The 57671-nt window shown below is 71.5% G+C and carries 54 protein-coding genes and 1 tRNA gene (1 of these 55 running past the window's edge); 17 read left to right on the top strand and 38 right to left on the bottom strand.

The features are described 5' to 3' along the window. The 5 genes from ABZU32_RS08170 to ABZU32_RS08150 all read right to left on the bottom strand — a co-directional run. Positions 1-494, bottom strand: partial view of an ABC transporter ATP-binding protein gene (locus tag ABZU32_RS08170; protein WP_354918828.1) — the 5' portion only. 289 nt of this gene lie to the left of the window's left edge; 494 of the gene's 783 nt are visible here — the first part of the coding sequence; its start codon is at positions 492-494; its stop codon lies off the left edge, out of view. Continuing rightward, entirely contained in the window at positions 491-1639 is a 1149-nt protein-coding gene (locus ABZU32_RS08165) for a branched-chain amino acid ABC transporter permease (RefSeq protein ID WP_354918825.1), read from the bottom strand. Before ABZU32_RS08165 ends, ABZU32_RS08170 begins: the two co-directional genes overlap by 4 nt. Then, complete coding sequence (locus ABZU32_RS08160; protein ID WP_354918822.1) at positions 1636-2604, bottom strand: branched-chain amino acid ABC transporter permease; 969 nt, start codon at positions 2602-2604, stop codon at positions 1636-1638. Before ABZU32_RS08160 ends, ABZU32_RS08165 begins: the two co-directional genes overlap by 4 nt. A gap of 107 nt (positions 2605-2711) precedes the next feature. Beyond that, on the bottom strand, positions 2712-3860 hold the full coding sequence (locus tag ABZU32_RS08155; RefSeq protein ID WP_354919298.1) for a branched-chain amino acid ABC transporter substrate-binding protein: 1149 nt from the start codon (positions 3858-3860) through the stop codon (positions 2712-2714). A gap of 349 nt (positions 3861-4209) precedes the next feature. After that, positions 4210-4800 carry a response regulator gene (locus tag ABZU32_RS08150; protein ID WP_354846057.1) on the bottom strand — a complete coding sequence of 197 codons (591 nt, stop codon included), beginning with the start codon at positions 4798-4800 and terminating at the stop codon, positions 4210-4212. 50 nt (positions 4801-4850) lie between these two features. On the opposite strand from ABZU32_RS08150, the gene ABZU32_RS08145 reads away from it, so the two are divergent. After that, a tRNA-Leu gene (locus tag ABZU32_RS08145) sits at positions 4851-4923 on the top strand. Between the two features lie 218 nt (positions 4924-5141). Here ABZU32_RS08145 and pyk read toward each other — a convergent pair. The 16 genes from pyk to hisI form a co-directional block, all read right to left on the bottom strand. After that, positions 5142-6572 carry a pyruvate kinase gene (gene pyk, locus ABZU32_RS08140; protein WP_354918819.1) on the bottom strand — a complete coding sequence of 477 codons (1431 nt, stop codon included), beginning with the start codon at positions 6570-6572 and terminating at the stop codon, positions 5142-5144. A gap of 349 nt (positions 6573-6921) precedes the next feature. Continuing rightward, on the bottom strand, positions 6922-8682 hold the full coding sequence (locus ABZU32_RS08135; RefSeq protein WP_354918816.1) for a S8 family serine peptidase: 1761 nt from the start codon (positions 8680-8682) through the stop codon (positions 6922-6924). 189 nt (positions 8683-8871) lie between these two features. Further along, a complete protein-coding gene (locus ABZU32_RS08130) occupies positions 8872-10356 on the bottom strand; it encodes a glutamate synthase subunit beta (RefSeq protein ID WP_354918813.1) in 1485 nt (494 codons plus the stop codon). A gap of 14 nt (positions 10357-10370) precedes the next feature. Next, positions 10371-14885, bottom strand: a complete 4515-nt coding sequence (gltB, locus tag ABZU32_RS08125; RefSeq protein ID WP_354918810.1) for a glutamate synthase large subunit — start codon at positions 14883-14885, stop codon at positions 10371-10373. Between the two features lie 379 nt (positions 14886-15264). Then, positions 15265-15915, bottom strand: coding sequence for a hypothetical protein (locus ABZU32_RS08120; protein WP_354846043.1), 651 nt, complete (start codon positions 15913-15915; stop codon positions 15265-15267). 11 nt (positions 15916-15926) lie between these two features. Next, entirely contained in the window at positions 15927-16739 is an 813-nt protein-coding gene (locus ABZU32_RS08115; RefSeq protein WP_354918807.1) for a hypothetical protein, read from the bottom strand. Between the two features lie 70 nt (positions 16740-16809). Continuing rightward, complete coding sequence (gene lgt, locus ABZU32_RS08110) at positions 16810-18057, bottom strand: prolipoprotein diacylglyceryl transferase (RefSeq protein ID WP_354918804.1); 1248 nt, start codon at positions 18055-18057, stop codon at positions 16810-16812. A gap of 26 nt (positions 18058-18083) precedes the next feature. Beyond that, a complete protein-coding gene (locus ABZU32_RS08105) occupies positions 18084-18836 on the bottom strand; it encodes a thioredoxin domain-containing protein (protein WP_354918800.1) in 753 nt (250 codons plus the stop codon). Next, positions 18836-19426, bottom strand: coding sequence for a MauE/DoxX family redox-associated membrane protein (locus ABZU32_RS08100; protein ID WP_354918797.1), 591 nt, complete (start codon positions 19424-19426; stop codon positions 18836-18838). Before ABZU32_RS08100 ends, ABZU32_RS08105 begins: the two co-directional genes overlap by 1 nt. Before the next feature lie 448 nt (positions 19427-19874). Then, complete coding sequence (gene trpA, locus ABZU32_RS08095) at positions 19875-20669, bottom strand: tryptophan synthase subunit alpha (RefSeq protein ID WP_354918794.1); 795 nt, start codon at positions 20667-20669, stop codon at positions 19875-19877. Between the two features lie 33 nt (positions 20670-20702). After that, complete coding sequence (gene trpB, locus ABZU32_RS08090) at positions 20703-21893, bottom strand: tryptophan synthase subunit beta (protein ID WP_354919295.1); 1191 nt, start codon at positions 21891-21893, stop codon at positions 20703-20705. A 50-nt stretch (positions 21894-21943) separates the two neighbouring features. Then, entirely contained in the window at positions 21944-22768 is an 825-nt protein-coding gene (trpC, locus tag ABZU32_RS08085; protein WP_354846028.1) for an indole-3-glycerol phosphate synthase TrpC, read from the bottom strand. A 184-nt stretch (positions 22769-22952) separates the two neighbouring features. Then, positions 22953-23336, bottom strand: coding sequence for a DUF2752 domain-containing protein (locus tag ABZU32_RS08080; protein ID WP_354918792.1), 384 nt, complete (start codon positions 23334-23336; stop codon positions 22953-22955). Positions 23337-23389: 53 nt separating this feature from the next. Beyond that, positions 23390-23920 (bottom strand): CD225/dispanin family protein, encoded by a 531-nt coding sequence (locus tag ABZU32_RS08075; RefSeq protein ID WP_354846022.1) that lies wholly within the window; start codon positions 23918-23920, stop codon positions 23390-23392. Positions 23921-24037: 117 nt separating this feature from the next. Beyond that, complete coding sequence (locus tag ABZU32_RS08070) at positions 24038-24718, bottom strand: TIGR02234 family membrane protein (protein WP_354918789.1); 681 nt, start codon at positions 24716-24718, stop codon at positions 24038-24040. After that, positions 24715-25065: a phosphoribosyl-AMP cyclohydrolase gene (hisI, locus tag ABZU32_RS08065; RefSeq protein ID WP_354846016.1), complete on the bottom strand. Its 351-nt coding sequence runs from the start codon at positions 25063-25065 to the stop codon at positions 24715-24717. Before hisI ends, ABZU32_RS08070 begins: the two co-directional genes overlap by 4 nt. A 176-nt stretch (positions 25066-25241) precedes the next feature. Between hisI and ABZU32_RS08060 the strand changes: the two genes are divergently transcribed. The 6 genes from ABZU32_RS08060 to ABZU32_RS08035 all read left to right on the top strand — a co-directional run bounded on the left by ABZU32_RS08060 (position 25242) and on the right by ABZU32_RS08035 (position 30750). Continuing rightward, on the top strand, positions 25242-26258 hold the full coding sequence (locus ABZU32_RS08060) for an ABC transporter ATP-binding protein (RefSeq protein ID WP_354918786.1): 1017 nt from the start codon (positions 25242-25244) through the stop codon (positions 26256-26258). A gap of 30 nt (positions 26259-26288) precedes the next feature. Next, on the top strand, positions 26289-27503 hold the full coding sequence (locus ABZU32_RS08055) for an ABC transporter substrate-binding protein (RefSeq protein ID WP_354918783.1): 1215 nt from the start codon (positions 26289-26291) through the stop codon (positions 27501-27503). Beyond that, entirely contained in the window at positions 27500-28432 is a 933-nt protein-coding gene (locus tag ABZU32_RS08050) for an ABC transporter permease (RefSeq protein WP_354846008.1), read from the top strand. The genes ABZU32_RS08055 and ABZU32_RS08050 overlap by 4 nt, the downstream gene beginning before the upstream one ends. A gap of 58 nt (positions 28433-28490) precedes the next feature. Continuing rightward, complete coding sequence (locus ABZU32_RS08045; protein WP_354918780.1) at positions 28491-29297, top strand: ABC transporter permease; 807 nt, start codon at positions 28491-28493, stop codon at positions 29295-29297. 178 nt (positions 29298-29475) lie between these two features. After that, positions 29476-30324, top strand: coding sequence for a helix-turn-helix transcriptional regulator (locus ABZU32_RS08040; protein WP_354918777.1), 849 nt, complete (start codon positions 29476-29478; stop codon positions 30322-30324). Positions 30325-30444: 120 nt separating this feature from the next. Next, positions 30445-30750 (top strand): hypothetical protein, encoded by a 306-nt coding sequence (locus ABZU32_RS08035; RefSeq protein ID WP_354845999.1) that lies wholly within the window; start codon positions 30445-30447, stop codon positions 30748-30750. Between the two features lie 116 nt (positions 30751-30866). On the opposite strand, the gene ABZU32_RS08030 is transcribed toward ABZU32_RS08035, so the two are convergent. After that, on the bottom strand, positions 30867-32630 hold the full coding sequence (locus ABZU32_RS08030) for an ABC transporter ATP-binding protein (RefSeq protein WP_354846482.1): 1764 nt from the start codon (positions 32628-32630) through the stop codon (positions 30867-30869). A 56-nt stretch (positions 32631-32686) separates the two neighbouring features. Continuing rightward, positions 32687-34471: an ABC transporter ATP-binding protein gene (locus ABZU32_RS08025; protein WP_354919291.1), complete on the bottom strand. Its 1785-nt coding sequence runs from the start codon at positions 34469-34471 to the stop codon at positions 32687-32689. Between the two features lie 457 nt (positions 34472-34928). Here ABZU32_RS08025 and ABZU32_RS08020 point away from each other — a divergent pair, with 457 nt between their 5' ends. Beyond that, on the top strand, positions 34929-35564 hold the full coding sequence (locus ABZU32_RS08020) for a TIGR03085 family metal-binding protein (protein WP_354845996.1): 636 nt from the start codon (positions 34929-34931) through the stop codon (positions 35562-35564). A 355-nt stretch (positions 35565-35919) separates the two neighbouring features. Further along, a complete protein-coding gene (locus ABZU32_RS08015) occupies positions 35920-36081 on the top strand; it encodes a hypothetical protein (RefSeq protein WP_354845994.1) in 162 nt (53 codons plus the stop codon). Between the two features lie 392 nt (positions 36082-36473). On the opposite strand, the gene ABZU32_RS08010 is transcribed toward ABZU32_RS08015, so the two are convergent. The 9 genes from ABZU32_RS08010 to hisD form a co-directional block, all read right to left on the bottom strand. Continuing rightward, positions 36474-37871, bottom strand: a complete 1398-nt coding sequence (locus ABZU32_RS08010) for a hypothetical protein (protein WP_354918774.1) — start codon at positions 37869-37871, stop codon at positions 36474-36476. A 187-nt stretch (positions 37872-38058) separates the two neighbouring features. Beyond that, positions 38059-38829, bottom strand: coding sequence for an imidazole glycerol phosphate synthase subunit HisF (gene hisF / locus ABZU32_RS08005; protein WP_354845988.1), 771 nt, complete (start codon positions 38827-38829; stop codon positions 38059-38061). Next, a complete protein-coding gene (priA, locus tag ABZU32_RS08000) occupies positions 38826-39548 on the bottom strand; it encodes a bifunctional 1-(5-phosphoribosyl)-5-((5-phosphoribosylamino)methylideneamino)imidazole-4-carboxamide isomerase/phosphoribosylanthranilate isomerase PriA (RefSeq protein WP_354845985.1) in 723 nt (240 codons plus the stop codon). The genes hisF and priA overlap by 4 nt, the downstream gene beginning before the upstream one ends. Before the next feature lie 4 nt (positions 39549-39552). Beyond that, entirely contained in the window at positions 39553-39891 is a 339-nt protein-coding gene (locus tag ABZU32_RS07995; protein ID WP_354918771.1) for a hypothetical protein, read from the bottom strand. A gap of 78 nt (positions 39892-39969) precedes the next feature. Further along, on the bottom strand, positions 39970-40602 hold the full coding sequence (gene hisH / locus ABZU32_RS07990) for an imidazole glycerol phosphate synthase subunit HisH (protein ID WP_354918768.1): 633 nt from the start codon (positions 40600-40602) through the stop codon (positions 39970-39972). Further along, positions 40593-40748, bottom strand: coding sequence for a hypothetical protein (locus ABZU32_RS07985; protein WP_354845977.1), 156 nt, complete (start codon positions 40746-40748; stop codon positions 40593-40595). The genes hisH and ABZU32_RS07985 overlap by 10 nt, the downstream gene beginning before the upstream one ends. Beyond that, positions 40745-41365 (bottom strand): imidazoleglycerol-phosphate dehydratase HisB, encoded by a 621-nt coding sequence (hisB, locus tag ABZU32_RS07980; RefSeq protein ID WP_354918765.1) that lies wholly within the window; start codon positions 41363-41365, stop codon positions 40745-40747. The genes ABZU32_RS07985 and hisB overlap by 4 nt, the downstream gene beginning before the upstream one ends. Next, a complete protein-coding gene (locus ABZU32_RS07975; protein ID WP_354919288.1) occupies positions 41362-42498 on the bottom strand; it encodes a histidinol-phosphate transaminase in 1137 nt (378 codons plus the stop codon). Before ABZU32_RS07975 ends, hisB begins: the two co-directional genes overlap by 4 nt. A gap of 11 nt (positions 42499-42509) precedes the next feature. Continuing rightward, on the bottom strand, positions 42510-43814 hold the full coding sequence (hisD, locus tag ABZU32_RS07970) for a histidinol dehydrogenase (RefSeq protein WP_354918762.1): 1305 nt from the start codon (positions 43812-43814) through the stop codon (positions 42510-42512). A gap of 101 nt (positions 43815-43915) precedes the next feature. Between hisD and ybaK the strand changes: the two genes are divergently transcribed. Continuing rightward, entirely contained in the window at positions 43916-44416 is a 501-nt protein-coding gene (gene ybaK / locus ABZU32_RS07965; protein WP_354918759.1) for a Cys-tRNA(Pro) deacylase, read from the top strand. Between the two features lie 105 nt (positions 44417-44521). After that, complete coding sequence (locus ABZU32_RS07960; RefSeq protein ID WP_354918756.1) at positions 44522-45934, top strand: amidase; 1413 nt, start codon at positions 44522-44524, stop codon at positions 45932-45934. On the opposite strand, the gene ABZU32_RS07955 is transcribed toward ABZU32_RS07960, so the two are convergent. Further along, positions 45931-46644: a hypothetical protein gene (locus ABZU32_RS07955; protein WP_354918753.1), complete on the bottom strand. Its 714-nt coding sequence runs from the start codon at positions 46642-46644 to the stop codon at positions 45931-45933. The genes ABZU32_RS07960 and ABZU32_RS07955 overlap by 4 nt on opposite strands. A 112-nt stretch (positions 46645-46756) precedes the next feature. Here ABZU32_RS07955 and murA point away from each other — a divergent pair, with 112 nt between their 5' ends. Continuing rightward, positions 46757-48061, top strand: a complete 1305-nt coding sequence (murA, locus tag ABZU32_RS07950; RefSeq protein WP_354918750.1) for a UDP-N-acetylglucosamine 1-carboxyvinyltransferase — start codon at positions 46757-46759, stop codon at positions 48059-48061. 53 nt (positions 48062-48114) lie between these two features. Beyond that, positions 48115-50529 carry a transglycosylase domain-containing protein gene (locus ABZU32_RS07945; protein WP_354918747.1) on the top strand — a complete coding sequence of 805 codons (2415 nt, stop codon included), beginning with the start codon at positions 48115-48117 and terminating at the stop codon, positions 50527-50529. A gap of 530 nt (positions 50530-51059) precedes the next feature. Here the strand turns inward: ABZU32_RS07945 and ABZU32_RS07940 are convergent. Then, the gene (locus ABZU32_RS07940) at positions 51060-51254 is read right to left on the bottom strand and encodes a DUF397 domain-containing protein (protein WP_354918744.1); all 195 of its coding nucleotides are present in this window, start codon (positions 51252-51254) and stop codon (positions 51060-51062) included. Continuing rightward, complete coding sequence (locus ABZU32_RS07935; RefSeq protein ID WP_354918741.1) at positions 51245-52066, bottom strand: helix-turn-helix transcriptional regulator; 822 nt, start codon at positions 52064-52066, stop codon at positions 51245-51247. Before ABZU32_RS07935 ends, ABZU32_RS07940 begins: the two co-directional genes overlap by 10 nt. A gap of 221 nt (positions 52067-52287) precedes the next feature. Here ABZU32_RS07935 and ABZU32_RS07930 point away from each other — a divergent pair, with 221 nt between their 5' ends. The 3 genes from ABZU32_RS07930 to ABZU32_RS07920 all read left to right on the top strand — a co-directional run bounded on the left by ABZU32_RS07930 (position 52288) and on the right by ABZU32_RS07920 (position 54125). Next, entirely contained in the window at positions 52288-52554 is a 267-nt protein-coding gene (locus ABZU32_RS07930; RefSeq protein ID WP_354918738.1) for a hypothetical protein, read from the top strand. Then, on the top strand, positions 52551-52961 hold the full coding sequence (locus tag ABZU32_RS07925; protein ID WP_354918735.1) for an ATP-binding protein: 411 nt from the start codon (positions 52551-52553) through the stop codon (positions 52959-52961). Before ABZU32_RS07930 ends, ABZU32_RS07925 begins: the two co-directional genes overlap by 4 nt. A 147-nt stretch (positions 52962-53108) precedes the next feature. Further along, complete coding sequence (locus ABZU32_RS07920; protein WP_354918732.1) at positions 53109-54125, top strand: RNA polymerase subunit sigma-70; 1017 nt, start codon at positions 53109-53111, stop codon at positions 54123-54125. A gap of 61 nt (positions 54126-54186) precedes the next feature. On the opposite strand, the gene ABZU32_RS07915 is transcribed toward ABZU32_RS07920, so the two are convergent. After that, the gene (locus tag ABZU32_RS07915; protein ID WP_354918728.1) at positions 54187-54738 is read right to left on the bottom strand and encodes a helix-turn-helix domain-containing protein; all 552 of its coding nucleotides are present in this window, start codon (positions 54736-54738) and stop codon (positions 54187-54189) included. 96 nt (positions 54739-54834) lie between these two features. Here ABZU32_RS07915 and ABZU32_RS07910 point away from each other — a divergent pair, with 96 nt between their 5' ends. Further along, entirely contained in the window at positions 54835-55260 is a 426-nt protein-coding gene (locus ABZU32_RS07910) for a nuclear transport factor 2 family protein (protein ID WP_354919286.1), read from the top strand. 220 nt (positions 55261-55480) lie between these two features. Here the strand turns inward: ABZU32_RS07910 and ABZU32_RS07905 are convergent, their stop codons facing one another. Both ABZU32_RS07905 and ABZU32_RS07900 read right to left on the bottom strand, forming a co-directional pair. After that, positions 55481-56377 carry an oxidoreductase gene (locus ABZU32_RS07905; protein ID WP_354918725.1) on the bottom strand — a complete coding sequence of 299 codons (897 nt, stop codon included), beginning with the start codon at positions 56375-56377 and terminating at the stop codon, positions 55481-55483. Between the two features lie 138 nt (positions 56378-56515). After that, positions 56516-57671, bottom strand: a 1156-nt coding sequence (locus tag ABZU32_RS07900; protein WP_354918722.1) for a non-reducing end alpha-L-arabinofuranosidase family hydrolase, incomplete at its 5' end; no start/stop codon positions are given.

Raw genomic sequence — 57671 nt, 5'->3', positions numbered from 1 at the left:
TCCAGCCGCCGCTGGTCGCCGTAGGGAAGGTTCTTGGCGGTCTCCTCGGCGCGGTTGCCGATGCCGACGAACTCCAGCAGCTCGCGCGCCAGGGCCTTGCCCTCGCGCTCCTCCTTGCGGTGCCACGGCAGCCCGAGCGCCGCGCTGAACATGCCGGCGCGGTGGTGGGCGTCGGCCCCCACCATGACGTTCTCCAGCGCGGACATGTTGTGGAACAGCCGGATGTTCTGGAAGGTGCGGGCCACGCCGCGCTTGGTGACCTTGAACCGCTTCATCCCGTCGATGCGGTCACCGTCGAACACCACCTGGCCGGACGTCGGGCGGTAGACGCCGGTGACGACGTTGAACACCGTCGTCTTGCCGGCGCCGTTCGGCCCGATGAGCGCGAAGATCTCGCCCTGGTTGATCGTCAGCTCGACCTCGCGCAGGGCGACGACGCCGCCGAACTGCATCTTGACCTTCTGCAGCTGCAGAAGCGGACGCGGATCGCTCATTTCGCTGCCCCTTCGGCTGCTGCGGTGTGGGCATCCGGCGCAGGGACCTCCGCGCCCATGGCGCCCATGCCGCCCGTTCCCTCCGCCAGCTCCGCTCTGCGGCGCCGTGAGGGCAGCAGGCCCTCCGGACGGAAGATCATCAACGCTACCAGCACAGCGCCGAACACCAGAATGCGGTACTCGGACAGCCCGCGGAACCGCTCGGGCAGCCAGGCGACGAGGAACGCACCCAGGATGACCCCCGGGATGTTGCCGGAACCGCCCATCACGACCGCCGCCAGGATGGTCGCCGACAGCATGAACAGGAAGTCGTTCGGGTTGATCGAGATCGTCTTGGACGCCCAGACGACGCCCATGGCGCCGCCGATCGAAGCGCCGATCGCGAAGGCGAGCAGCTTGAACTTGAAGGTGGGCACGCCCATGACCTCGGCGGCGTCCTCGTCCTCGCGGATGGCGGCCCAGGCCCGGCCGACCCGGCTCTTCTCCCAGCGCTTGACGAAGATGATGATCGCCGTGGCCACCACCACCAGCAGGTAGTAGTACGGCCGGGGGTCGAGCAGACCGTAGTGGAAGATGTCCACCCCGAAGACCGTGACGCCGTCGATGCTCGGCGGGTGCGGGATGCCGGCGATGCCGCGCGGCCCGCCGATGGCGTCGGTGTTCTCGGCCGTCTGGCGGACGATCTCACCGAAGCCGAGCGTCACGATGGCCAGGTAGTCGCCGCGAAGGCGCAGCGTAGGCCCACCCAGCACCACCCCGGAGAGCGCCGACAGGATCACGCCGGCGACGAGGATCTCCCAGAAGTTCAGCCCCATGCGGGTGCCGAGCAGCGCCATCGAGTAGCCGCCGATGGCGAAGAACGCGACGTACCCGAGGTCGAGCAGGCCGGCCTGGCCGACGACCACGTTGAGGCCGATCGCGAGCACCACGTACGTGCCGATGGGGAAGAACAGGACGCTGGCCCAGTCGCTGTACGGCGACATGATCGGACCGAGGGAATCGGAGGGCAGCAGCAGCGCCGTGATGAACAGCAGGACGTAGAGCGTCCAGCGCTGCCAGCCCGGGGCGGTCGCCCACCGGTCGCGGACGCCGTCGATGAACGCCGAGAAGGCGTTCCTGCCGTTGGTGATCGTGTTCGTGCTCATGCGCGCGCCTGCTGGAGTGATTCACCGAGAATGCCGGTGGGCCGGAACATCAGGACCAGGACGAGAACCGTGAACGCGATGACATCCTTCCATCCCGAGCCGAAGACCGCGGCGCCGTAGTTCTCGATCAGACCGAGGAACAGGCCGCCGAGCAACGCTCCGCGTAGGTTGCCGATGCCCCCGAGCACGGCCGCCGTGAAGGCCTTGATGCCGAGGAGGAAGCCGATGGAGAACTTGGTGACCTCGAACTGCAGGACGAACAGGGCGCCGGCGACGCCGGCCATCAGGCCACCGATCAGGAACGTCATCCGCACGATCTTGTCGATGTCCACGCCCATCAGGACCGCGGTCTCGGGGTCCTGGGAGGTGGCCCGGATGCCGCGGCCGATCTTGGTGCGGTTCACCAGCAGGTCCAGCAGGACCATCATGCCGATGGCCGCCACGAAGATCAGGACCTGGTCGACCCGGATCTGCGCGCCGCCGAGCGTGAAGAGGGTGTCCTTCTCCATGATGCGGGCCACACCCATCTGGTTGCGGCCCTGCTGCGGACGGTTGAACACGTGCGGGATGATCACCAGGGCGAAGAGCTCCTGGAGGAAGAGCGAGGCGCCGATGGCCGAGATGAGTGCGGCCAGGCGCGAGGCGCCGCGTTTCCGCAGCGGGCGGTAGGCGATGCGCTCCAGCAACATGGCCGAGCCCGCGGAGGCGAAGCCTCCCGCGAGCACCATCAGCAGCAGCCCGCCGACCAGCGCGAGCCCGGTGAGCGGCGTGGTGATGCCGAGCGCCATGACCACGAACGCCGACGCCATGGTGCCGATCATGAAGATCTCGGAGTGCGCGAAGTTGATGAGGCGCAGCACGCCGTACACCATCGTGTAGCCGAGGGCGACGAGGCCGTAGATCGCGCCCAGGATGAGGCCGTCGATCGTGTACGGCCAGAAGGAGCCGAGGAGGTTATCGAACACAGGGTTTCGCTTTCGAGGAAGCCTTCACGCGAGGTCGGACACGGACAGGGGCGGGAGCGCCGTTGCGATTCCCGCCCCTCATTACCTGGCCGTTGACGTAACGTCCGTCAGCCGAGCTTGGCCGTCGTCGTGTCGCCGAGCAGCCCGATCTGGCCGTCCTTGACCTGGTACATGTAGATCGACTTCGCGGAGGGCTCACCGGTGGGGTCGAACGAGATGTGCTTGGAGATGCCGTCGAAGTCGGACTTGCCGACCGCCTCGTTGATCGCGTCGGCGGTGGTGGCGCCGCCGGCGAGGGCCTTGGTGAAGGCCGTCATGGCGTCATAGCCCTCGGTCGCGTAGATCAGCGGGTCGGCGTTGAACTTCGCCTTGTAGTCGGCCGCGAACTTCTTGACCTTCTCGTCGGTCTCGGCGGAGGTCGGGATGCGGCAGGGGCAGCCGATGAGCGCGCCCTCGGCCTGCTTGGCGCCGGCGCTCTCGATGATGCCCTTGTCGAGCGAACCGTCACCGGAGAAGAACTTCGCCGTCACGCCCTTGTCGCGGAGCTGCTTGAGCAGCTTGCCGGCACCGGCGTAGTAGCCACCGAAGACCACCGCGTCCGGCTTGGCGGAGGCCACCTTGGTCACCGTCGAGGAGTAGTCGGTGGCGGCCGGGTCGAGCGCGTCGTCGGTGACCGTGACGCCCTTGGTCTTCAGCTGGGCGCGCACCGCGTCGGCGAGGCCCTTGCCGTACTCGGACTTGTCGTCGACCACGAAGACGTTCTTGGCGGCCGCGGCGCCGGCGACGAAGTCGGCGATGGCCGGGCCCTGCACGCCGTCGTTCGGGACGACGCGGTGCCAGTACTTCCATCCGTTCTTGGCGAGGTCGACGTTGGTGGCCGAGGCGGAGATGTTCGGGATCTTCGCCTCCTCCAGCACCGGCACGGCCTGCTTGGACTCGCCGGAGAACGCCGGTCCGACCAGCCCGACGATCTTGTCGTCCTTGATCGCCTTCTGGGCCAGGGACACCGCCGTCGTCGCGTCAGCGCGGCTGTCGTACTTGATCATCTCAAGCTTGACCTTGGGGTTGGTCGCGTTGTACTCGTCCACGGCAAGCTGAGCGCCGTTGCTCGGCGGGATGACGATGCCGGAGTTCTCACCCGTCAGGTCCCCCATGAAGCCGATCTTCAGCGTGCTGGGCGCCGCGGAATCGCCGCCACCGGTGCTGGAGCCCGAGTCAGCGCCACCACAGGCGGCGAGACCAACGGTAAGTGCCACACCGACGGCGAGCACGCCCCCGAGGCGAGCAATCTTGGGCCGCAAGGTTGCCTTCCTTTCGCCTGATCCCGCATCCCGGGATCGGGTTCACAGAGCCACCCTGGCAGTTGGGCCAGGGTTCGTTGACGGCATTACACCCAGCTCAAGTCACAGGTCGGTACAGAGTCACATCACGTTACCGCTTCGTTATCACACCGGTCCTCTTCGGCGATCAGCACGAAAAGTAAAGGTCACATCGCGGTTGCATGGCCGACCAAGATCGACTGTATGGGCTCGCGGGCGACGGGGCGCCGCCGGACCCGTCCGATCTGACACGACTGGACGGCACGGTGTCGACCTCGCTGTCAGATCAGGACTCCTCGGGAGGCTTGGCCTCGCTCACGACGGCCTGGGCGACCTGGCGCATGCTCAACCGCCGGTCCATCGACGCCTTCTGGATCCAGCGGAACGCCTGCGGCTCGGTCCAGCCGTGCTCGGCCATCAGCAGGCCCTTGGCCCGCTCGACGAGCTTGCGCGTCTCGAGGCGCTCGCCGAGGGTCGTGACCTCGCGCTCGAGGGCCGCGATCTCCTCGTGCCGGCTCACGGCCATCTCGATCGCCGGCACCAGGTCGGACTTGGTGAACGGCTTGACCAGATAGGCCATCGCCCCGGCGTCCCGCGCCCGCTCGACCAGGTCGCGCTGCGAGAACGCCGTCAGGATCAGGCACGGCGCCACGCGCTCGGACACGATGCGCTCGGCGGCCGAGATGCCGTCGAGGATGGGCATCTTGACGTCCAGGATCACCAGATCGGGGCGCTGCTCCAGAGCCAGCTTGATCGCCGTCTCGCCGTCACCGGCCTCGCCGACGACGGCATAACCCTCTTCTTCCAGCATCTCCTTCAAATCGAGGCGGATCAGCGCCTCATCTTCCGCGATCACCACTCGCCGCTGCGTACTCACGACCAAGAGAGTACCGACGTCCGCTAGATTAGGGGCACGAGCACCACGGCGCCCCGATAGACCAACGGCAGAGTCGATGGCCTCAAAATCCATACAGTGTGGGTTCGAATCCCACTCGGGGCACACGCATGGGCAGCCGCGCGGCACCGCCGCGCGGCTTCGCTCTTCTCAAGCCCCGACGCCTCGCTGTGCCGCCCCTCGGCCTTCACGATCACCTCGGCGCCTGTGTCCCGCGGCGCCCGCTTCCCCGGCACGCCCGTCCGCGCGATGCGGCCGTCATCGCGCGGAAACGCCGATGACCGGCAGGCGGGAAGCCGCCTGCCGGTGCTCGCCGTCGTGGGTCAGTGCTCGCTGGAGACCGCGGAGCCGATGGTGTGGACGCGCAGGGCGTTGGTGGAGCCGTGGTTGCCGGGAGGCGAGCCGGCGACGATGACGACCTTGTCGCCCTTCTCGTAGCGGCCGATGGACAGCAGGGCCGACTCCACCTGACGCACCATGTCGTCGGTGTGGTGCACGAACGGCACCTCGAAGGTCTCGACGCCCCAGGTGAGGGCGAGCTGGCCGCGCACCTCGGGGGCCGAGGTGAAGGCCAGCAGCGGGATCGGGGAGCGGTAGCGCGCCAGCCGCCGCGCGGTCTCCCCCGACATGGTGAAGGCGCACAGGGCCTTGGCGCCGACGATGGCGCCGACCTCGGCCGCCGCGCGGGCGATGGCCCCGCCGGTGGTCTCGGGAAGCCGGTCGAAGGTGTGGGTGGCCTCCAGCGACTCGGCCTCTGCGGCCGAGGCGATGCGGGCCATGGTGGCGACCGACTCGACCGGATAGCTGCCGACGGAGGTCTCGCCGGACAGCATGACGGCGTCGGCCCCGTCCATGACGGCGTAGGCGACGTCGGAGGCCTCGGCGCGGGTGGGCCGGGGGGCGCTCATCATGGAGTCGAGCATCTGGGTGGCCACGATGACCGGGTGGGCCTTCTCCCTGGCCAGGGCGATGGCGCGGCGCTGCACGATCGGCACCTGCTCCAGCGGGAGCTCCACGCCGAGGTCGCCGCGGGCGACCATGATGCCGTCGAAGGCGTCGACGATCTCTTCGAGGCAGTCGACGGCCTGCGGCTTCTCGATCTTGGCGAGGAGAGGCAGGTGGACGCCCTCCTCGTCCATGATGGCGCGGACGATCTGGGCGTCCTCGGGGCTGCGCACGAACGACAGCGCGATCATGTCGAAGCCGGTGCGCAGCGCCCAGCGCAGGTCTTCCTCGTCCTTCTCGGTGAGGGCGGGGGCCGAGACCGCGACGCCGGGCAGGTTGAGGCCCTTGTTGTCGGAGATCATGCCGCCGACGAGCACCTTGGTCACCACGCGGGGACCGTCGACCTCGGTGGCCTCCAGCACCAGGCGGCCGTCGTCGACGAGGATCTTGTCGCCCGGCTGGACGTCGTTGGGCAGGCCCTCGTAGGTGGTGGAGACGATCGCGCGGTCGCCGGGGACGTCCTCGGTGGTGATGGTGAAGACGTCTCCGAAGCCGAGCCGGACGGGCCCCTCGGCGAAACGGCCCACACGGATCTTCGGGCCCTGCAGGTCGGCGAGGACGCCGACGGCCTTGCCGAGCTCGGCGGCCGCCTCTCTCACCCGGCCGTGGATCTCCTTGTGGAGCTCGTGGCTCCCGTGACTGAGGTTGAACCGCGCCACGTTCATTCCGGCGGCGATCAGCTCGCGCAGCCGCTCCGGGGAGGAGGTGGCGGGCCCCAGTGTGCAGACAATCTTCGCTCGACGACTCACAAGTCCTACCCTAATTGGTACAGACCACTTGATGATGACGAAGTGCACAGCCCCTGGGGAAATCCAGGTGACATCAGCCTTGCCATCGCGTGCGCTCCGCACGTCGCCGCAGGTGGGGCCCGTTTCTTTCGGGCAGAGGCCGCGACCGGCGCGGAAGGGCGCGCGGGGTCCGTTTTCGTGTTGCGTGCTCTAGGAAGGATAGTTGCCCCGCAGCGTGCCCGCAGGCCGTACGGACCCGGTGGACCGCCGGCGGCCCGGCAGGTGAACGGCGGGCGCCCTGCCCGGTGAACGCCCGCAAGGCCCCGCCCGGACGCGCCGGACGGGGCCTCAGAAGGCGTTCGGAGGCCGTTCAGCCCTTGGCCGTGGCCGCCCGGTAGGCGTTGACCAGGCCGTGCCCGTAGAAGCCGTTCTTCGCGGCCGGCCCGGCGCAGGTGTGGGTCTCCTCGCTCACCGAGTAGGTGGTCGAGCCCGAGGCCGGGCAGCTCACCGGGGTGGCCGTGGCGTACAGCAACTGCTCGACCCTGGACGGGGACAGCGTCAGCCCGCCCTTGCCCGGCCTGCCGAAACGGGCCACCAGGATGGCCGCGACGCCCGCGGCGTGCGGGGAGGCCATGGAGGTGCCGGACAGGTACTGGTAGTAGGAGCAGTGCCCGTGGTGGCACTCGCGCACCACCGAGCCGCCGAGGGGCTTGCCCGCGGCGTCGATGAGCTTCTCGCGGCGCAGCACGTGCGTCGGCGCGGCGGCCAGGATCTCCCTGGTGGCGCCCTTGAGCGAGGTGCCGGCGTCGGAGGGGTCGCCGCCGGGGGCCGACAGGTCGGTCTGCTCGGTGCCGTAGTCGGAGTACCAGGCCTTGCGCTTGCTGGGGCCGAGGGCGGAGACGGAGATGACGCCGCGCGACTCGGCCGGGACGTTCACGCACGAGTTGTCGATGGTGCGCTCGCGCTCCTTGCCCAGCGGATAGCCGGGGCTCTCCTTGTCGGTCGTGGGGTCGCCGAGGTCGGTCGAGCCGTTGCCGAGAGCGCTGACGAGCGTGACGCCGCGGGCCCGGGCGTAGTCGAGCGCGCGCTGGACGCCGGTGACGATGCCGGCCTGCTGGAGCCGATCGGCCTTGGAGTCGGCCGGGTTGTTGGTGCAGTTGAACGTCCACGGGTCGACGAAGAAGCTCATGTTGACCACGTCGATGCCCGCGTCGCCGGCGTAGGTGAGCGCGTCGAGGACCGGCTTGAGGAAGAAGAACCCGGCGTCGGTGCCGGCGCGGATGTTGACGAGCGAGACATCGGGCGCCACGCCCGCGACGCCGATGCCGTTGATCGGCGAGCCGATGGTGCTGGCGACGTGGGTGCCGTGCCCGTCGTCGTCCACGTCGGCGGGGTCCTTGCAGCTCTTGACCTCGCACGGCCCGTCGAGCGTCTTGCCGTTGGGGTCCTTCGGGTGGTCGGTCACGAAGTTGCGGCTCAGCGCCCGGTTGAAGTTCGGGGCGATGTCGGGGTGCCTGCCGTCCACGCCGGTGTCGATGATGCCGACCGTGACCTTCTTGTTCGCCCGGTTGACGGCGTAGGAGCCCGAGGGGGTGGCGCCGATCATCCTCATGTCCCACTGGCGTCCCGCCAGGGGTTCGGCCTTGACCGACTTCCCGTTGAAGGCGTTCGCGGCGGGCGCGCCCGCGGCGGAGGCGTTCGCGGCGGAGGCGTCCTCGGCCGAGGCGCCTTCGGCGGCGGCCGGCGACAGCGGCGCCGTGAGCGGGCCGGCGCCGGCGGCGACGGCCGTGGCGGCGCCGATGCGGCGATTGTCGGTCACGCCGACGACGGCGGGACTCGCGCCGAGCGCCTCGGCGAAGCCCGTGCGAGGGCCCCGGGCGATGATGTAGCCGAGCTTGGCCTCGACGGCGGCGGCGACGCCTCCGCCCGCCTTGACGGCGCTCAGCGCCTCGGCCTGGGCGCCCGCGCCATAGAAGACGAGGTACTCACCCCTGCCCGCGACCGGCGGCGCGGCGCCCGCCGGACCCGCCCCTGTCACCAGCGAGGCGGCGGCGAGCGTACCCGCCACCGCGAGTGAGACGGCGGCGCCCGCCAGGCGTTTGTACCCCCGCACCATGGACCTTCCCCTCATGCCTGTCCTACAACGAGGCAGCATCTTTCAGGGGATCGAGCACCAAAGCAAACTGCGATCAGATACTCCGGCATTCGACCCATTACACACATATATAGCTATAAACACCGTATGGGATGACCGGATTACTACAAAAAGGACGGCGCCCCGAATCGGGGGACGCCGTCCTTCAGGCCGTCCTTCAGAGCGTCACACCAGCGGCCGGGCCGTCGGCGGGATCGCGACGGGCAGCGCCGTCCGGCCGCTCAGGAAATGGTCGGCCGCGGCGGCCGCCGAGCGGCCCTCCGCGATCGCCCACACGATGAGCGACTGCCCCCGGCCCATGTCACCGGCGACGAAGACGCCCTCCACGCCCGACATGTAGGACTTGTCGCGCGCGACGTTGCCCCGGGCGTCGAAGAACGCGTCCGGGTCGGCGGACAGGGCCGCCAGGTCGGTGAGCAGAGCCCCCTTCTCGGGACCGAGGAAGCCTATCGCCAGCGTGACCAGCTCGGCCGGGATCTCCCGCTCGGTGCCGGGGATCGGCCGGAACCCGCTCGCCGGGCCCTCGACGTCCACCAGCCGCAGGGCCTTCACCCGTCCCTGCTCGTCGGCGACGAACTCGGTGGTCGAGACGGCGTACACCCGCGCGCCGTCCCCGGCCTCCAGCTCCTCGTGGGCGCTCTCCATCTTGAACAGCATCGGGTAGGTCGGCCACGGCTGGGAGTCCGGCCGCAGCTCCGGCGGCTTCGGCATGATCTCCAGCTGGGTGACCGACAGCGCGCCCTGGCGCACCGCCGTGCCGATGCAGTCGGCGCCGGTGTCGCCGCCGCCGATCACCACGACGTGCTTGCCCTCGGCCGACACCGGCGAGGCGGGCAGGTCGCCCTCCTGCACCTTGTTGGACAGGGGCAGGTACTCCATGGCCTGGTAGATGCCCTCGTACTCGCGGCCCGTCACCGGCAGGTCGCGCCAGGCGGTGGCGCCGCCGGCCAGGACGACGGCGTCGAACTCCTCGCGCAGCCGCTCGGCGGTGACGTCCACGCCCACGTTGACGCCGGCGCGGAACTCGGTGCCCTCGGCGCGCATCTGCGAAAGGCGCCGGTCGATGTGCCGCTTCTCCATCTTGAACTCGGGGATGCCGTACCGCAGCAGGCCGCCGACGCGGTCGGCCCGCTCGAAGACCACCACGTCGTGACCGGCGCGGGTGAGCTGCTGGGCGGCGGCCAGCCCGGCCGGGCCCGAGCCGACGACGGCGACCCGCTTGCCGGTCTTGGCCGACGGCGGCTGCGGCGTCACCCAGCCCTCGTCGAAGGCCCGGTCGATGATCTCCACCTCGACCCGCTTGATCGCCACCGGGTCCGCGTTGATGCCGAGGACGCACGCCGCCTCACACGGAGCCGGGCACAGGCGGCCGGTGAACTCCGGGAAGTTGTTGGTGGCGTGCAGCCGCTCGATCGCCTCGCGCCAGTCGTCGCGGTAGACCAGGTCGTTCCACTCGGGGATGAGGTTGCCGAGCGGGCAGCCGTTGTGGCAGAACGGGATGCCGCAGTCCATGCAGCGGGCGGCCTGCCTGGTCAGGGCGGGCCGCGGGAAGTCCTCGTAGACCTCCCGCCAGTCGCGGATGCGGACGTCGACCGGGCGGCGCGCCGGCAGCTCACGCTCGTGCGTCAAAAACCCCTTGGGGTCGGCCATCGGTGAAACCTCCCTTAACCCTGTACGGCGGCCATGACCGCCTGGTCGATGTCCCTGCCCTCGGCGCGCGCGGCCTCCTGCGCCAGCAGGACCCGCTTGTAGTCCACCGGCATGATCTTGCCGAAGCGGGTGAGCGTGCCGTCCCAGTCGTCCAGCAGCGTCTTGGCGACCGTCGAGCCCGTCTCGGCGAGGTGGCGCTCAACGACGTCGCGCAGGAACTCCGAGTCCTCCTCGGTGAGCTCCTCGATGGCGACCATCTCGCGGTTGACCCGCTCGGCGTCGAGGTCGAGCACGTAGGCGATGCCGCCGGACATGCCGGCCGCGAAGTTGCGCCCGGTCGGGCCGAGCACGACCACCCGGCCGCCGGTCATGTACTCACAGCCGTGGTCGCCCACGCCCTCCACGACGGCGGTGGCGCCGGAGTTGCGCACGCAGAACCGCTCGCCGACGACGCCGCTGATGAACACCTCGCCGGAGGTCGCCCCGTACAGGCCGACGTTGCCGGCGATCACCTGGGTCTCGGCGCTGAACGGCGCGTCCGGGTGCGGGCGCACGGTCACCCGTCCGCCCGACAGCCCCTTGGCCAGGTAGTCGTTGGCGTCGCCGGTGAGCCGCAGGGTGACTCCCCTGGGCACGAAGGCCCCGAGGGAGTTGCCCGCCGAGCCGGTGAAGCTCACGTCGATGGTGTTGTCGGGCAGGCCGGCACCGCCGTGCCGCTTGGTCACCTGGTGGCCGAGCATGGTGCCGACCGTGCGGTTGACGTTGCGGATGGGCAGCTCCAGCGTCACCCGCTCGCCGAACTGCAGCGCGCCCTCGGCGAGCTGGATCAGCGTGTTGTCCAGCGCCCTGTCCAGGCCGTGGTCCTGCTCGACCACGCGCCGCAGCGGCGTGCCCTCCGGCAGGGAAGGCACGTGCAGGATCGGCGACAGGTCGAGGCCCGCGGCCTTCCAGTGGTCCTCGGCGGCGGTGGTGTCCAGCATCTCGGCGTGGCCGACGGCCTCGTCGATCGAGCGGAAGCCGAGCGCCGCCAGATACTCGCGGACCTCCTCGGCGATGAACTCGAAGAAGTTGACCACGAACTCGGGCTTGCCGGCGAACCGCTTGCGCAGCTCGGGGTTCTGGGTGGCGACGCCGACCGGGCAGGTGTCCAGGTGGCAGACGCGCATCATGACGCAGCCGGAGACCACCAGCGGCGCGGTGGCGAAGCCGAACTCCTCGGCGCCGAGCAGCGCGGCGACCACCACGTCCCGGCCGGTCTTGAGCTGGCCGTCGGCCTGTACGACGATGCGGTCGCGAAGGCCGTTGAGCAGCAGCGTCTGCTGGGTCTCGGCCAGGCCGAGCTCCCAGGGGGCGCCCGCGTGCTTGATCGAGGTGAGCGGCGAGGCGCCGGTGCCGCCGTCGTGGCCGGAGATGAGCACCACGTCGGCGTGCGCCTTGCTGACCCCGGCCGCGACCGTCCCGACCCCGACCTCCGCGACGAGCTTCACGTGCACGCGCGCCGTGGGGTTGCTGTTCTTCAGGTCGTGGATGAGCTGGGCCAGGTCCTCGATGGAGTAGATGTCGTGGTGCGGCGGCGGCGAGATCAGACCGACGCCCGGCGTGGAGTGCCGGGTCTTGGCGATCCACGGGTAGACCTTGTGGCCGGGCAGCTGGCCGCCCTCGCCCGGCTTGGCGCCCTGGGCCATCTTGATCTGCAGGTCGTCGGCGTTGACCAGGTACTCGCTGGTCACGCCGAACCGGCCGGAGGCCACCTGCTTGATGGCGCTGCGGCGCGTCGCGTCGTACAGCCGCTCGGGGTCCTCGCCGCCCTCGCCGGTGTTGGACTTGGCGCCCAGCCGGTTCATCGCGATCGCGATGGTCTCGTGGGCCTCCTTGGAGATCGACCCGTAGGACATCGCGCCGGTGGAGAATCGCCGGACGATCGCCGAGACCGGCTCGACCTCCTCGATCGGCACCGGCGGGCGCACGCCCTCGCGCAGCCTGAACAGCCCGCGCAGGGTCATGAGCTTCTCGGCCTGGGTGTCGACCAGCTCGGTGTACTGCTTGAAGATCTCGTACCGGCGGGTGCGGGTGGCGTGCTGGAGCCGGAAGACGGTGTCGGGGTTGAACAGGTGCGGCTCGCCCTCGCGGCGCCACTGGTACTCCCCGCCGACCTCCAGGCGGCGGTGGGGGTTCTCGGCGCGCGGGTAGGCCCGCTGGTGGCGCAGCGCGGCCTCCTTGGCGAGCACGTCGAAGCCGACGCCGCCCAGCCGGGAGGTGGTGCCCGCGAAGCAGGCGTCGATGACCTCCTGGCTCAGCCCGAGCGCCTCGAAGATCTGCGCGCCGGTGTAGGAGGCGACCGTGGACACGCCCATCTTGGACATGATCTTCAGGACGCCCTTGCCGTACGCCTTGATCAGGTTGCGCACCGCGGCGCGCGGCTCCAGGGCCAGCGCCCCGGAGGCGATCAGGTCCTCGATGGTCTCGATCGCCAGGTAGGGGTTGACCGCCGAGGCGCCGTAGCCGATGAGCAGCGCCATGTGGTGGGCCTCGCGGGCCTCCCCGGTCTCGACGACCAGGCCGACGCGGGTGCGCGACTTCTCGTGGATCAGGTGGTGGTGCACCGCGCCGGTGAGCAGCAGCGACGGGATCGGCGCCAGGCGGGCGTCGGAGCCGCGGTCCGACAGCACGATGGTGCGCGAGCCGTCCGCGATGGCCCGCGACACCTCGGCGCAGATCTCCTCGAGGCGGTGCAGCAGCGCCTCGCCGCCGCCCGCGACCTCGAACAGGCCGGAGACGACGTGCGGCTGGAAGCCGGGCAGCGCGCCCTCGTCGTTGATGTGGATGATCTTGGCGAGCTCGTCGTTGTCGACCACCGGGTAGGGCAGGACGAGCCGGCGGCAGGACGCCGGGTCCGGCGCGAGCAGGTTGCCCTCGGGGCCGATGGTCGTCTGCAGCGAGGTGACCAACTCTTCGCGGATCGCGTCCAGCGGCGGGTTGGTGACCTGGGCGAACAACTGGCTGAAGTAGTCGAACAGCAGCCGGGGCTTTTCGCTCAGCACGGCGACCGGGCTGTCGGTGCCCATCGAGCCGATCGGCTCGGCGCCGGCCTTGGCCATCGGGGCCAGGATGACGCGCAGCTCCTCCTCGGTGTAACCGAAGGTCTGCTGGCGCTTGACCAGGGCCTCGTGGGTGACGATCGGGCGCTGGCGCTCGGGCAGCTCCTCGAAGCGGATCAGCCCGGCGTGCAGCCAGTCGCCGTAGGGGTGGGCGGCGGCCAGCTCGGCCTTGATCTCGTCGTCTTCGATGATCTTGCCGCGCGAGGTGTCGACCAGGAACATCTTGCCCGGCTGGAGGCGGCCCTTGCGCACGACCCTGGACGGCTCGATGTCCAGCACGCCGGCCTCCGAGGCCAGCACGACCAGGCCGTCGTCGGTCACCCAGAAGCGTCCCGGGCGCAGGCCGTTGCGGTCGAGGACCGCGCCGACCAGGGTGCCGTCGCTGAAGGTGATCGACGCGGGGCCGTCCCACGCCTCCATCGAGGTGGAGTGGTACTCGTAGAAGGCGCGCCGCGCCGGATCCATCTCGGTGTGGTTCTCCCACGCCTCGGGGATCATCATCAGCACCGCGTGCGGCAGGCTCCGGCCGCCCAGGTGCAGCAGCTCCAGGCACTCGTCGAAGGAGGCGGTGTCGGAGCCGTCGGGGTCGCAGATCGGGAACAGCCGCGTCAGGTCGCCGGGGATCAGGTCGGTGGCCAGCATCGCCTCGCGGGCCCGCATCCAGTTGCGGTTGCCCTTGACGGTGTTGATCTCGCCGTTGTGCGCGACGTACCGGTAGGGGTGGGCCAGCGGCCACGACGGGAAGGTGTTGGTCGAGAACCGCGAGTGCACCAGGGCGATCGCGCTGACGAACCTCTCGTCGGACAGGTCGGGGAAGAACGGCTCGAGCTGCGGGGTGGTCAGCATGCCCTTGTAGACGATGGTGCGCGAGGACAGCGAGGGGAAGTAGACGTCCACCTCGTGCTCGGCCCGCTTGCGCAGGCAGAAGGCCAGCCGGTCCAGCTCCAGACCGGACTCGCCGTTCGGGGAGGACACGAACAGCTGCCGGAAGGTCGGCATGACCGCGCGGGCGCTCGGCCCGGCGTGGGCGGTGTCGATCGGCACCTCGCGCCAGCCGTGGACGGTCAGTCCCTCCTCGGCGGCGATCTCCTCGATCATGCGGACGGCGGTCGCGCGGGCCTGCTCGTCCATCGGCAGGTAGGCGACGCCGGCGGCGTAGGAACCGGCCGGGGGAAGGGGGAAGTCCACCGCGTCACGGAGGAACGCGTCAGGTATTTGGGTGAGAATCCCCGCGCCGTCACCGGTGTCTGGTTCGCTACCCTTGGCCCCTCGGTGGTCCAGGTTGCAGAGTGCCGTCAGGGCCTTGGCGACGATGTCGTGGCTTCGGCGCCCGGCGACGTCCGCGACCATCGCCACACCACAGGCGTCGTGCTCCTGCGAGGGGTGATATAGGCCCTGGGGCTCGGGGAACCCGAGGCGGGCAGCAGGCATTGAATCCCTCCCGTCGTCTTCGTCTGCTTCGTCTTGATTGGCGATTGCAGGCAAGAGGGACGACGTTGGCCCTGCTGCTGTTAGGTGTGTAGAGACTACCGCACCCTGCCGGAATAGTGCCCACCCGGTGGGAATCGCGAACATTCACCATGTGGGGGCACTGCGATGTGCCCGCTGCCGTGCGTCCCCGGCCGCAGTGAAGGAACGCCGGAAAAATGGACGTTATTCCAGGTGAAGGCCCCGGTAAGGGTTCTGTAACCGGTCAGGCGAGAGTCAAGTTTCCCTACGGTCCCCACTCCTTATACCATGCTCCACTCACCCCACGCGCCCGGCCGCCCCTTCCCCGCCCCTTCCGGCCGCCGGCCGGCGCCCGGGCGGGTCAGCCGCTCGCGGCCAGGACGCGGCTCTGGACGAAGCCACCCAGCCCCTCCAGCGCCACCTGTGGCAGCGTCAGGTCGGCGCGGCCGGTGTCGCCGACCGGACCCACCCAGTTGACCACGACGAAGTGCCCGAGCGCCCGCACCTCGGCCCTGCTGTGCCCGGCGTCGAACGAGGCGGGCTGGCCCGCGGCGAGCCGCAGGAAGCCCTGGTCCGGCCGGGCGGCCAGCGCGTCCGCCAGCCGGTCCGCCGCGGCCGCGTCGGGCATGTCGAACACGGCGTACTGGCCGGACACCCCGCCGTCCGCGCCGGCGAAGCTCGCCCGCACCACCTGTGCGCACCCGGCCGCCGCCGCGGCCGGGCCGCTCCCCCACAGCGCCCGCGAGCAGTCGGCCGACACCGCGACCTGGCCGCGCCGCATGGTCACCCCCGACGCCGAGAGGGCGGCGGCCTGCCCGAACACCTCGGCCTCGCTCAACGGGCGCGGATCGTCGCGCCGGCTCGCTATGGGGGCGTACAACGCGGAGGTGCGCTCGGCGCGGACCCTGCCGGGAACCGGCCCGGTCTCGGGCCGGGTGAGCAGGAACACCGCCGCTCCGGCGCCGGCCAGGACGGCCGCGACCGCCACGGCGATCACCTTACGGCTGGGCATGGGCACGCACCCTACCCGGCCGGCGGCGCCGCGGTCGGGCCCGTGACGGCGACGACGCGACGGTAGATGGCCTTCTCGGCCGCCCGGGCGCCCAGGGCCAGCGAGACGAAGTCGTCCTTGGGCGTGGCCTCCTGGCCGTCGGCCCGCCCGACCCAGACGAACCCGGCGTAGTGCCCCATCGCGTGACCGCTGGCCTCGGAGTAGCCGTCCTGCGGGAACGCCGCCCCCTTGGACTCCAGCGGGCGCACCCAGCCGCCGCCCCGGTAGAGCGTGGTCATCTGCTGCACGAACCCGCCGGCGGCGGCGGCGTCGGCCATGTTGAACAACGTGTACTGGGCGACGTACCGGCGGTCGGCGCTGAGGTAGATGCCGCGCACGGCCTGCGTGCAGCCGGTCTGCCCGAGTTTCGCCAGCACGCCGCCGCCCCACACCGCGGGAGCGCAGGCGCCGTCGAGACGGCGGCCGGCGAGCTTGAGCGTCAGCGTCCCGCTGCGGACGGTCTTGACCGGGAAGACCTCCTCGGCGCGCAGCGGCGCCTGGTCGGCCTTGCGGTCGTCGATCGGCCCGAACAGCTTGGGCGAGGGCCAGGCCTGGTAGTCCTCCGGGCTGAGCAGCCCGATCGCATCGGGCGCGGAGGACTCCTCGGCGGCCGGGGCCGACACGCCGAGGTTGCTGACGACGGCGGTCAGGCCGAAGCCGCCCACCAGCACCGCCACCACCGTGCCGGCGCCGAACAGGATGCGCTGCTGCCGCTGGGTCAGCCCGCGCTCGGACAGGGCGTCCACCTCGAACGAGGCGCGGCGCCGCTTGCTGCGCGTGCTCACTGGGCGCCGTCTCCCGCCGGACCGCTACCGGGCCCCATCTCGGCGTGCCCCCCCGAGAGGCCGCCATGGGTCATCGTGAATTCGCCTCCGACGCCGGTGCCACCGGGGCCGCCGCCGCGCTTTCGCCTTCCCGCGCCGCGTCACCGGACGCGACCGGCGCGCTCTCGCGAGCGCCGGTGGACTCGTCGTCAGCGCTCGTGGACGCCGCGGCCGCGGCGGATGCCCGGCCGCCGGGGGCGTCCGCCGGCGAGGCTGCCTCGCCTCGCTCGCCCGGAGTCGGTGAAGTGGCGTCAGCCCGCTCGCCGGGGGCCGGTGAGGTGGCCTCGGCCCGCTCGTCGGCCGGAGGGTCACCGGCCTCCGGCCTGTCCTTTGCGGGGGCCTCGCCCTCGGCCTGCTCTCCCGGCTCGGCGGAGGAGGACCCGTCGGCCGCGGAGGCGGCGGCGATCTCGTGGTCGTCCGCCTGCGCGGCGTCGTGCGCGGGATCGGCGCCGGCCCCGTGCAGCGGGACGACGATCTCCTCGGTGGTCTTGTTCCTGGTCAGGTAGAGGTAGACCAGGGCGCCGAGGAAGATGACGATGGAGGTCCACTGGTTGAGCCGCAGGCCGAGGATCTGGTGGGCCGGGTCGACCCGCATGCCTTCGATCCAGAAGCGGCCCAGGGTGTAGCCGGCGACGTACACCGCGAACAGCCGGGCGTGACGCAGCGCGTAGCGCCTGCCCGCCCACACCAGCACGCCGGCCAGGGCCAGGTCCCACAGCGACTCGTACAGGAAAGTGGGGTGATAGGTCGACACCCCGGGGATCGTGCCGGGACGGCCCGGATCGATCTCCAGCCCCCAGGGCAGGCTGGTCGGCCCGCCGAACAGCTCCTGGTTGAAGTAGTTGCCCCAGCGGCCGATGGCCTGCGCCACCGCGATGCCCGGCGCGACCGTGTCGGCGACCGCCGACAGCGAGATGCCCCGCCTGCGGCAGGCGATCCACACTCCGACCGCGCCGAGCGCGATGGCGCCCCAGATGCCGAGGCCGCCGTGCCAGATGTACAGCGCGTCGATCGGGCGGTTCGGGGCGTCGTCGGCGAAGTAGAGCTGCCAGTCGCTGATGACGTGGTAGAGCCGGCCGCCGACCAGGCCGAACGGGACGGCCCAGACGGCCAGGTCGGTGATGGTGCCGGGCTCGCCGCCGCGCGCGCGCCAGCGGCGCTCGCCGATCCATACGGCGGCGATGACGCCGAGCACGATGCAGAAAGCGTAGGCGCGCAGAGGGATCGGTCCGAGGTACCAGACCCCTTCTGGCGGGCTGGGAATGGAGGCCAGGGGCATGTCAGGTGACGTTACCGGTTCCGGGCCTACTTCGCGGCATCAAGGATCGCCTTGCGCAGCGAGGAAGGGTTGAAGGAGATACTGATGTCGATCTCCTGGCCGTTCAGCCGCAGCGTCGGGGTGCCCTTCTCGAACGCCTTGGAGTCGGTGGCCTTCTTGTTGAAGTCGGCCTGGGTCTGGGCGTACTTCTGGGTCCTGACGCACTGCTCGAAGCCGGGGTCGGTGACGCCGGCCTCCTTGCCCCACTTGACCAGATCGTCGATGGCGAAGCCCTTCTGGCTCTCGGGGGGCTGCTCCTTGTAGATGCGGTCGTGGAAGGCCATCCACTGCCCGCCCCCGGGCACGCAACGAGCGGCCGCCGAGGCGCGCGTGGTGTTACCGAGCGTCGGCTCCTGGGTGAAGATGTTCACGACGTGGTAGACGACCTTGACCTGGCCGGCCGCCGCCATGTTCTTCACCGTGGCGCTGCTGGTCTGCTCGAACGCCTTGCACGCCGGGCACTGGAAGTCCTCGTAGATGTCGAGGACGGGCTTGGTGACGCCCGGCTTGGCCATGACCGTCGAGCCGTCGGCGGCCAGGCTGATCGGCGCGAGGTCGCCGCTGAGCTTCTCGGACCCGCCCGACTGGACGTACCACCAGCCGCCGCCGACCACGGCGAGCACCACGACCACCGAGGTGATGATGGTCGCCAGACGCCTGCGCTGCTGCTGGGCGCGCTCTTTCTCGCGCTGCGCCTTGATGCGCTCGCGGGCCGAGACCTCCCGCGCGGCCTTTCCCATCAGAGACTCTCCTTCATGTCGGGCCGGTGATCGTCGTCGGTCACGCGGCCTCCCCCGTCGTCCTCGCCGCTCTCGTCGGCGTCCTCGTCGTCGTCGCGGGCCGCCCTGGCCGGCACCAGCCCGAGGGCGGAGTCGAGCGACAGGCGGCCGGGGGCGAACCGGGTGATCCACACCCCCAGCAGGAACAGGCCGCCGTCTCTGAGGATCTCCCAGAAGTAGGAGGGACTCTGCCCGGCGGCCAGCTTGCCGCCGCCCCCGAAGCAGCCGCAGTCGATGCGCAGGCCGCGCGCCCACGCCGAGGCGATGCCGATCACGAAGGCCAGCATGAGCAGCGCGGACACCACGCCCGCCGCGCGCGTGAGCAGCCCGGCGAGCAGTAGCACCCCGACGACGATCTCGACGATCGGCAGGCCGTAGCCCACCGCCGTGGCGACCTGCGCCGGCAGCAGCTCGTAGGCCTGCACCGCCTGGATCGACAGCGCCGGTGTGCCGATCTTGAGCCAGCCGGCGACGATCAGCACGACGGCGACCACCAGCCGCGCGAGCGTCGTCACCCAGGGTACCGCCGGGTGCGCGTTGAGCGACCTCATCGGCGCGGCCTTCCCGACCTCACCAGCATCCTCGTCTCCTTATCCCCACGAGCCGACGCCCGGGACGGGTCACGCCGTGGACGCCCCAGGCGATCGGGGCCGGTCACGACGGCGCGCGGCGGCCTTCCTTGCCGAAGGCTACCGGCTGACCAGCCCATCATGAGGCCGATAAGCACCCGGTAAGCAATCTTCGTCCGTAGACTGCCACACGGCCGTGAGCTCGGGAAACGGACGCATCGCCCTCGCTGGAGGGACGAAAGACCCTTGCCCGGGCAGGCCCGGGCGAACCGACCACGATCCCGCAGCGGATGAGCCGGTCACCTACTCCCCGAGCGGTCGAGCCGGTCAGACGTTCCACAAGCGGTCGAGCCGGTCAGATGTTCTCGCGAACGGACGAACCGCTCAGGCGCTCAGGAGCGGGCGGGCCGGGCAGGCGGGAGCGGGCCGGTCAGGCGCGGACGCCGGTGGCCAGCTCGGCCGCCAGCTCGCGCACCGACGCGAGGCCCGCGGCCTCGTCGGGGGCGTCCAGCAGCCGGCGGATGAACGCCGAGCCCACGATGACGCCGTCGGCGTACCCGGCCACCTCGGCGGCCTGCGCGCCGGTGCCGACGCCGAGACCCACGCACACGGGCAGGCCGGTGTGCGGACGGCAGCGCTTCACCAGGCCCCCGGCGGCGCTGCTCACGCTCGCGCGCGCGCCGGTGACGCCCATGAGCGAGGCGGCGTACACGAAGCCGGTGCAGCACTCGGTGACGGCCTTGATGCGCTCGTCGGGCGAGCTCGGCGCGACGAGGAAGACGGTGTCGATGCCGGCCGCCGCGCTGTACTCGCGCCAGGGCCCGGCCTCCTCGGGAGTGAGGTCGGGGGTGATGGTGCCGGTGCCGCCGGCGTCGGCGAGCTCGCGGGCGAACCGCTCGGCGCCGTAGCGGTCGATCGGGTTCCAGTAGGTCATGACGAGCACCGCGGCGCCGCTCTTGGCCACGCCTTCCACCGTGCGCATCACGTCGGCGATGCGCGTGCCGTTGACCAGGGCGCGGTGCACGGCGTCCTGGATGGTGGGACCGTCCATCAGCGGGTCGGAGTAGGGCAGGCCGATCTCGATGACGTCACAGCCGGCCTCCACCATGGCGGTGGCCGCGGCGATGGCGCCGTCCTTGGTGGGGAAGCCGGCCGGGAGGTACCCGACGAGGGCGGCCCGCTTGTCGGCCCGCGCCTTCTCGAACACCGTCTGAAGAGTCGTCATGTCAGGATGTCCCGCTTACAGGTGTCTGGAGGCCTACAGGTCGAAGTACTTCATGGCGGTGCCCATGTCCTTGTCGCCGCGCCCGGAGAGGTTGACCAGGATGGTCGCCTCCGGGCCGAGCTCGCGGCCGAGCTTGACGACGCCCGCCAGGGCGTGCGCCGACTCGATGGCGGGGATGATGCCTTCGGTGCGCGCGAGCAGCGAGAAGGCCTCCATCGCCTCGTCGTCGGTGATGCCGTGGTAGGTGGCGCGGCCGGTGTCCTTGAGCCAGGCGTGCTCGGGGCCGACGCCGGGGTAGTCCAGGCCCGCCGAGATGGAGTGGGACTCGATGGTCTGGCCCTCGTCGTCCTGCAGGACGTAGGTGCGCGAGCCGTGCAGGACGCCGATGGAGCCCTCGGTGAGGGTGCAGGCGTGCTCGCCGGACTCGACGCCGTGCCCCGCGGCCTCGTAGCCGTGCATGGCGACGCCCTCGTCGCCGATGAAGGCGTGGAACAGGCCGATGGCGTTGGAGCCGCCGCCGACGGCCGCCGCGACGGCGTCGGGCAGGCGGCCGGTGAGGTCGAGCACCTGGCGGCGGGCCTCGACGCCGATGATGCGCGCGAAGTCGCGGACGATCTCGGGGAAGGGGTGGGGGCCGGCGACGGTGCCGAACAGGTAGTGGGTGTCGTCGACGTTGGTCACCCAGTCGCGGAAGGCCTCGTTGATGGCGTCCTTGAGGGTGCGGCTGCCGTTGGCGACCGGGACGACCCGGGCGCCGAGGAGCTTCATGCGGGCGACGTTGAGCGCCTGGCGCTCGCAGTCGACCTCGCCCATGTAGATGACGCACTCGAGGCCGAGCAGCGCGCAGGCGGTGGCGGTGGCGACGCCGTGCTGGCCGGCGCCGGTCTCGGCGATGACGCGGCTCTTGCCGAGGCGCTTGGTGAGCAGGGCCTGGCCGAGCACGTTGTTGATCTTGTGGGCGCCGGTGTGCGTGAGGTCCTCGCGCTTGAGCAGCACGCGGGCGCCGCCGGCCACCTCGCCGAACCGCTTGACCTCGGTGATCGTGGTCGGCCGCCCGGCGTAGGTGCGCAGCAGGTGGTCGAACTCGGCGACGAACGCGGGGTCGTTCTTGGCCTCGGCGTAGACCTTGGCGACCTCGTCGAGGGCGGGGATCAGCGCCTCGGGCACGAACCGGCCGCCGAAGACGCCGAAGCGCCCCCGGGTGTCGGGGTCGTCGCCGGCCACGCCGCCGCCCACGAGGTCGGCGGCGGTGATGATGGGACCTTCTGCGATGGTCACTGCTGCCTCTCGGGTCCGTTGTCGAGTCGCGATGCGGGGTGCGCTCCGGCGGTGACCAGGTCGACCACGGCGGCACGGGGGTCCTTGCCGGTGACCAGGCTCTCGCCGACGAGCACGGCGTCGGCGCCGGCGCGGGCGTAGGCCAGCAGGTCGTGCGGGCCGCGCACGCCGGACTCGGCGATCTTGATGACGCCGTCCGGGATCTTGGGCGCGATCCGGGCGAAGACGTCGCGGTCGACCTCCAGGGTCTTGAGGTTCCGCGCGTTCACTCCGACGATCTTGGCACCGGCTTCCAGCGCCCGGTCGAGCTCGTCTTCAGTATGCACCTCGACGAGCGGCGCCAGGCCGATCGACTCGGCCCTTTCGATCAAAGAGACCAGGGCGTTCTGCTCGAGGGCGGCCACGATCAGCAGCGCGAGGTCGGCGCCGTGCGCCCGGGCCTCCCATAGCTGGTAGGAGCTGACCACGAAGTCCTTGCGCAGGACCGGAATGTCCACCGCCGCGCGGACCGCGGCGAGGTCGTCCAGGCTGCCGCCGAAGCGGCGGCCCTCGGTCAGCACGCTGATGACGTGCGCCCCGCCCGCCTCGTAGTCGCCGGCCAGCGCCGCGGGGTCGGCGATCGCGGCCAGGGCCCCCTTGGAAGGGCTGGACCGCTTGACCTCGGCGATGACGGAGACCTTGTCGCCGCCCAGCGCGGCGTAGGCGTCCCTGGTGGCGGGCGCGCGCTGGGCCCGTTCCTTGAGCTCCGCCAGCGACACGGCCTGCTGCCGGTCGGCGAGGTCGGCCCGCACGCCGTCCAGGATCTCGTCGAGCACGCTCACTTGATCTCCTCGCTTGGCTCGCTCACCCGTACCGGGTCCCTCCGTCGCTGTACCCCCGGGCCGAGGACGGCCTCGCCCCGATCGGCTGATCGGCTCGGAGGCCTGCTTCCTCTCCCGACCTTGCCCTGCCGATGGTATCGGGCTTACCGCCGTCGCCTCGCCACAGGGTGGCGATCGTGAAGCGTCATGGCGCGAGGAACCTGCCGAAAGGCAGATTCCGCACGATCCAGTAGACGATCACCAGCGCGAGGAACGCCCAGATGTAGGCCGGGTGGGCCAGCGTCGTGCGGACCGGCCGCCCCTGCCAGGTGCGCAGAGCCCACCGCCCCCACCAGAACAGCAGGAAAGGGACGGTCGCCACGGCCAGCGGGTTGAGCCCGACGGCCGCCACGACGTCGCCGTGCGCGAGGGCATGGATGGTGCGCAGTGTGCCGCAACCGGGGCAGTACAGCCCGGTGATGAACAGGAAGGGGCAGGTCGGGTAGTGGCCGGCCTGGTTGGGGTCGACCATGCCCACGTAGGTGAACACCGCCCCCGTGAGCGCCGCGGCGCCGAAGGGCGCGAGCATGGACCGCAGGCGGCCCGTGCCGCGCCTCCCGGTGTGTTCCGCGTGCGTCGTCATCAGTAGTTGTAGCCGTGGGTGCTCGCGGTGCTGAAGACCACGGCCAGCAGCAGGAAGTACCCGACGATCACGACGACGTCGACGACGATGCCCCAGATGAGGGCCCGCTTCCACCAGGTCTTCGCCTCTTCGGAGGCGGCGATGGCCCCCTGGTAGTCGCCGACGGCCCACTTGGAGTTGACCTGCGACGACTTGACGATCGAGACGATGCCGAAGGGCAGGCAGCAGAACAGCGTGGTGAGGATCGCCGGGACCAGGTGGTTGTCCGGCGCGGGCGGCCCGCCTCCGTAGGGGCCCTGCCCGTAACCGCCCTGGGGCGGCGGGTATCCGCCCTGCTGACCGTAGCCCTGCTGCCCGTACCCCTGCTGGCCGTAGCCCCCCTGCTGGCCGTATCCCCCGCCTTGCTGTCCGTACCCCGGCTGCTGCTGCCCGTAGCCGCCGTCCTGCTGGCCGTACCCCCCGGAGGGCTGGCCACCGGGCTGCTGAGGGTCGTACCCCTCAGGATTGCCCGGCTGATTCCCGTAGCTCATGGAAGGCTCCTGTGAGTGAAATCGCGTATTGCGCTGCGGCAGCATAGCGACGACCGGTGACGCGCATGGGCGTTGTTCCGCTTTGTGGACAACTTGTCATATTGCGGGGACATCAGGTCAGCCCTGCCGCCCGCCCGGCCCCTCACCCTCGGTCGGATCGACGCCCTGGTCGAGCGCGTCCCACAGCGACCGCTCGGACCTGGCCGGACGCTCTCCACGCTCTCCACGGGCGGCGCCGGCGGCGTCGTCCGGGCGAGGGCCCCGCCGCTCGTACCGCTCGGACATGGCGGGCCAGCGGCCGCCGCGCGCCACCGCGACCGCGCCGGCCGCGGCGAGCGCCAGGCCCCCCGCGGCGGCGGCGACCGGCCACGCGGGCATGGCGGACACCGTCGTCTCGGCCAGGCCGGTCAGCGTGCCGCGCGTCCCCGCGACCTCCACCGCGCGGGAGGGGGAGGCACCCTGCCCGGCGGCCACGGCGGCCGCCGCGCCGAGCAGGGCGATGAGGGCGCCGACGACCCTGCGCCACAGGCCGCGGGTGGCGAGCACGGCGACCACCGCGGCCAGGCAGGCCAGGGCGAGCGGGCTCAGGACGGGCGCCAGGTCTCCGCCGGACAGGGCGACCGTGCCGGAACGGGTGGCGCCGGGAGCGGGCGGGTAGGCGACCTCGGCCCAGATGCGCCCGGAGGCGAGCAGGATGAGCGCCGCCCCAAGGACGCCGGCCGCCACCCAGGCCAGCAGCCCGCGGCGGGTGCCGCCGCGCGCCGCGCCGGTACGGGCGGGGGCCGCGGGCGGGGTCACTGGGGCTCCTGGACCCGCAGCACGTCGGCGTCGAAGCAGGTGCGGTCGCCGGTGTGGCAGGCCGCCCCCACCTGGTCGACCTGGAGCAGGATGGTGTCGCCGTCGCAGTCGAGGGCCACGTGCCTGACGTGCTGGACGTGGCCGGAGGTCTCGCCCTTGACCCAGTAGGAGCGGCGGCTGCGCGACCAGTAGGTCGCCCGGCCGGTGGTGAGCGTGCGGTGCAGCGCCTCGTCGTCCATCCAGGCCAGCATCAGCACCTCGCCGGTGCCGTGCTGCTGGACCACCGCGGGCACCAGCCCGTCCGCCGTGCGCTTGAGGCGGTCGGCGATCTTCTGCTCAAGAGGCATGGGGCAATTCTGCCGCAACCCCCCGCAGGGGCAGGTCACCGCAGGGGTATGCCGCGCCGGGGTCGAGGCCGCTCTCCCTATGCCTCTGGCCCGGTTCATAACAGCGATACCGGTTTGTGCTTCACCGCGAACCCCCGACTCCATATGTTTCCGACACGCCAGACCAGAACGTGGCGGTGCGGCTGCGCGGCCTTCGCAAGAACTTCGGCGCGGTGGAGGCGGTCGCCGGGGTCGACCTCGACATCGCCGACGGCGAGTTCTTCGCGATGCTCGGCCCGTCGGGGTCGGGCAAGACCACCGTGCTGCGCATGATCGCGGGCTTCGAGTCGCCCACGTCCGGCACCGTCGAACTGGGCGGGCGCGAGGTCACCCGCCTGGCCCCCTTCGAGCGGGACGTCAACACCGTCTTCCAGGACTACGCGCTGTTCCCGCACATGAGCGTGCTGCAGAACGTCGAGTACGGCCTGCGGGTGAAGAGGGTCCCGAAGGGCGAGCGGCGCGAGCGGGCCGCCGAGGCGCTGGCCGCGGTGCGCCTGCCGGGGTTCGAAGGACGGCGGCCCTCCCAGCTCTCGGGCGGGCAGCGCCAGCGGGTCGCGCTCGCCAGGGCGCTGGTCAACCGGCCGCGGGTGCTGCTGCTGGACGAGCCCCTCGGCGCCCTGGACCTCAAGCTGCGTGAGGAGATGCAGGTCGAGTTGAAGCAGATCCAGCGCCAGGTCGGCATCACCTTCCTGTTCGTCACCCACGACCAGGAGGAGGCCCTCACCATGAGCGACCGTGTCGCGGTGTTCGACCGGGGCCGCGTCGAGCAGGTCGGCACCCCCGCCGAGGTGTACGAGCGGCCCTCCACGCCGTTCGTGGCGGGGTTCGTCGGCACCTCCAACCTGATCTCCGGCGAGGCGGCGGAATCGGTGCTCGGCAAGGAAGGCACCTACAGCGTCCGCCCCGAGAAGCTGCGCCTGGTGCTCGACGTGGACGCCCCCGTCGGCGGCGAGGAGCACAGCGCCACCGGCACGATCGCCGAGGTCGTGTACGCCGGGGCCTCGACCAGGTTCCTCGTCGACCTCGACGCCGGGGGGCGGCTCATCGTCCTGCAGCAGAACCTGGAGGTCTCCTCCATGGAGGTCACCGGGCTGCGCGGCGGCCGCGTGCGGCTGGTCTGGAACCGCCGCCACGAGTTCGCCATCGCTCCCTGACCCGCCCGTCCGACCCCTAGGAGGGACACCATGCGGTCCACCCGACTCGCGATCGCCGCCGCCGCGCTCGCCCTGGCCGCCGCTGCCTGCGGCGGCGCATCCTCCGGTGGCGGCGCCTCCGGAGGCACGGCCGCCCCCGGCCGGAGCGGGTTCACCCCGCCCAAGATCGAGGCGCTCGGGAGCCTGGGCGCCGGCGAGGGCCAGGTCAACCTGGTGGCCTGGGCCGGCTACGCCGAGGACGGCTCCAACGACCCCAAGGTCGACTGGGTCCACCCCTTCGAGAAGGCCACCGGCTGCAAGGTCGACACCAAGACCGCCGGCACCTCCGACGAGATGGTGAACCTGATGAAGACCGGCGAGTACGACGCCGTGTCCGCCTCCGGGGACGCGTCGCTGCGCCTGATCGCCTCCGGCACGGTCGCGCCGGTCAACACCGACCTGGTGCCCAACTACAAGGACGTCTTCGACGGTCTCAAGCTCAAGCCGTGGAACTCGGTCGGCGGGGTGGCCTACGGCGTGCCGCACGGCCGCGGCGCCAACCTGCTGATGTGGCGCACCGACAAGGTGAACCCGGCGCCGGACTCATGGGGCGTGGTGTTCGACCCGGCCTCCCCCTACAAGGGCAGGCTGACGGCCTACGACTCCCCCATCTACATCGCCGACGCGGCCCTGTACCTGATGGCCACCAAGCCCGGCCTCGGCATCAAGGACCCCTACGCCCTTGACGACGAGCAGTTCCAGGCGGCCGTCGACCTGCTCAAGCAGCAGAAGCAGAACATCGGCGAGTACTGGTCGGACTACACCAAGGCCGTACAGGCGTTCAAGAGCGGCGACACTGTGGCGGGCACGACCTGGCAGGTCATCGCCAACCTGGTCAAGGCCGACAAGGCGCCGGTCGAGGCGATCCTGCCCAAGGAGGGCGCCACCGGCTGGTCGGACACCTGGATGGTCGCAGCCAAGGCCGAGCACCCCAACTGCGCCTACAAGTGGCTCGACTGGATCATCTCGCCGAAGGCCAACGCCCAGGTCGCCGAGTGGTTCGGCGAGGCGCCCTCCAACGCCGAGGCGTGCGGGCAGACCTCCGACAAGACCTTCTGCGAGACCTACCACGCCACCGACGAGTCCTACTTCTCCAAGGTCCACTACTGGACGACCCCGATCGCCCAGTGCCTGGACGGCCGCACGGACGTCACGTGCAAGGACTACTCGGAGTGGACCCGGGCCTGGACGGAGATCAAGGGGTGACGACCTCGGCATCGGGGGCATCGGGGGCGCCGGCCGCGCCGGCGTCCCCGTCCGGGCGGGCCGGACCCGGGGCGGCGCGGCAGGGACGGCCCGGCCCGCGCCGCAGGCTCGCCGCCGCGCTCCACCGGCACGCCGGCGTGCGGCTGTCGCTGCTGCTGTCGGCGCCGCTGGCCTGGCTCGGCGTCGCCTACCTCGGCGCGCTGGCCGCGCTGTTCGTCACCGCGTTCTGGAGCACCGACGCCTTCACCGGCGACCTGGTCAGGACCTTCACCTGGGCCAACTTCCACGACGTTCTGACGGTCGAGGTCTACAGGACCGTCGCCCTGCGGTCGGTGGGCGTGGCGGTGGCGGTGACGCTGATCGACGTCGCGATCGCCTTCCCGATGGCGTTCGCGATGGCCAAGCTCGCCTCGCCGCGCGCCCAGCGCTGGCTGGTCATCGCCGTGCTGACGCCACTGTGGGCGTCCTACCTGGTCAAGGCGTACGCCTGGCGGGTCATGCTGTCCGGAGGCGGCCTGCTCGGCTGGGGGTACGGGCTGACGGCCACCATCGCGACCCTGGCCTACCTGTGGCTGCCGTACATGATCCTGCCGATCTACGCGGGGCTGGAGCGGCTGCCGGACTCGCTGCTGGAGGCGGCGGGCGACCTCGGCGCGCGGGGATGGCGCGTGTTCCGCACGGTCGTGTGGCCGCTCGCCTTCCCCGCGATCGTGGCCGGCTCGGTGTTCACCTTCTCCCTGTCGCTCGGCGACTACATCGCCGTGAAGATCGTCGGGGGCCGGAGCCAGCTCATCGGCAACGTCGTCTACGACAATGTCGGCGCGGCGAACAACCTCCCCTTCGCCGCCGCGGTCGCCACGGTCCCCGTCGTGATCATGCTGGTGTACCTGGCGGCCGTCCGCCGCACCGGGGCGCTGGAGAACCTGTGACCGGCGCGCCCCCCGTGACCCCGTCCCGCCCCGCGAACCCCCCGGCCAGGAGGCTCCGGTGAACCTGTCCCGAACGGCGCGGCTGGCGCTGCGCGCGGCGCTGGCGCTCGGGCTCGGCGTCATCTACGTGCCGCTGGCGATCGTGCTGCTGAACTCCTTCAACTCCGACCGGACCTTCGCCTGGCCGCCGGCCGGGTTCACCACGCGGTGGTGGGGCATCGCCTGGGACTCCTCGGGCGTGCGCGACGCGCTGTGGACCTCGGTGCGGGCCGGGCTGGGCGCGACGGCGATCGCGCTGGTGCTCGGCACGATGGCGGCCTTCGCCGTGCAGCGCCACCGGTTCTTCGGCCGGGACGCCGTCTCGCTGCTCATCGTGCTGCCGATCGCGCTGCCGGGCATCGTGACCGGCATCGCGCTCAACAACGCCTTCCGCACGATCCTCGAGCCCTTCGGCGTCGGGCTCGGCATGTTCACCGTGATCGTGGGCCACGCGACGTTCTGCGTGGTGACCGTGCACAACAACGTGCTGGCGCGGCTGCGGCGGACCGGGCTGAACATGGAGGAAGCCTCGGCCGACCTGGGAGCGGACACCTTCACGACCTTCCGCCTGGTCACCTTCCCGATGATGCGCTCGGCGCTGCTGGCGGGCGGCCTTCTGGCCTTCGCGCTGTCGTTCGACGAGATCATCGTGACGACGTTCACCGCCGGGGCGGGGGTGAGGACGCTGCCGATCTGGATCTTCGAGAACCTGTTCCGCCCGAACCAGGCGCCGGTGGTCAACGTCGTCGCCGCCGCGCTCATCGTGCTGTCGGTGGTCCCCATCTACCTGGCCCAGCGCCTGTCGGGCACGGCCGGCACGCACTGACGGCGGCCTGTCCGCACCCCGAGGGCGTTCCGGCCGGCGCCCGGCGCCCGCCCGCGCGCGCCGGGCGGGCCACGGGCGAGCAACATCACGCAACATGGGGGAACCGCGCGCGGCGTTCACGCTACGGTCGTCGAGTCGGCGACGTCACCCGGTCCACGCTCCGGAGAGGTGGCCTCCCATGCCTCCCCCGCGCATCACCGAAGCCAAGGGAATCCTCGCCGCGCGGCTGCGCGAGATCCGCAGCGAGGCCGGCATGACCGGGCGGCTCCTGGCCTCCCAGGCGGGCTGGCATTACTCCAAGGTGTCCAAGATCGAGAACGCGGCGCAGATGCCCAACGAGACCGACATCCGGGTCTGGTGCCGGATATGCGACGCCGAGGAGTACGTGGTGGACCTGATCGCCGCCGTTCGCAACATCGACTCCATGTACACCGAGTGGCGGCGCCTGGAGTCCACCGGGCTGCGCCACGTGCAGGAGTCCTTCCAGCCGCTCTACCGCGACACCCAGCAGTTCCGGGTCTTCCAGCACTCCGCGGTCCCCGGCCTGCTGCAGACCCCCGGCTACGCCCGCGCGCACCTGCGGGCGGTCATCGACTTCCGCGGCATCCCCGACGACCTGGACGACGCGGTGGCGGCGCGGCTGGCGCAGCAGCAGGTGCTGTCGGCCGGCGGCAAGCGGTTCATGTTCATCGTCGGCGAGCAGGCGCTGCGCACCCGGGTGTGCGGGGTCGAGGGCATGCTTGAGCAGCTCGACCGGCTGGCGGGGCTGACGGCCAACACCCCGCAGCTCAGTTTCGGCGTCATCCCCGCCACCGCCCGTCCGGCGATCCTGCCGCCGGAGAATTTCTGGATCTACGACGCCACGCAAGTCAGGGTGGACACCATCCCCGGCCAGTACCGCATCAAGATCCCCAGCGACGTCGCCCTGTACGAAAGGGCCTTCGCCCGCCTGTCCGAGACGGCCGTCTACGGCCAGGCCGCGCGCGAGCTGGTCCAGGCGGAGGCGGAACGCCTGCGAGGAACATGAAGCAACATCGTTGAACCGCCCGCCGGCGGTCGCCTAGCGTCACCAGGGACGCACTCCGTGGTGACGCGGGGCACGCCCCCGTCTCGCACGTCCACCTCCGCCCGGACGGAGATCACGCCCATGGCGACCGCGGACAAGGTGATGAGCGCCGCTACGGCGGCCGACCACCTCAGACGGCTCGGCGACCTGCTGCGCGCGCGCGGCCTGCACGTGCGCGTCGGGGTGACCCGCGGCGGGGTGCCCCAGCTCATCGTGGTCAGCACCTCGGTGCCCACGCTCTCGGAGGTCATCTTCGCGGCCCGGGCCGAGGAGAGCTGGTGGTTCTGGTGGGCCTGGGCCGAGCGCATCGCCCCCGTGGACGACCCCCAGACGGCGGCCACGCACGTCTGCCAGGCCCTGCGCCCGGCCCCCCGCCACGACCGCTGAGACCGCGGCGGCACGCCAGGCGAGCCGCCGGGATCACCGGAAGGTCACCGCCGGGCCGGTGAGGCGGTGCGACCGCTGAGGTCGCCCGGACGCGGCGCGGCGGGCGGCGTCCGGGGTCAGGAGGTGCGGGCGGCGGAGGTCCAGGAGGCGTACAGGTCGGCGTAGACGCCGTCCTGGCGCACCAGCTCGGCGTGCGGGCCGCGCTGGACGATGCGTCCGTGCTCGAACACCAGCACCTCGTCCGCCGCCTCGGCGGTGGACAGGCGGTGGGCGATCGACACGGCCGTGCGGCCACGGGTGACGCCGTCGAGCGCGCGGGCCAGCCGCACCTCCGTCGCCGGGTCCACCGCGGAGGTGGCCTCGTCCAGCAGCAGCAGGTCGGGGTCGGCCAGGTAGGCCCGCGCCAGGGCGACGAGCTGGCGCTCCCCGGCCGACAGCGACTCGCCGCGCTGGCCGACCGAGGTGGCCAGGCCCGCGGGCAGGCCCTCCAGCCAGTCGGTCAGGCCCAGTTCGGTGATGGCCAGGGCGATGTCGGCGTCGGTGGCCGAGGGGCGGCCATAGCGGATGTTGTCGGCGAGCGTGCCGTCGAACAGGAACCCGTCCTGCGGAACCATGACGATGCGCTCGCGCAGCGAGGAGAACCGCACCTTGCGCAGGTCCGCGCCGTCCACCAGGATGCGCCCGGAGGTCGGGTCCATGAGCCGGGTGAGCAGCTTGGCGAAGGTCGTCTTGCCCGAGCCGGTTTCCCCCACGACCGCGACGCGCGTGCGGGGCCCGATCTCGACCGACACCTCGTGCAGCACCCGCGGGCCGTCGGGGTAGTGGAAGCCGACGTCCTGGAAGGACACCGTGATGGGGCCGCGCGGCAGGACCGCGCCCTTGTCCGCGGGGTCGGCGACGTCAGCGGGGGTGTCCAGCACGCCGAGCACCCGCCGCCAGCCGGCGACGGCGTTCTGGGCGTCGTTGAGCACCTCGGTCGCCGTCTGCAGCGGGCTGATGAACAGCGTGATCAGGAACAGGAACGCGACCAGCCGCCCGGCGGAGATGGTGCCGCCCACCCCGAGGTGAACGCCGAGCAGGACCACTCCGGCGATCGCCACCGCGCCCACCAGCTCGGTGGTCGGGAAGGTGAAGGCGATGATCTTCTGCGCGCGGGTCTGCGCCCGCTGGTGCAGGCCGACGGCCTCGTCGATGCGGCGCGCGGTGCGCTCCTCCGACCCGTACGCCCGGATCACCGCGCTGCCCACCACCGACTCGCTGACCGCCGCCAGCATGTCGCCGGTGCGCTCGCGAACCTGGGTGTAGGCGCGGGCCACCAACCTCTGGAACCGCGGCAGCGCGACGGCCATCGGCAGGAAGCAGCCCCAGACGACCAGCGCGAGCTGCCAGGAGTACAGGGCCATCATCACGCTCGCGATGAGCAGCTGACCTACCGAGATGATGACCATGAGGCCACCCCACTGCATGAACGTGCTGATCTGGTCCACGTCGCTGGTGACCCGGGAGACCAGCGCGCCGCGCCGCTCGGTGTTCTGGGTCAGCACCGACAGGTCGTGGACGTGCCGGAACGCCTTGCCCCGCAGCGAGGCCAGCCCCGACTCGGTCGAGCGGTAGAGCCGCACGTTCATCAGGTAGCCGCACAGGGCGGTCAGCAGCACCGCGACGGCGCAGAGCACGACGGCCTTGGTGATGAACGGCATGTCCGGTGACGTGGTGTCCTTCAGGCCGCGGTCGATGACCTGCTGTACCGCGAAGGGGACGATCACCTTGCCGAGCGTGGCGAGCACCGCCAGCAGCAGCGTGACCGGCAGCCCGGTGCGGAACTCCGGCGACAGCGCGAGGCCGCGCCGCAGCGTCGCCAGGGCCGAACGCTCCTCCATGCGCAGCGCGCCGCCCGCCTTCACGGCGGCGGCGCCGCGTTCTTCGACCTGGGTCGTCATGCCACGATCTCCTCGTCGGCGTCCAGCGCCGCGCGCTCGGCCTCTTCACGTTCGTATGCGGTGACCAGGTTGCGGTAGCCCTCGCAGCGGGCCAGCAGCTCGTCATGGGCGCCGCGGTCGACGACGCGGCCCTGCTCCAGGTAGACCACCTCGTCGGCAAGCGCGATCGTCGCCATGCGGTAGGCGACCACGATCACCGTGGAGTCGGGTGACCCGTCCCGCAGGCCGAACAGGATGCGGCCCTCCACCTGCGCGTCCACGCTGGAGGTGGCGTCGTCCAGGATGAGCAGCCGGGGTGTCCTGACCAGGGCCCGGGCCAGCGCCAGGCGCTGCCGCTGCCCGCCCGACAGGGTCGCGCCGCGCTCGCCGATGCGGGTGTCCAGGCTCTTGGGCAGGGCGCTGACGAAGCCCTCGGCCTGCGCCAGGCGCAGCGCCGCCCACACCTTCTCGTCCGGCACGTCCTCCTGCGAGCCCAGGGTCAGGTTGCCGCGGACGGTGTCGTCGAACAGGAACGTCTGCTGCGGCACCAGGGCCGCGGCGGTGCTCACCTCGCCGCGGGCGACCTCGCGCAGGTCCACCCCGTCGATGAGCACCCGTCCCTCGTCGGGGTCGACGAGGCGGACCAGCAGCTGGGTCAGCGTCGACTTGCCCGACCCGGTGGGGCCGACGAGCGCCACCGTCCGGCCCGGCCTGACCTCGAAGCCCACGCCCGACAGCACGGGCGCGCCCGGCACGTAGGCGAAGCTGAGGTCGCGCACCTCGATGCGCGCCGGGCCGGCCGCGGGCAGGCGCGCCGGGCCGAACTCCATCGACCCGGACGCGTTCAGCACGTCCTGCACCCGCCGCCAGCCGACGACGCTGCGCGGCAGCTCGGCGAGCACCCAGCCGAGCGCGCGGATCGGGAAGGCGAGCAGCGTGAACAGGTAGGAGATCTGGATGAGCTCTCCGGAGGAGACGTCCCCCGCGGCCAGGCGGACCGAGCCGAACAGCAGCACCGCCAGCACGCCCAAGGTGGGCAGCGCCTCCAGCAGCGGGTCGAACAGGCCGCGGATGCGGCCCACGGCGATGTTGGCGTCGCGCAGCCGGTCGGCCGTGGCCTGGAAGCGCGCCGCCTCGGTGTCCTCCCGCCCGAGGGTCTTGACGACGAGCGCCCCCTCGAAGCTCTCGTGCGCGATCTCGCTGACCTCGGCGCGCAGTTGCTGCGCCCGCATCACCAGCGGGGAGAGCCTGCGCTGGTAGACCAGGTTCAGCACGGCGATGGCCGGGAAGATCAGGAAGCCGACCAGGGCGAGCACCGGGTCGACGACCAGGATGGCGACGGCCGCGGTGACCAGCATCACCACGACGCCGACGGCCATCGGCAGCGGCGCCAGCGGCGCCCAGGCGGCCTCGACGTCGGAGCTGGCGTTGGACAGCAGCTGGCCGGTCGGGTGACGGTGGTGCCAGGCCAGCGGCAGCCGCAGGTACTGGCGGGTCACCTCGCGCCGCGAGCGGGCCTGCATCCGGTACTGCATGATGCCGGCCAGCACCCTGCGGCCGATCACCCCCGCCGCCTTGAGCACCGCCACGCCGACGATCAGCAGCGCCGCGGTGACCAGGGTGCCGGTGACCGCGTGCCCCGACCGGAAGGCCGGCAGCACGGCGTTCTCGGTCGCCCAGCCCAGCGCCCACGAGGAGGCGACGGTCATCGCGCCGTAGAGCGAGCTGCTCAGCACGGCGCCGATGAAGATGCGCGGCTCACCCCGGATGGCGTGGCCGATGACACCGAACCCCTGGCGCATGACGGTCGGACTGTGATCGCGCTCGCTCGGCACGCGGGGGATCCTCTCGATGGGGGACGAGACCTGGCTCGATGGGGGACGAGACCTGGCGGGCCGGCCGGAGCTCGCCGGGGGAACCGGTCCGCCACAATCCCTATCATCCGCGGCAACTCATTTATTCCCACCCCTACGGCCCACCTCGGTCATCACCCCTGGGCGGCCCGATCAGCGGGCACGGGCCTCGTCAGGGGGGATCGGCCCATCGTGGACGTCATCCCAGGGCCGGCCGATCAGCGGGGCGCGGGGCTTGTCAGGGATGATCGGCCCACCTTGGACGTCACCTCAGAGCGGGCCGATCAGCGGGGCACGGGCCTTGTCGGGGGGGACGGCCCACCTTGGACGTCACCCCGGGGCGGGCCGATCGGCCGGGCACGGGCCTTGTTAGGGTGATCAGAACGACGCAGTTAGGGTGATCAGGATGACGCACGCACGCGCCGAACGCGCCGCACTCTGTGACCTCCTCGACCACCTCGGACCCGACGCCCCGACGCTCTGCGCCGGATGGGCGACCGCCGACCTGGCCGCCCACCTCGTCCTGCGCGAGCGCCGCATCGACGCCGCGGGCGGCATCGTCCTCAAGCCGCTCGCCGGCTACACCGCCCGGGTGCAGGAGGGCGTCAAGTCGGGCCGGAGCTACCCCGAGCTCGTCGACGCCGTCCGCCAGGGCCCGCCCCCGTGGTCGCCGTACGGCTTCCTGCCCGGCGTGGACGCGCTCGTCAACACCCTTGAGCTGCTGGTCCACCACGAGGACGTCCGGCGGGCCCAGCCTGGCTGGGAGCCGCGCGAGCTGCCGGCCGACCTCACCGAGACCGTGTGGAAGCGGGTCTCGAGCGGCGCCCGCATGATGCTGCGCCGCTCGCCGGTCGGGGTCGTGCTGCGACTGCCCGACGGGCGCAAGGCGGGAGGCAAGAAGGCCGAGCCTCACGTCATCGTCACCGGGGAGCCGGTCGAGCTGCTGCTGTTCGCCTTCGGCCGGCAGGAGCACGCCCGCGTCGCCTACGAGGGCGACCAGCCCTCCATCGACCGCCTCCGCCAGGCCCACCTCGGCGTCTGACGCCAGACCCACCTCGCCGTCCGGCAGCGACCCGGCACGCCATCCGACTCCAACCGGGCACAGCGTCCGACTCCAACCGGGAACGGCATCCGACTCCGGCCTGGCACGGCATCCGACCCTGACCGGGCACGGCATCCGGACCCCACCCGGCACGGCATTGGACTCCGGCCCGGCGCGATGGAACCAGGCGGAGCCGGTGTTCGTTCGACGGTTACGGCCGTCTGGCGGCGGTTACCGCACAGGCGGACCATGCCTGGCTATGATCAACATGAGAGCGGCGCACGACCGCTCCCGCAGATCGGGCGTCCCACCGTTCCGGTAGGACCACGCCACAGCAGCAGCGGGAGGATGTCCGATGAAGACAAAGAAGGTGCTCACCTACCTCGCCATCGCCTTCGTGGTCTTCTACCTGTACTCGCGGCCCGCCGAGGCCGCCACGGCGGTGAAGGGCGTCTTCGACGGCATCACCACCGGCGCCGGTCAGCTGGCCCTGTTCTTCTCCCGCCTCACCGGCTGAGCCCCACCCTTACGAGCGCCGCCTCATGACCCGGCTCCGGGCGCTCCAGGTCCGCCGACCTCCAGCACCGTGCCCCGCGCACGTCCGCCAGGTCACCCGCCGCACACGGCGCCGGACCCGCCGTCCCCCTTACCACCGACCCGGCGCCAGGAAAAGCCCAGCCAGGGCGGGGAGAGACCACAGCACCCCGACACGAAGGACCGGCTGAGCCCCACCCTCACGAGCGCCGCGCCACGACCCGGCTCCGGGCGCTCCAGGCTCTCCGACCTCCAGCGCCGTGACCCGCGCACGTCCGCCAGGTCACCCGCCGCACACGGCGCCGGACCCGCCGTCCCCCTTCCCACCGACCCGACGCCTGGTATCGGGGCCGGCGGAGGTGGGTGGTCGGGGCGTCAGCTCTTCTTGTTCATCGGGACCAGGCAGAGGATCCAGCCGGCGCCGCCGGTCTTGCTGCCTTCCCAGTAGGCCGAGGTGACCTTCTTGTCGCGGCACATGGTGAGGTTCTTGTCGGCGTCGAACTGCGCCTCGGTCTTGCCCTCGACCCGCTGGGAGACCTTCCACTCGACGGTGGCGTCCTTGCAGTTGACGACCTTCAGGGTGTTCTCACTCTGGCCGGACATGCAGTCGCCCACGTGGGCGATGCGCGGGGCGCCGGTGACCTGGTCGCCGACCGCGCCGACGCCCTCGCGCACGGCGAAGATGCCGCCGAATTTCACCAGCGCGATGATGACGAAGATGCCGACCGCGCCGAGCCCGCTCAGCAGCTTGCCGAACTTCTTCTTCTTGGCCGGGGCCGTGGGCTCGGAGGGCTGCCACTGGCCGGCGCCGCCCTCCTGGGCGTAGGGGTCCTGGCCCGTGGTCTGGCCGTACGCGCCGTACTGCTGCTGGGACTCCTGCCCGGCCTGCCCAGCGCCCTGCTGGTAGGGGTCCTGGGCCGTGGCGCCCTGTGAGGGGCGTTCCTGGACCTGGGTCTGCTGGTGAGAATCGGCGGCCTGCTGGTATCCGCCATAGCCCGGCTGGGCCTGCTGAGCCCCGTAGCCCTGCTGGTCCTGCGCGCCGTAACCCTGCTGGTCCTGCGCGCCGTAACCCTGCCCGCCGTAGCCTTGCTGGGCGCCGTGGCCCTGCTGAGCCGCGTAACCCTGCTGGGCGCCCTGAGCCTGCTGGGCGCCGTAGCCCTGCTGGTCCTGTCCGCCGTAACCCTGCTGCGCGCCATAACCGGTCTGCGCGCCATAGCCAGGCTGGGTGCCATGGCCCTGCTGGTCCTGCGCGCCATGGCCCTGCCGGCCCTGCTGGTCCTGCAGGCCGTAGCTCTGCTGCTGACCGTAGGCCTGCTGGGCGCCGTAGTTCTCCTGCGCGCCGTGACCCTGCTGAGCCCCATAGCCCTGCTGGGCGCCGTAGCTCTCCTGCGCACCGTAGCTCTGCTGGGCTGCGTAGGGATCCTGCTGTCCGGGGTAGGCGCCCTGCTGTCCCGGGTAGGCGCCCTGAGCTCCGGAGTACCCGCCCTGCCCGCCGCCGTAGGCCACCTGCTGGTGGCCGTCCTGTGCCGCGCCGCCGTACGGGGACGACTGCTGGTGGGCGCCCTGCTGGGCGCCGTAGCCCTGCCCCAGAGGGTCCTGACCCGGGTAGGTCTGTCCCGCGGCGGCGCCCTGCTGGAACGGGTCCTGCGGCGCGCCGGCTCCGTACTGCGGAGAGGTCTGCTGCGGGTAGGACCCCTGCTGGTGCGTTCCCTGGTAGGGCGAGCCCTGCTGATATGGCGAATCCGGCTGCTGCGGATTGGAGGGAGAGGTCACGGGAGATCCTTGTGTCTGCGGCACCATAGGAGAACCCGCACGACCGTAGCGGATCATCACCCGCCTTGCGATGGCATTCCACCATGCGAGCAGGTTTGGACCGCTCCCAAGTTGGGTACACATGCCCGCCGGGTCTCCGCCCCCGTGGAGCACGAGGAGCAGGACGACGACCGGCGGGCCGGACGGGTCAGCGAACGGGGTGACCGGCCGCGCGCAAGGTGTCCTTGACGTCGGCGATCTTGAGCTGGCCGAAGTGGAACACGCTCGCCGCCAGCACCGCGTCGGCGCCCGCCGCCACGGCCGGCGGAAAGTGGTCCAGCGCGCCCGCGCCGCCGCTGGCGATGACCGGCACGGTGACCGCCGCCCGCACCGCCCGGATCATCGCCAGGTCGTACCCGTCCTTGGTGCCGTCCCCGTCCATGGAGTTCAGCAGGATCTCGCCCACGCCGAGTTCCTGCCCCCGCCGTGCCCACTCGACGGCGTCGATGCCCGTGCCGCGCCGGCCGCCGTGCGTGGTGACCTCGAAACCGGACGGCGTGGGCGGGCCGTCCACGACCCGCCGGGCGTCCACCGACAGCACGACGCACTGGGCGCCGAACCGGCGCGAGGCCTCGGTCAGCAGCTCGGGACGGGCGATGGCGGCGGTGTTGAGCGACACCTTGTCTGCGCCGGCGCGCAGCAGGCGGTCGACGTCCTCCACGGCCCGCACTCCCCCGCCGACGGTCAGCGGGATGAACACCTGCTCGGCCGTCCGGCGCACCACGTCGATCATGGTCCCGCGGTCGCCCGAGGATGCGGTGATGTCCAGGAAGGTCAGCTCGTCGGCGCCCTCGGCGTCGTAGCGGCGCGCCAGCTCGACCGGGTCGCCGGCGTCCCGGAGGTTCTCGAAGTTGACGCCCTTGACCACCCGCCCGGCGTCCACGTCCAGGCAGGGGATGACCCGTACGGCGACGCTCATGCCCGCACCGCCGACAGCGCCTCCTCCAGCGTGAACGCCTGCGCGTACAGCGCCTTGCCGACGATCGCGCCCTCCACGCCCTCGGCGACCAGCGTCGACAGCGCCCGCAGATCGTCCAGCGAGGACACCCCGCCGCTGGCGATCACCGGCTTGTCGGTGCGAGCGCACACCTGGCGCAGCAGGTCGAGGTTCGGCCCGCGCAGCGTGCCGTCCTTGGTGACGTCGGTGACGACGTAGCGGGGGCAGCCGTCGGCCTCCAGCCGGTCGAGCACCTCCCACAGGTCGCCGCCCTCCTGCGTCCAGCCGCGCGCGGCCAGCGTGGTGCCGCGCACGTCCAGGCCGACGGCGATGCGGTCGCCGTACTCGGCGATGATCTTGGAGCACCAGGCCGGGTCCTCCAGCGCGGCGGTGCCGATGTTGACCCGGCGGCAGCCGGTGGCGAGGGCCGCCGCCAGCGAGGCGTCATCGCGGATGCCGCCGGACAGCTCGACCTGGACGTCCAGCGCCGCCACGACCGAGGCCAGCAGCTCGCGGTTGGAGCCCCGGCCGAACGCGGCGTCCAGGTCGACCAGATGGACCCACTCGGCGCCCGCCCGCTGCCAGGCCAGCGCCGCGGCGAGCGGGTCGCCGTAGGAGGTCTCCGTACCCGCCTCGCCTTGCACCAGGCGCACGGCCTTGCCGTCCGCGACGTCCACTGCGGGCAACAGCACCAGCGACATTGTTCTACGACCTCCGGTCGAATACGACGGTGACGAGCACCGGCAGCAGCAAAAGGGACAACACCAGGACGCCCAGCCGGGCCGCCCAGCCGCCGAGCAGCAGCCACGCGCCGGCCTGGACCAGCACGAACAGCATCGCCACGACGGCGTTCTGCGCCTTGTGGCGCCGGGCGATCACGCCGCCCTGGCGGGCGACGCGGATCGGGCGGGGCACCGCCGCGGCCAGCCGGGCGCGCAGCCGGCGCCACTTGGCCCGCCGGGCCTCGCGCTCGGCGCGCAGTGCGGCCTGGCGGGCCTGCTCGGCCTCCCGCTCGGCGCGGCGGCGCGCGCGTTCCTTGCTCACCCGATCACCGCTAACCCGGTGAGCACGTGTGACTCGGTGAGCACGTGGCCGCCGGCCGTGACGACGCCGGACGGGGTCTCACAGTGTGCCTACCCAGTTCCGCAGCAGGACCGCACCGGCGTCCCCGGACTTCTCGGGGTGGAACTGGGTGGCCATGAGCGGGCCGTTCTCCACCGCGGCGACGAACGGCACGCCGTGCTCGGCCCAGGTGACCAGAGGCTGGCGGAACCCGTCGCCCGCCTGGAGCTCGAACTTGCGCACCCCGTAGGAGTGGACGAAGTAGAAGCGCGTGGCGTCGTCCAGCCCGTCGAACAGCACCGAGCCCTCGGGCGCCTGCACGGTGTTCCACCCCATGTGGGGCAGAACGGGCGCGTCCAGCCGCTCGACGACGCCCGGCCACTCGCCGCACCCCTCGGTGTGCTCGCCGTGCTCGACCCCCTCGGCGAACAGGATCTGCATGCCGACGCAGATGCCGAGGACGGGGCGCCCGCCGGCCAGGCGGCGTCCGATGATCTGCTCGCCGCGCACGGCCTTCAGCCCGCGCATGCAGGCCGAATAGGCGCCGACGCCGGGGACGACCAGGCCGTCGGCCTCCATCGCGGCGTCGCGGTCGGCGGTCACCGTGACCTCGGCCCCGGTGCGGGCCAGCGCCCGCTCGGCCGAGCGCAGGTTGCCCGAGCCGTAGTCGAGGACGACGACCTTCACCACCACAGCACCCCCGCGGTGATCGACAGCGCGGCGCCGACGCCGCACACGACGGCGCCGACGCGCATGCCCTGCTTGACGAAGGAGACGACCCCGCCGATCAGGAACAGGCCCAGGAAGACCATGGCGACGGCGGTCCCGTTGGAGCTCACAGGACCCCCTTCGTGCTCGGCACGCCGGTGGCGCGCGGGTCGCGCTCGCTGGCGGCGCGCAGCGCACGGGCCAGCGCCTTGAACTGCGCCTCGACGATGTGGTGGGCGTTGCGCCCGTAGGGCACGCGCACGTGCAGGCAGATCGCCGCCTGGGCGACGAAGGACTCCAGGATGTGCCGGGTGAGCGTGGTGTCGTAGTCGGGCCCGATCATCGGGGCCATGCCCTCGGGCTCGGTGTGCACCAGGTAGGGGCGGCCCGACAGGTCGACGGTGACCTCGGCCAGCGACTCGTCCAGCGGGCACGAGGCGTTGCCGAACCGCCGGATGCCCGACTTGTCGCCCAGCGCCTCGCGGAACGCCGCGCCCAGCGCCAGGGCGGTGTCCTCGATGGTGTGGTGGGAGTCGATGTGCAGGTCGCCGTCGGTCTTGACCGTCAGGTCGAACAGGCCGTGCTTGCCGAGCTGGGCGAGCATGTGGTCGAAGAAGCCGACCCCGGTGGACACCTCGACCTTGCCGGTGCCGTCCAGGTCGACCTCCACCAGCACCGAAGTCTCCTTGGTCGTACGCTCGACGCGGCCGACCCTCGGCCTCGGCGCGCCCACGGCGGGACTGGTCACGCGATTTCCTCCGGTTCGTCGCCTCCGGGGATCCCGGAGGCGGGGATGACGTCTGACACGGCCAATACGGCCGTCATGGCCTCGTGGAAGGCGGCCATCTCCTCGGTGGTGCCGACGGAGACGCGCAGCCACTGCGGCGGGCCGACCTCGCGGATCAGCACGCCGCGCGCGAGCAGCGCCTCCCAGACCGCGCGGCGGTCGGGAAAGCGGCCGAACAGCACGAAGTTGGCGTCGGAGTCGGCGACCGACAGCCCCTGCCCGCGCAGCCGCGCCACACAGGCGTCGCGCTCGGCGCGCAGCCGGTCGACGGTGCCGAGCAGCTCGACGCGGTGGGCGAGGGCGACCCGCGCCGCCGCCTGGGTGAGCGTGGACAGGTGGTAGGGCAGGCGCACCAGCAGCAGCGCCTCGATCACCGCCGGGTCGGCCGCGAGGTACCCGAGGCGCGTACCGGCCATGGCGAACGCCTTGGACATGGTGCGGGTGACGATCAGCCGCGGGTTGCCGGGCAGCAGGGTGAGCGCGCTCGGCGTTCCGGTGCGGGCGAACTCGAAGTAGGCCTCGTCGACCACCACCATGCCCGGCGCGGCCTCCACGACCCGCTGGATCGCCTCCATCGGCAGGGCGGTGCCCGTCGGGTTGTTGGGGCTGGTCAGGAAGACGATGTCGGGCCGGTGCTCCTCGACGGCGGCCACGGCCTTCTCGGGGTCCAGCCCGAAGTCGTCCTCGCGGGCGCCGGCGATCCACCGGGTGGAGGCGCCGGTCGTGATGATCGGGTGCATGGAGTACGACGGCTCGAACCCCATGGCCGACCTGCCGGGCCCGCCGAAAGCCTGCAGGATCTGCTGGAGCACCTCGTTGGAGCCGTTGGCCGCCCACACCTGCCCGGGCGTCAGGCCGTGGCCGAGATAGGCCGCGAGGTCCTCACGCAGGGCGACGGCGTCGCGGTCGGGGTAGCGGTTGAGCTCGGCCGCGTCGCGGCGCACCGCCTCGGCCAGGGCGTCCACCAGACCGGCGGAGGGCGGGTAGGGGTTCTCGTTGGTGTTCAGCCGCACCGGCACGTCGATCTGCGGCGCACCGTACGGCGAGCGGCCGCGCAGGTCGTCGCGGATCGGAAGGTCGGCCAGGCGCACCAGGCCCGCCCCCGTCACCGGGCACCGCCGTCGAACCGCACGCGCACCGCGGCGCCGTGGGCCGGGAGATCTTCGGCCTCCGACAGCGCGTACACGTGGCCGGCGGCCTCCGCCAGCGCCTCGCGCGAGTAGTCGACCACGTGGATGCCGCGCAGGAACGCCTGCACCGACAGCCCCGAGGAGTGGCAGGCGCAGCCGCCGGTCGGCAGGACGTGGTTGGACCCGGCCATGTAGTCGCCCAGGGACACCGGCGCGTACGGCCCGATGAAGATGGCGCCGGCGTTGCGCACCCGCGCGGCGACCGCGTGGGCGTCGGCGGTCTGGATCTCCAGGTGCTCGGCAGCGTAGGCGTCGACCACCCGCAGGCCGTCATCCAGGGAGGACACCAGCACGATGCCCGACTGCCGGCCCGTCAGCGCCTCGGTGATGCGCTCGGAGTGCTTGGTGGCGGCCACCTGCGCGGGAAGCTCGCGCTCGACCGCGTCGGCCAGAGCCTCGCTGGTGGTCACCAGCACCGCGGCGGCGATCACGTCGTGCTCGGCCTGGCTGATCAGGTCGGCGGCCACGTGGGCGGGATCGGCGGTGTCGTCGGCCAGCACGGCGATCTCGGTGGGGCCAGCCTCGGAGTCGATGCCGATGCGCCCCTTGAGCAGGCGCTTGGCGGCGGCCACCCAGATGTTGCCCGGGCCGGTGACCATGGTGACCGGCTCGCACTCTTCGGTGCCGTAGGCGAACATCGCCACGGCCTGCGCGCCGCCGACGGCGTAGACCTCCTCGACCCCGAGCAGCGCGCACGCCGCCAGGATGGTCGGGTGCGGCAGCCCGTCGAAGTCGGCCTGCGGCGGCGAGCTGACCGCCAGGGACGCCACCCCGGCCTCCTGGGCGGGCACGACGTTCATGACGACGCTGGAGGGGTACACGGCCCTGCCGCCCGGCACGTACAGGCCCACGCGGTCGACCGGGACCCAGCGCTCGGTGACCGTGCCGCCGGGGACGACCCGCGTGAGGGTGTCGGTGCGGCGCTGGTCGCGGTGCACCATGCGGGCGCGGCGGATGGACTCCTCCAGCGCGGCGCGCACGGCGGGGTCGAGCCCGTCCAGCGCCCGGGTGAGGGCCGCGGCCGGCACGCGCGTGGAGCCCAGCTCGACGCCGTCGAAGCGGGACGTCCACTCCCGTACGGCCGCCACCCCCCTATGGCGCACGTCGTCGCACAGGGGCCGCACCTTCGACAGGGCGGCCTCGACGTCGAGCTCGGCGCGGGGCAGCACGTCGCGCAGGTTGCCCGGCAGGGAACCGCGCATGTCGATACGGGATATCACCGGACCAGTCTACGGAGGGTGGCGGCCCGCTCCGGCGAACGTCCGGCATTCGGGACGAATCCTTTACATTGTAGATTTTGCCCTGCCGCTAGGCTTGGGCCGTGAGCAAGACCAAGAGCAAGGGCGGCCAGGGCACTCCCGCCACCGTGGCCCTGGTCAAGGCCGGGGCCCAGTTCACCCTCCACCCCTACGACCACGACCCGAACGCCCAGGCCTACGGCGAGGAGGCCGCCGACGCCCTCGGCGTGGCCTACGAGCGCATCTTCAAGACGCTGGTCGCCGAGGTCGAGTCCGGGCTCGCCGTCGCGGTGGTGCCGGTCGCCGGCAAGCTCGACCTGAAGGCGTTCGCCGCGGCCCTGGGCGGCAAGCGCGCCGCGATGGCCGACGCCGCCAAGGTCGAGCGGGTCACCGGGTACGTCGTCGGCGGCATCAGCCCGCTCGGCCAGCGCAAGGCCCTGCCCACGGTGGTCGACGCCTCCGCGCCGGACCTCCCGACGATCTACTTCTCCGCCGGCCGCCGGGGCCTGCAGATCGAGACCTCCCCCGCCGACCTCATCCGCCTCACCCGCGCCGTCACCGCCCCCATCGCCAAGACGCCCTGACCTCCCCTCACCGTGACGGCGCTTGGCAACCCTTGCCGTCGCCGCGCGGCGTCGCGCCCCGCCAGACTGGCGGTGAGGTGCCGGGACGCAGCCGAAGGAGCCGCAGTGACCGAGCTGTTCTACCTGTCCGCCGTCGAGATGCTGCGTCTGCTGCGCGAGCGGCAGGTCGGCGCGGCCGAGCTGACCGAGGCGCACCTGCGGCGCATCGACGAGGTGGGCGGCGAGGTCAACGCGATCGTCACGCTCACCGCCGACCGGGCGATGGAGGAAGCCCAGCGGCTGGACGAGGGCTGGGCACGCGGTCACTGGCAGGGACCCCTCCACGGCCTGCCCATCGCGTTCAAGGACCTCACCGACACCGCGGGCATCCGCACCACCTACGGCTCGCCGCTGTTCGCGGGCCATGTTCCGACCGCCGACGCGCTGGTCGTCCGCCGCGCCCGCGCGGCCGGCGCGGTGACGATCGGCAAGACCAACACCCCCGAGTTCGGCACCGGCTCCCACACCGTCAACGAGATCTTCGGCGCCACCCGCAACCCCTACGACACCGGCAGGAGCGCGGGCGGCAGCAGCGGCGGGGCCGCCGCCGCCCTCGCGGCCGGCCTGGTGCCGCTGGCCGACGGCTCCGACATGGGCGGCTCCCTGCGCAACCCCGCCTCGTTCTGCAACGTCGTCGGGCTGCGGCCGACCCCCGGACGCGTGCCCGACGCCTCACCGGCCGCCGCCTGGTTCACCCTCAGCGTGCCCGGCCCGATGGCGAGGACCGTCGGCGACGCCGCGCTGCTGATGAGCGTCATCGCGGGTTTCGCGCCCACCTCGCCGTTCGCCGTGCGCGAGGACGGCTCGGCGTTCGCCCGGCCGCTGGACACCGGCGTCCAAGGCCTGCGGGTGGCCTGGAGCCCCGACCTCGGCGGCCTGCCCGTCGACCCGCGCACCGCCGCGGTGACGGCGCGGGCGCCTGAGGTGCTGGCCGGCCTCGGCGCGAAGGTGGAACAGGTCCCCCTCGACCTGTCCGACGCCGAGGACGCCTTCCGCACCTACCGCGCCTGGCACTACGCGAGCACCTTCGGCGACCTGCCCCGCGACCGGCTCGGCCCGAACGTCGCCTGGAACGTCGAGCAGGGGCTCAAGGTCACCGGCGCCGACCTGGCCCGCGCCGAGCGGCTGCGCAGCCGCCTGTTCCAGCGCATGAACGCCTTCTTCGAGACCTTCGACGTCCTGCTCTGCCCGGTCAGCCAGGTGCCGCCCTTCCCGGTGGAGCAGCCGTACGTCACCGAGGTCGACGGCACGCCGATGCCCGACTACCTGGCCTGGATGCGGTCGGCGTACTGGATCAGCGTGCTGCACGCCCCGGCGGCGTCGGTGCCCTGCGGCTTCACCACCGACGGGCTGCCCGTGGGCGTCCAGATCGTCGGACGGCCGTGGGAGGACCTCACCGTGCTGCGGACGGCGCACGCCTTCGAGCAGGCCACCCGCCACGGCGACCGGCGCCCTCCGCTCGGCTCCGCCGGCCGTTAGACCGCGCCGGGCCCCGGCGAGGGCGGGCCACCGGAACCGTCCCGGCTCTGTGACGGGCCCGCGGCACCGTCCTGGCCGTGCGAGGACGGACCGGCCGAACCGTCCGAGAGCGGACCGGCCGAACCGTCCGGGCCCTGCGAGGGCGAGCCGCCGGACGGGCGGGCGTCCTGCGGGAAGGCGTACGGCTCCCCCGCGTGGAGCTCGCCCGCGTACGGCTGGCGCAGCGGCGACTCGCGGTAGCCGTCGACCGACTCGATGATGCCGAAGACCGCCACGGCCACCAGCGGCCAGGCCAGCAGCACCCCGCGCGCCGTGACCGACAGCACGTTCACCGTGGCGCCGACGCTCGCCGAGCCCGGCACGGCCGCGGCCTGGATGATCGAGCCGCCGATCGAGGTGCCGACGCTGAGCGCGAGCCACCCGGCCAGCATGCCGCCGGCCGCCAGACCGGCCAGCAGGGCGAGCGGGCGCCCCTTGCGGGCGACCAGGTAGGCGACGATGCCGCACGCCAGCCCCGCCCCGCCGGTGATCACGGCGAACCAGCCGTCGGCCGCGATGAGGCTCTGCGTCGTGGGGTCGGCCAGCACCGGGCCGGTCTTGGTCACGACGTAGGGGGTGCGAGGGGCGAGGGCCGACCACAGGAACCCGGCCGCGATGCCGAGAAGCGCCAGCACGACGACGGTGAGCCCGAAATCTCGCGCCTGCCGCACCCGATCACCTCACCTGTCCCACCGCACTCGCGCGCGGACCACACATGGTACCGACGCGGGCCGACCGGCGGCGCCTTAGGCCGGAGGCGGGCGCCCGGTTAGGCTGTCCCCCGTGAGCGATGAGGTATGGCTGATCGAACCGTCCGGGCCTCTGCGGGGGGACGTCGAGGTACGCGGTTCCAAGAACGCGGTGTCAAAACACATGGTCGCGGCGATGCTCGGCAGCGGGCCGAGCACCCTGCACAACGCGCCCGAGGTGGGCGAGGTCGGCATCACCGCCGCCATGCTGGAGGCCCTCGGCATCGAGGTGCAGATCAACCAGGGTGAGATCACTCTTGAACGCGGCCCCGAGATCCGCCCCCGGGTCCCGGCCGCCTTCACCGGGCTGAACCGCATCCCGATCCTCATGCTGGGCCCGCTGCTGCACCTGGCGGGCGAGGCGTTCGTCCCGCTGGTCGGCGGCGACCCGATCGGCCGGCGGCCGGTCAACTTCCACGTCGAGGCGCTGCGGGCGCTGGGCGCCGAGGTCGAGGTCGGCGAGGCCGGCATCTCCGCCAAGGCCACCCGGCTGCGCGGCGCCCGCATCGAGTTGCCCTACCCGAGCGTCGGCGCCACCGAGACGATCCTGCTGTCGGCCGTCCTGGCCGAGGGCAAGACGGTCATCAAGGGCGCGGCCACCGAGCCCGAGGTGGTCGAGCTGGCACTGTTCCTGCAGCGCATGGGCGCGCGCATCGAGATGAGCCCCGACCGCCGCATCGTCATCGAGGGCGTCGAGCGGCTGCGCGGCGCCTCCACCTGGCTCGCCGGTGACCGCATAGAGGCGTTCTCCTACCTGGTGGCCGGGCTGATCACCGGCGGCGAGGTGCGGGTGCACGGCTGCCCGCAGGACCGCCTGGTCACCGCCATCACCACGCTGGCCCGCATGGGCGCGCAGTTCGACATCACCGACGACTGGCTGACCGCCTCGGCGCCGAACGGCCTGCGCGCCGCCGCCGTGCAGACCGACACCCACCCGGGGTTCATGACCGACTGGCAGACTCCGCTGATGGTCCTGTTCACCCAGGCCGAGGGCATGTCGGTGCTGCACGAGACCGTCTTCGAGAACCGCCTGGTGTACGTGCCGGCGCTGCAGAAGATGGGCTGCGAGATCGAGATCTTCGACGTGTGCCTTGGCGGGCCCGCGTGCCGGTACCACGACACCAACGCCAAGCACTCGGCGGTGGTGCGGGGCGTGTCCAAGCTGCGCGGCGCCGACGTCACGCTGCCCGACATCCGCGCCGGGTTCTCGGCGGTGCTCGCCGCCGCGGTCGCCGAGGGCAACTCGACGCTGCGGGGCGTCAACCACATCGAGCGCGGCTACCACCGCGTTTTCGACCAGTTCACCTCACTTGGGCTGAAGATCAACCGGGAAGCGTAAAGATTCCGCGGGGTGGCGTTTGCCGGGGTTCTCTCGGTCGTACGTCTATCCTCGTGACCTCGCGATCCGACGGCCGCCGCATGCCCGGCGACGACTCCTCGCCGAGCCGGGAGCGCCCGGTGCTGGTGGGCGTCGCCGTGCTGGGCGCGGCGGGCGTGGTCGGCGGGGTGCTGGTCGCCGCGCTCGCCCTGCCCGTGGTCGGCGGGGCGGGCGTCTACACGCGCGACGTCGCCCACGGCCTGTTCGAGGTGCCGGCCATGCTGCGCGAGGCGCCGCTGCCCGAGCGCAGCCGGCTGCTGGACAAGGACGGCCGGCAGTTCGCCCAGTTCTACGTGCAGAACCGGCAGTCGGTCGCCCTCGGCAAGATAGCCCCGGACATGCTGAAGGCGATCGTCGCCATCGAGGACGCCCGCTTCTACGAGCACGGCGGCCTGGACCTCAAGGGCACGCTGCGGGCGATCATCACCAACACCCGGGCGGGCAGCATCCAGCAGGGCGGGTCGTCGCTGACCCAGCAGCTGGTGAAGAACATCCTGCTGCAGAACGCCCGCTCGGAGACCGAGCGCGACCAGGCCCGGGCGCCGAGCATCCGAAGGAAGATGCAGGAGCTGCGGTACGCGATCAGCCTGGAGCGCAAGTACACCAAAGACCAGATCCTGCTCCGCTACCTCAACATCGCCTACTTCGGCGGAGGCGCGTTCGGCGTCCAGGCCGCCGCGCACCGGTTCTTCGGCACCTCCGCCGACAAGCTCACCCTCGAACAGGCCGCCACCCTGGCCGGCGCCGTGCGCACCCCGTACTTCACCGACCCCACGCTCGGCGGCGAGCACCGCGACCGGCTGCTGGAGCGCCGCGACCTCGTCCTGGACCGCATGGCCCAGCTCAAGATGATCGCCCAGGTGCGCGCCGACGCCGCCAAGGCCACCCCGCTCGCCCTGCACCTACGCCCGGAACCCGGCGGCTGCTCCGAGAGCGATCATCCCTTCTTCTGCCTGTACGTCCAGAAGGAGGTGATCGGCAACCCCGCGTTCGGCCGCACCCGGGCCGAGCGGGAGCGCCGCCTGTTCCGCGACGGGATCACGATCAGGACGACCCTGGACCGCACCGCGCAGGAGGCCGCCGACAAGGCCATCGCCGCGCACGTCCACCCCAAGGATGACCAGGTGGCCGCCGAGGCCATGATCGAGCCGGGGACCGGGCGCATCCGGGCCCTGGCGGCGAGCAAGCGGTACGGCGCCAACCCCGGCGAGCGCAAGGACGGGCCCAGCACGACCTACAACCTGCCCGCCGACATGGCCCACGGAGGCGGCCAGGGCTTCCAGGCCGGCTCGACGTTCAAGGTGTTCACGCTGGCCACGGCGCTGGCCAAGGGCTGGCGGTTCGACCAGGGCTTCGACACCCCCGGCAGTTTCGTGCCGTCCTCGGGGTACAAGGACTGCTCGGGCACGAGGGTCAACGCCCCCGGCACCGTCGTGCACAACGCCGGCGGCGAGGGCAAGGGCGGCCCGTACAGCCTGGCCACCGGCACCTGGCAGTCGGTCAACATCTTCTACATGATGCTCGAACGCGATGTCGGACTGTGCGACGTCGTGCGCACCGCCCGGTCGGTCGGCATCGCGCGGGCCGACGGACAGCCGCTCAAGGAGGTGCCCACCTTCACCCTCGGCGTCAACGAGATGGACCCGGTGACGGTCGCCGCGGGCTTCGCCGCGTTCGGCGCGCGGGGACGCTACTGCCGGCCGATGGCCATCCTGGAGGTCGTCGAACGGCACGGCAGGCGCACCGGCGTCGCGCCGAGCTGCACCCAGGCCGTCGAGCAGGACGTCGCCGACGCCGTCAACTACATCCTGACCGGCGTGTTCACCAAGGGCACCATGAAGGGCCAGGGCATCGGCAGGGACGCCGCCGGCAAGACCGGCACCAACAACGGGTACACCTCGGCGTGGTTCGCCGGGTACACCCCCGACCTGGCCGCGGCGGTCAGCCTCGGCGACATCAGGGGCGCCTACAAGTACCCGCTGACCGACGTGGAGATCGGCGGGCAGCACTACGGCGGCGTCCAGGGGGCCACGCTTCCCGGCCCCATCTGGGTGCGCTCCATGGAGCTCGCCCTCCAGCACCTGCCCGCCACCCCGTTCCACCATCCCGACACCGGCCGCTTCGGCGGCGGCACCACCCCGGGCCTCAAGCCCGAGGACCAGCTCGCCGACCCGCGCGCGGCCGACGGCGAACGCGGCCGGGACGGCCGCGAGGAGTGGGACGAGGCGCGCGGCGGCGAACGGGGCGAAGTCCGGTCCGGCGAGGGCCGCCTGCGCCACCACTGGCACCGTCCCGCCGACCAGCGCCTGTGGGACCGCTTCTGGACCCACCCCGAAGAGGACCTCTGGCTCTCCTGGCCCGCCCACCACCGAAGCCGCCGCCACCGCTACCGCCCCGCCTGGGAACGCACCTGGCACCACCACCGGTGAACGGACGCGACGACCCAACGGTGAACGCAGACGACGACCCATCAGTGAACGCAGGCGACGACCACAAAATGGTGCCTTCGGCACGCCTTACTTCAGACGACCCTCACCGCACCACAGATCCCCCGCACCGCAACGAACCGCCACGCCCCCACCTCCCCGCGCCATGCATCCACCTGCCCGCGCCGCGCCCACCGTCCCGCGCTCACCGCCCCGCGCCGTGTTGTCGGTTTATCGAAGGCGCCGCGACGCCGGGACGAGGTACGGCGAAATCGGCGCCCCTCCTACGGCGGGCCACAAACGAACCACCGGCACGCCACCCGGCCAACCACGGGCGCCCCGCCTCCCCCGCCGTGTTGTCGGCTGAATACCAGGGCGCCGCGACGGCGGGACGGGGTACGGTGCATCCGGCGCCCGTCGTACGGCGGGTCACCTGGTGACCGCCGCTGGCCGCCACCGGATCGGCGGTCATGCCGAGTGGGAGACGCCTCGCGAATGAGGGGGCAGCGTCCTGTTAAGCCCCAGGTCGCTTGTCAGACTTCCTGCGTCTCCGTACCGCGGAGGAACAGCTGCCATTCTCGGGGACTGACGACGAGAACGGGGCCACCCGGGTTCTTGCTGTCCCGCACGGCGATGACCCCTGGCAGGTTGGAGGCCACCTCTACACATTGGCCACCGTCACCACTAGATCGGGAAGACTTACGCCACTTCGCGCTGCTCAGGTCCATTGCGCCATCACTTCCTCGATGATGCCGAACGACAGGTTCTTCGGAAGGGCCGCGGCTCGTAGGGCGTCGTAGCGTCCTACCAGTGAGGTGATGGTCTCACGTTCTCCAATCGTGAGACCACGTGGCGTGCTCTCGATGTACACGCCATACGGCGCGCCCCGTAGCTCCGCGATCGTGAAGGCAGTCTGCAGGCCAACCGCGGACCACGCGTTGTAAGGCACGACCTGGATCGTCACTCGTGGGTGTTCAGTCACTTCCAGAAGCCGCGCTGATTGCTCGCGCATCACCTCTGCTGCTCCCATGGGTCGACGGAGCGCACCCTCGTCTATAAGACTCAAGATCATGGGGCCGCGCTCGCGGAGCAGCATGGTTTGCCGCTCCATGCGATTAGTAAGCCGCTGTTCGACTAGTTCGGGGGTGATGCCCGGCTCGTCGTCGAATATCCGCTTGGCGTAAGACTTGATCTGAAAGATCCCTGGAATGAGGAGGGGATCCCAGCTTTGCAGAGCTGATGCTTGAGCCTCTAGCGCGAGGAAATCCCGGAAATGGTCTGGAGCCGACTCCCATCTCGTCCGCTTCCACAGTTCGTGGAAGACGCCATCGAGCTGAAAGACGCTGTCGCAGGCGTCGGCGAACCTGCGGTCCGGCCTGCGCCTTACCGTCTCGACCATGCCGAGCGTACTGACGGCAACGGTGAGCTTGCGGGACAGCTGTAGCTGCGTCCAACCCTTTTCGAGCCGATATTGGCGTAGCTCATAGGCGAAACGAGCTAATGGGGACTCATCCGGATTGATCTGAATTGGGTTAGGCATGCCCCTTTTCTCCTTCCAGTATCACCTGGCCTCACTCATGCTGTCACGGTCTCCCGGAGAACGTGGCGACATCGGGAGACTATTTCCCTATCAGAAGTCGCCTGCGAGCCGCACGCTTGGACAACCGAATTCTGCACCGATGAGCGCCATGGTGACGCCGATTCGACCTGACCGGCATTCACGTCACGAGCGCCTCATCAACGAAACCCGGAGGTCGTCCTGTGAAAAGGCCCGAGCGGCGGGAAGAGGAGTACATTCACCTGGTCCGGTTGGCGTGGGATCTGAACGTGCGCGGGTTGAGCGCGGCGGTGGACCTGCCGGGCGGAGGCGGCCCGGTCCTGCTGGTCGCCAAGGGCTCCGGACTGCTGAGGGTGACGGCGCTGGCGCAGGACGGCCAATGGTTCTTCACCTGGGGGCGGGGACGCGCCCAGCGGGTACGGGCGCTCGCGGACGACGCGGCCGACCGCGTCCGGCAGGCCGCCCGATGAGCGCCAGGACCAACGACCGGCTTGGCTCCGTCGACCTTCTCGGCCAGGTCAGCTCGGTCACCCTCGCGCGCGCCTACGTCCGGGGACTGCTCCTGTCCGCCGGACGGCGGGAGGTCGACGACATCGAACTCCTGGTCGGCGAACTCGTCGCCAACGCCATCAAGCACTCAGAATCAGGACGCCGGCCGGACGGCATGGTCAGCCTGCGCGTGTACGACGACGGCGAGACGATACGCGTCGAGGTGACCGACCAAGGCTCGCCAGGGCCCCTCCCCCACATCCCTGCGCAGGTGGACCCCCTCAGCGAGAACGGCCGCGGCCTCTGGCTGGTCCGCGAACTCTCCTCCACCTGGGGATCAACCCAAAACGGCACAACGCGAACCGTGTGGTTCCAGATCGCGTCCTAAGCACCTCGATCAGAAGCTACACCGCGTGGGCGTTCGTCCACCCGCCCACCTCGCACGACCCGAGGCCGGCTGACACCCGGTGATGAGTTGTCGAGCCCGCACCCGTCATACCTACGACGGGACACGACGAGGCGGAAGGATGACGTGATGAGTGCGGACATGCGGTTGGAGGAGCTGGACGTGAGTGGGCTGGGCGCGGGCGGGCTGGGGGAGGTCGGCGAGGCGGCGTTCTCGGGGTTGGCGGAGCGGCACCGGCGGGAGCTGCACGTGCACTGCTACCGGATGCTCGGGTCGTTCGAGGACGCCGAGGACACCGTGCAGGAGACGTTCCTGCGTGCCTGGCGGCGGCGGGAGACCTTCGAGGGGCGCTCGACGTTCCGTGCCTGGCTGTACCGGATCGCCACCAACGCCTGCCTGGACCTGCTCGCCAAGCTCCGCCCGGAGCCCGCCACCGGCGGCGAGGTGCTGTGGCTGCAGCCCTACCCCGACCGGCTGCTCAACGAGCTGCCCGCGGGTGATGCGGACGAGCCGGAGACCCTCGCCGTCGCACGCGAGACGATCGAGTTGGCGTACCTGGTCGCGGTCCAGCACCTGGCGCCGCGCCCGCGGGCCGTACTGATCCTGCGGGACGTGCTCGGCTGGCCGGCCAAAGACGTCGCGGAGCTGCTCGGGGACTCGGTGAACTCCGTGAACAGCGCGCTGCAGCGGGCCCGCGCCGGGATGCGGGAGCACCTGCCCGCCGAGCGGCAGGACTGGACCGGCGGGCAGGACGACGCCGGGACGCGCGAGCTGGTGCGCCGCTTCACCGACGCCAGCGTGGCCACCGACATCGACGCGCTCGCCGCGCTGCTGCGGGACGACGTCCGCTGCTCGATGCCGCCCACGCCGGGCCTGTGCGTCGGCCGCGACACGGTGGTGAAGGACTGGGTCGAGAGCGGCTTCCCCGACATGAAGCACCTGCGCGCCGTCCCCACCTCCGTGAACCGGCAGCCCGCCGTCGCCTTCTACCAGTGGCGGAAGCGGGAGAACGCGTACCTGCCGCTGACGATCGACGTCCTGCGCGTCACCGGCGGGGCGATCACCGAGATCGTCATCTTCCACGCCGACCGGTTCCCGCGGCTCGGCCTGCCGGAGCGCCTGCTGGCGGACGGCACGGAGCACTGACGCGCTCCCCGGCCTCAAGGCCGGAGCACTGCGGACGAATCCAGTCAGCCCCAGTGTGGATCTAGGGGCGTAGGGCGTCGAGGAGGCGGGTGACGGTGCGGTGGCGGAGGTCGGGGGTCCAGCCGGCGGCGAGGGCGCCGTGGCAGGCGGCGGTGAGCAGTGCGATGACCTCGTCGAGTCGTACCTCGGCGCGGACGGCGCCCGCCTCCCGGGCCCGCGCGAGGAGGGCGTCGAGCGCCTCGCCCAGTCCCGCGATCTGAGGGGCGACGCCTACGTCCGTCCCATCGGCGGCGAGAAGGTGGACCACCGTGCGGGCACCGGCCGCGCGCTCGACGACCTCGGCGAAGAAGGTGAACAACGCGGCGGGGTCGCCCTCGGCGGCGAGCGTCTCGGCCCGCGCGGCGAGGCGTCCCCGCAGCTCTTTCATGATCGCGGCGAGCAGGTCGGACTTGGTGGGGAAGTGCCGGAAAACCGTGCCCACCGCGACGCCCGCACGCCGCGCGACCTCCTCGGTCGAGGCGGACGTGCCGTGCTCATCGAAGACCTCGACCGCGGCGGCGAGGATACGGGCCCGGTTGCGTCGCGCGTCGGCGCGCAGAGGCGGCTCAGACACGGTGGACTCCGGACATGGACAAGATGAGTGGTGACTCATATTCTGGCCCGCAGGATGCTGAGTGATGACTCATGTTAGGAGTGTACGGTGGCCGAGATGAACGACGGGGCGCTGACGGGACCGCGTGAGGCGTTCGAACGCTTCCGGGACCACCTGCTGGATGGGACGGCGGCCGGGCTGGAGAGCCTTCTCGCCGACGACGGCGTGGTGGAGAGCCCGTTCGCGCCGCCCGGTGCGCCGCGGCGCATCGAGGGACGCGAGGCGTTCGCGGCGATGACCGTCCCGCAGCGGGAGGCGCTGCGCGGGCGCGTCAGGTTCACGGCCGTGCGCGATGTGGTCGTCCACCAGACGGCCGACCCCGAGGTCGCCGTCATCGAGTACGAGATCGAAGGGGTTCGCGAGACCGACGGCCTGCGTGCCGCGGCCCCCTTCGCGGTGGTGGTGCGGGTCCGGGACGGACGCGTCGCACTGTGGCGCGAGTACCAGAACCCCACGGCGATGGCCCTGATCGCGGCGGGTTGATCGATCCGCGCCGAAGCCTTCAGCGGACGAGCAGACTAGTGCTCGTTCGTCGTCGTTCGGCCAGGCGCCTGGCGCTCGCGAAGCGGCCGAACAGGCATGCGCCCGGCACACTCGCCGTAGACGGTGAGGTCGACGTGGTGGTACCAGGCGCCCCGGAATGGCGAGCACGTAATCGGGCACGTGTGTCGGCGTTGCCTCCCGCGGGAGCGGGCGGCCGGTGTCATGAGGACGCCAGCCGGGTCAGGTCCTCGGCTGAGAGTCGGAGGGCGCCGGCGGCGATGTTCTCGTCGAGGTGGGCCGGATCGCCGGTGCCCGGAATGGCCAGGATGTGGGGGCCCTGGTGCAGCGTCCAGGCCAGCCGGACCTGCGCGGGCGTCGCGCCGTGCGCGCGGGCGACGTCGGTCACCACGCCGTTGTCCCCTCCGCCGGCAGGGGCGCCGGCCTCGCGTCCCTCACCGGCGATGGCGAAGAACGGCACGAACGCGATGCCCTGTTCTCCGCAGATCCGCAGGAGTTCCCCGGAATTGGGACCGCGGCCGTCGAGGCCGTAGCGGTTCTGTACACAGACCACGGGTGCCACGGCTTGGGCCTCGAAGAACTGCGCGGGGCTGACGCTGGAGATCCCCAGGTGGCGGATGAGGCCGGCCTCGCACAGCTCGGCCAGGGCGCCGAAGTGCTCGGCGACCGGCCCCGGCCCCTCGACGCGCAGGTTCACGACGTCGAGGTGGTCACGGCCGAGCTGGCGCAGGTTCTCCTCCACCTGACCGCGCAACCGCTCGGGCCGGGCCCAGGGCAGCCACTCGCCCGACGGGTCGCGCCCCGGCCCCACCTTGGTCACGATGACCAGATCATCCGGATAGGGGGCCAGGGCGCTGTTGATCAGTTCGTTGGCGGAGCGCAGCGTCGAGAAGTAGAACGCGGCGGTGTCGATGTGGTTCACGCCCAGCTCGACGGCCCGCCGCAGTACGCCGATCGACCGCCTCCGGTCGCGCGGCGCCCCCAGGTCGAACGCGGCGGCGCCCGTCAGCCGCATCGCGCCGAACCCCAGACGGTTGACCGTCAGATCACCGAGCTTCCACGTGCCCGCGGCCGCCGCGGTGATCGTCTCCGACTGCATGCCCCGATCTTCTCACCCGCTCCGCATCATTGATGCCCGCCCCCGCGAGGGCCGCCGGGGCGGGAGGAGCGCCGGGGCGTCTCCGGGGCGGCGGGGTGCGCCGATCCGGAGACGCCCCTCATCGGTGTGGGTGAGAGGTCAGCAGGTGGAGTTGGTCTGGGTGAGCAGGCCCAGGCGCCAGGGCAGGGAGTTGTAGTCGCCGCCGGCGCTGGGGTCCATGCCCTGGTAGAGGTAGCGCATGTTGCAGGGGCTGATGGTCAGGGTCTGGTCGGTCATGGTGCGCACCATCTCGCCGTGGCTAATGTCCTGAGTCCAGGCCCCGCCGGGGAAGGTGACGTTGTTCGCGCGGGCGAAGGGGTTGCTCTCGCTGGCGGCGTGCTGGGACCAGGGGCCGGTGATGGCCGAGGAGGTCCAGGAGCGGAAGTAGCGCCGGCCGTTGGAGCCGATGGCCTCGACGATCAGCAGGTACTGGTTCTGCCCCTGCACCTTGTAGACGTTGGAGGCCTCGAACAGGTTGTTCTTGTTGGAGTCCTGCATGGCGATGACGGTGTTGGTCATGCCGTTGGGGAAGTTGGCGAGGCTGGTCTCCGAGCGGTACAGGTGACCGTTGTCGTCGGAGGAGAACAGGTAGCAGTTGGCGGTGTCGCAGATCACCCACATGTCGACCCAGTAACCGTTGCCGATGTTCTGGGAGATGATGCTGGGCATGCTGGAGTAGAAGTTCTTCGGCGCGCTCCAGCCGGCCGGGTTGGAGATGTCCGGGTTGGTGGAGTACGAGGCGTTACCGGTCTGGTAGATCAGGTACCACAGGCCCTGCGGGGCGAAGTAGAACACCTCCGGCGCCGCACGGTAACCCGATCCGATCGGCGTGCTGTCCAGGTAGTAGTGCGTCGCCGACCCGGCCTGCGACCAGTCGCTGAAGCTCAGGTACACCAGGTTGTAGCCCGAGGCCTGCGCGGTGCTGGCGAACACGTGGTACTTGCCGCCCGAGTACACCACCGTCGGGTCCTTGATCCCCGCGATGTTGTGCGAGGAGTCCGGCTTGGGCGCGATCAGCGAGCCGCTGGAGCTCCACTGGAGGCTGGAGGGGAGCGTGCCCCCGCCGGGCGTCGGGGTGGGAGTCGGCGTGGGGGTCACGGTCGGGGTGGGAGTCGGGGTGGGGGTGCTGGTGCCGCCGCTCCAGGTCCATTTCTGGTTGGTGCCGCCGTGGCAGGTGTAGAGCTGGATGGTGGTGCCGTTGGCGGTGCCTTGTCCGGTGGCGTCCAGGCACAGTCCGGACTGTACGCCGGTGATG

It is taken from the genome of Sphaerisporangium sp. NPDC005288, from assembly GCF_040607475.1.
Lineage (GTDB): Bacteria > Actinomycetota > Actinomycetes > Streptosporangiales > Streptosporangiaceae > Sphaerisporangium > Sphaerisporangium rhizosphaerae.
This window is presented reverse-complemented; position numbering and strand designations above follow the sequence as displayed.

What these genes read in the sequence shown, in the direction of transcription:
- ABZU32_RS08165 (WP_354918825.1), bottom strand. Translation starts at nt 1,639, where the DNA reads ATGAGCACGAACACGATCACCAACGGCAGGAACGCCTTCTCGGCGTTC.
- ABZU32_RS08135 (WP_354918816.1), bottom strand. Translation starts at nt 8,682, where the DNA reads ATGAGGGGAAGGTCCATGGTGCGGGGGTACAAACGCCTGGCGGGCGCC.
- ABZU32_RS08130 (WP_354918813.1), bottom strand. Translation starts at nt 10,356, where the DNA reads ATGGCCGACCCCAAGGGGTTTTTGACGCACGAGCGTGAGCTGCCGGCG.
- gltB (WP_354918810.1), bottom strand. Translation starts at nt 14,885, where the DNA reads ATGCCTGCTGCCCGCCTCGGGTTCCCCGAGCCCCAGGGCCTATATCAC.
- ABZU32_RS08120 (WP_354846043.1), bottom strand. Translation starts at nt 15,915, where the DNA reads ATGCCCAGCCGTAAGGTGATCGCCGTGGCGGTCGCGGCCGTCCTGGCC.
- lgt (WP_354918804.1), bottom strand. Translation starts at nt 18,057, where the DNA reads ATGCCCCTGGCCTCCATTCCCAGCCCGCCAGAAGGGGTCTGGTACCTC.
- ABZU32_RS08105 (WP_354918800.1), bottom strand. Translation starts at nt 18,836, where the DNA reads ATGGGAAAGGCCGCGCGGGAGGTCTCGGCCCGCGAGCGCATCAAGGCG.
- ABZU32_RS08100 (WP_354918797.1), bottom strand. Translation starts at nt 19,426, where the DNA reads ATGAGGTCGCTCAACGCGCACCCGGCGGTACCCTGGGTGACGACGCTC.
- trpA (WP_354918794.1), bottom strand. Translation starts at nt 20,669, where the DNA reads ATGACGACTCTTCAGACGGTGTTCGAGAAGGCGCGGGCCGACAAGCGG.
- ABZU32_RS08080 (WP_354918792.1), bottom strand. Translation starts at nt 23,336, where the DNA reads ATGCTCGCGCCCTTCGGCGCCGCGGCGCTCACGGGGGCGGTGTTCACC.
- ABZU32_RS08075 (WP_354846022.1), bottom strand. Translation starts at nt 23,920, where the DNA reads ATGAGCTACGGGAATCAGCCGGGCAATCCTGAGGGGTACGACCCTCAG.
- hisI (WP_354846016.1), bottom strand. Translation starts at nt 25,065, where the DNA reads ATGCCTCTTGAGCAGAAGATCGCCGACCGCCTCAAGCGCACGGCGGAC.
- ABZU32_RS08055 (WP_354918783.1), top strand. Translation starts at nt 26,289, where the DNA reads ATGCGGTCCACCCGACTCGCGATCGCCGCCGCCGCGCTCGCCCTGGCC.
- ABZU32_RS08040 (WP_354918777.1), top strand. Translation starts at nt 29,476, where the DNA reads ATGCCTCCCCCGCGCATCACCGAAGCCAAGGGAATCCTCGCCGCGCGG.
- ABZU32_RS08035 (WP_354845999.1), top strand. Translation starts at nt 30,445, where the DNA reads ATGGCGACCGCGGACAAGGTGATGAGCGCCGCTACGGCGGCCGACCAC.
- ABZU32_RS08030 (WP_354846482.1), bottom strand. Translation starts at nt 32,630, where the DNA reads ATGGAGGAGCGTTCGGCCCTGGCGACGCTGCGGCGCGGCCTCGCGCTG.
- ABZU32_RS08025 (WP_354919291.1), bottom strand. Translation starts at nt 34,471, where the DNA reads ATGCGCCAGGGGTTCGGTGTCATCGGCCACGCCATCCGGGGTGAGCCG.
- ABZU32_RS08020 (WP_354845996.1), top strand. Translation starts at nt 34,929, where the DNA reads ATGACGCACGCACGCGCCGAACGCGCCGCACTCTGTGACCTCCTCGAC.
- ABZU32_RS08015 (WP_354845994.1), top strand. Translation starts at nt 35,920, where the DNA reads ATGAAGACAAAGAAGGTGCTCACCTACCTCGCCATCGCCTTCGTGGTC.
- hisF (WP_354845988.1), bottom strand. Translation starts at nt 38,829, where the DNA reads ATGAGCGTCGCCGTACGGGTCATCCCCTGCCTGGACGTGGACGCCGGG.
- priA (WP_354845985.1), bottom strand. Translation starts at nt 39,548, where the DNA reads ATGTCGCTGGTGCTGTTGCCCGCAGTGGACGTCGCGGACGGCAAGGCC.
- ABZU32_RS07940 (WP_354918744.1), bottom strand. Translation starts at nt 51,254, where the DNA reads ATGGACCTGAGCAGCGCGAAGTGGCGTAAGTCTTCCCGATCTAGTGGT.
- ABZU32_RS07935 (WP_354918741.1), bottom strand. Translation starts at nt 52,066, where the DNA reads ATGCCTAACCCAATTCAGATCAATCCGGATGAGTCCCCATTAGCTCGT.
- ABZU32_RS07925 (WP_354918735.1), top strand. Translation starts at nt 52,551, where the DNA reads ATGAGCGCCAGGACCAACGACCGGCTTGGCTCCGTCGACCTTCTCGGC.
- ABZU32_RS07920 (WP_354918732.1), top strand. Translation starts at nt 53,109, where the DNA reads ATGAGTGCGGACATGCGGTTGGAGGAGCTGGACGTGAGTGGGCTGGGC.
- ABZU32_RS07910 (WP_354919286.1), top strand. Translation starts at nt 54,835, where the DNA reads ATGAACGACGGGGCGCTGACGGGACCGCGTGAGGCGTTCGAACGCTTC.
- ABZU32_RS07905 (WP_354918725.1), bottom strand. Translation starts at nt 56,377, where the DNA reads ATGCAGTCGGAGACGATCACCGCGGCGGCCGCGGGCACGTGGAAGCTC.